The sequence below is a fragment of the Nostoc sp. XA010 genome (assembly GCF_020829625.1).
Classification (GTDB): Bacteria; Cyanobacteriota; Cyanobacteriia; order Cyanobacteriales; family Nostocaceae; genus Nostoc.
Genome location: NZ_JAIVFX010000024.1, coordinates 1 through 57,671, shown reverse-complemented (window position 1 = coordinate 57,671; position 57,671 = coordinate 1). Strand labels below are relative to the sequence as shown.

Annotated in this window: 55 protein-coding genes and 3 pseudogenes (1 of these 58 running past the window's edge); 25 read left to right on the top strand and 33 right to left on the bottom strand. The window is 41.4% G+C overall.

Going from position 1 to position 57,671, the window contains the following annotated elements; genetic code table 11:
• On the bottom strand, positions 1-507 hold the 5' end (the start) of the coding sequence (locus LC608_RS26175) for a Ppx/GppA phosphatase family protein (RefSeq protein ID WP_229556364.1). Its footprint begins 1,143 nt before the window's first position; only the first 507 of its 1,650 coding nucleotides appear in the window; its start codon is at positions 505-507; its stop codon lies off the left edge, out of view.
• Positions 508-825: 318 nt separating this feature from the next.
• Here LC608_RS26175 and LC608_RS26170 point away from each other — a divergent pair, with 318 nt between their 5' ends.
• Positions 826-1,707, top strand: coding sequence for a 4-hydroxybenzoate solanesyltransferase (locus tag LC608_RS26170; RefSeq protein WP_229556363.1), 882 nt, complete (start codon positions 826-828; stop codon positions 1,705-1,707).
• Positions 1,708-1,880: 173 nt separating this feature from the next.
• Positions 1,881-2,648 (top strand): thioredoxin domain-containing protein, encoded by a 768-nt coding sequence (locus LC608_RS26165; RefSeq protein WP_229556362.1) that lies wholly within the window; start codon positions 1,881-1,883, stop codon positions 2,646-2,648.
• 215 nt (positions 2,649-2,863) lie between these two features.
• Here the strand turns inward: LC608_RS26165 and LC608_RS26160 are convergent, their stop codons facing one another.
• Both LC608_RS26160 and LC608_RS26155 read right to left on the bottom strand, forming a co-directional pair.
• Positions 2,864-3,313 carry a thioesterase family protein gene (locus LC608_RS26160; protein ID WP_229556361.1) on the bottom strand — a complete coding sequence of 150 codons (450 nt, stop codon included), beginning with the start codon at positions 3,311-3,313 and terminating at the stop codon, positions 2,864-2,866.
• Positions 3,300-3,932 (bottom strand): TetR/AcrR family transcriptional regulator, encoded by a 633-nt coding sequence (locus tag LC608_RS26155; RefSeq protein ID WP_229556360.1) that lies wholly within the window; start codon positions 3,930-3,932, stop codon positions 3,300-3,302. The genes LC608_RS26160 and LC608_RS26155 overlap by 14 nt, the downstream gene beginning before the upstream one ends.
• An 849-nt stretch (positions 3,933-4,781) precedes the next feature.
• Between LC608_RS26155 and LC608_RS26150 the strand changes: the two genes are divergently transcribed.
• The gene (locus tag LC608_RS26150) at positions 4,782-5,579 is read left to right on the top strand and encodes a sulfite exporter TauE/SafE family protein (RefSeq protein WP_229556359.1); all 798 of its coding nucleotides are present in this window, start codon (positions 4,782-4,784) and stop codon (positions 5,577-5,579) included.
• Between the two features lie 50 nt (positions 5,580-5,629).
• On the opposite strand, the gene LC608_RS26145 is transcribed toward LC608_RS26150, so the two are convergent.
• The gene (locus LC608_RS26145; RefSeq protein ID WP_229556358.1) at positions 5,630-6,292 is read right to left on the bottom strand and encodes a cadmium resistance transporter; all 663 of its coding nucleotides are present in this window, start codon (positions 6,290-6,292) and stop codon (positions 5,630-5,632) included.
• 415 nt (positions 6,293-6,707) lie between these two features.
• On the opposite strand from LC608_RS26145, the gene LC608_RS26140 reads away from it, so the two are divergent.
• Positions 6,708-7,418 carry a cadmium resistance transporter gene (locus tag LC608_RS26140; RefSeq protein WP_229556357.1) on the top strand — a complete coding sequence of 237 codons (711 nt, stop codon included), beginning with the start codon at positions 6,708-6,710 and terminating at the stop codon, positions 7,416-7,418.
• 262 nt (positions 7,419-7,680) lie between these two features.
• Here LC608_RS26140 and pruA read toward each other — a convergent pair whose 3' ends face one another.
• The gene (gene pruA / locus LC608_RS26135) at positions 7,681-10,674 is read right to left on the bottom strand and encodes an L-glutamate gamma-semialdehyde dehydrogenase (RefSeq protein WP_229556356.1); all 2,994 of its coding nucleotides are present in this window, start codon (positions 10,672-10,674) and stop codon (positions 7,681-7,683) included.
• A gap of 326 nt (positions 10,675-11,000) precedes the next feature.
• On the opposite strand from pruA, the gene LC608_RS26130 reads away from it, so the two are divergent.
• On the top strand, positions 11,001-11,651 hold the full coding sequence (locus tag LC608_RS26130) for a hypothetical protein (RefSeq protein WP_229556355.1): 651 nt from the start codon (positions 11,001-11,003) through the stop codon (positions 11,649-11,651).
• Positions 11,652-11,653: 2 nt separating this feature from the next.
• On the opposite strand, the gene LC608_RS26125 is transcribed toward LC608_RS26130, so the two are convergent.
• The 9 genes and pseudogenes from LC608_RS26125 to LC608_RS26085 all read right to left on the bottom strand — a co-directional run bounded on the left by LC608_RS26125 (position 11,654) and on the right by LC608_RS26085 (position 21,265).
• Positions 11,654-12,382: a HEAT repeat domain-containing protein gene (locus tag LC608_RS26125; protein WP_229556354.1), complete on the bottom strand. Its 729-nt coding sequence runs from the start codon at positions 12,380-12,382 to the stop codon at positions 11,654-11,656.
• Between the two features lie 170 nt (positions 12,383-12,552).
• A complete protein-coding gene (locus tag LC608_RS26120; protein ID WP_229556353.1) occupies positions 12,553-13,398 on the bottom strand; it encodes a HEAT repeat domain-containing protein in 846 nt (281 codons plus the stop codon).
• A 28-nt stretch (positions 13,399-13,426) separates the two neighbouring features.
• Positions 13,427-13,636: pseudogene (locus tag LC608_RS26115) on the bottom strand (phycobilisome linker polypeptide); the annotation flags it as partial.
• Positions 13,637-13,718: 82 nt separating this feature from the next.
• Entirely contained in the window at positions 13,719-14,588 is an 870-nt protein-coding gene (locus LC608_RS26110) for a phycobilisome linker polypeptide (protein ID WP_229556351.1), read from the bottom strand.
• A 143-nt stretch (positions 14,589-14,731) separates the two neighbouring features.
• Positions 14,732-15,544 (bottom strand): phycobilisome linker polypeptide, encoded by an 813-nt coding sequence (locus tag LC608_RS26105; RefSeq protein ID WP_229556350.1) that lies wholly within the window; start codon positions 15,542-15,544, stop codon positions 14,732-14,734.
• Positions 15,545-16,028: 484 nt separating this feature from the next.
• On the bottom strand, positions 16,029-16,517 hold the full coding sequence (gene cpcA / locus LC608_RS26100; protein ID WP_190729705.1) for a phycocyanin subunit alpha: 489 nt from the start codon (positions 16,515-16,517) through the stop codon (positions 16,029-16,031).
• Positions 16,518-16,600: 83 nt separating this feature from the next.
• Positions 16,601-17,122: a phycocyanin subunit beta gene (locus LC608_RS26095; RefSeq protein WP_229556349.1), complete on the bottom strand. Its 522-nt coding sequence runs from the start codon at positions 17,120-17,122 to the stop codon at positions 16,601-16,603.
• Positions 17,123-18,006: 884 nt separating this feature from the next.
• On the bottom strand, positions 18,007-19,146 hold the full coding sequence (gene gshA / locus LC608_RS26090) for a glutamate--cysteine ligase (RefSeq protein ID WP_229556348.1): 1,140 nt from the start codon (positions 19,144-19,146) through the stop codon (positions 18,007-18,009).
• Positions 19,147-19,432: 286 nt separating this feature from the next.
• Positions 19,433-21,265: a phospholipase D-like domain-containing protein gene (locus LC608_RS26085; protein ID WP_229556347.1), complete on the bottom strand. Its 1,833-nt coding sequence runs from the start codon at positions 21,263-21,265 to the stop codon at positions 19,433-19,435.
• A gap of 297 nt (positions 21,266-21,562) precedes the next feature.
• Here LC608_RS26085 and LC608_RS26080 point away from each other — a divergent pair, with 297 nt between their 5' ends.
• A complete protein-coding gene (locus LC608_RS26080; protein ID WP_229556346.1) occupies positions 21,563-23,116 on the top strand; it encodes a sodium:proton antiporter in 1,554 nt (517 codons plus the stop codon).
• A 3-nt stretch (positions 23,117-23,119) separates the two neighbouring features.
• Entirely contained in the window at positions 23,120-23,488 is a 369-nt protein-coding gene (locus tag LC608_RS26075; RefSeq protein WP_229556345.1) for a hypothetical protein, read from the top strand.
• A 159-nt stretch (positions 23,489-23,647) separates the two neighbouring features.
• Here the strand turns inward: LC608_RS26075 and LC608_RS26070 are convergent, their stop codons facing one another.
• The 10 genes from LC608_RS26070 to LC608_RS26025 all read right to left on the bottom strand — a co-directional run bounded on the left by LC608_RS26070 (position 23,648) and on the right by LC608_RS26025 (position 35,688).
• On the bottom strand, positions 23,648-24,211 hold the full coding sequence (locus tag LC608_RS26070; protein WP_229556344.1) for a DUF3124 domain-containing protein: 564 nt from the start codon (positions 24,209-24,211) through the stop codon (positions 23,648-23,650).
• 73 nt (positions 24,212-24,284) lie between these two features.
• Entirely contained in the window at positions 24,285-24,962 is a 678-nt protein-coding gene (locus LC608_RS26065; protein ID WP_229556343.1) for a TrkA family potassium uptake protein, read from the bottom strand.
• Positions 24,963-25,090: 128 nt separating this feature from the next.
• Positions 25,091-25,309, bottom strand: a complete 219-nt coding sequence (locus LC608_RS26060; protein WP_374108453.1) for a hypothetical protein — start codon at positions 25,307-25,309, stop codon at positions 25,091-25,093.
• An 82-nt stretch (positions 25,310-25,391) separates the two neighbouring features.
• Positions 25,392-25,988, bottom strand: a complete 597-nt coding sequence (locus tag LC608_RS26055) for a Uma2 family endonuclease (RefSeq protein ID WP_229556342.1) — start codon at positions 25,986-25,988, stop codon at positions 25,392-25,394.
• A gap of 109 nt (positions 25,989-26,097) precedes the next feature.
• Positions 26,098-30,576: a translation initiation factor IF-2 N-terminal domain-containing protein gene (locus LC608_RS26050; protein ID WP_229556341.1), complete on the bottom strand. Its 4,479-nt coding sequence runs from the start codon at positions 30,574-30,576 to the stop codon at positions 26,098-26,100.
• Between the two features lie 162 nt (positions 30,577-30,738).
• Complete coding sequence (locus LC608_RS26045; RefSeq protein WP_229556340.1) at positions 30,739-31,656, bottom strand: histone deacetylase; 918 nt, start codon at positions 31,654-31,656, stop codon at positions 30,739-30,741.
• A 210-nt stretch (positions 31,657-31,866) separates the two neighbouring features.
• Positions 31,867-32,721, bottom strand: coding sequence for a metal ABC transporter permease (locus LC608_RS26040; RefSeq protein ID WP_229556339.1), 855 nt, complete (start codon positions 32,719-32,721; stop codon positions 31,867-31,869).
• A gap of 11 nt (positions 32,722-32,732) precedes the next feature.
• On the bottom strand, positions 32,733-33,569 hold the full coding sequence (locus tag LC608_RS26035; RefSeq protein ID WP_229556338.1) for a metal ABC transporter ATP-binding protein: 837 nt from the start codon (positions 33,567-33,569) through the stop codon (positions 32,733-32,735).
• Between the two features lie 18 nt (positions 33,570-33,587).
• A complete protein-coding gene (locus tag LC608_RS26030; protein WP_229556337.1) occupies positions 33,588-34,643 on the bottom strand; it encodes a metal ABC transporter substrate-binding protein in 1,056 nt (351 codons plus the stop codon).
• Positions 34,644-34,908: 265 nt separating this feature from the next.
• Entirely contained in the window at positions 34,909-35,688 is a 780-nt protein-coding gene (locus tag LC608_RS26025) for an MBL fold metallo-hydrolase (protein WP_229556336.1), read from the bottom strand.
• A 148-nt stretch (positions 35,689-35,836) separates the two neighbouring features.
• Here LC608_RS26025 and LC608_RS26020 point away from each other — a divergent pair, with 148 nt between their 5' ends.
• Together LC608_RS26020 and LC608_RS26015 are read left to right on the top strand one after the other, a co-directional pair.
• A complete protein-coding gene (locus LC608_RS26020) occupies positions 35,837-36,730 on the top strand; it encodes an alpha/beta fold hydrolase (RefSeq protein WP_229556335.1) in 894 nt (297 codons plus the stop codon).
• A 147-nt stretch (positions 36,731-36,877) separates the two neighbouring features.
• Complete coding sequence (locus LC608_RS26015) at positions 36,878-37,936, top strand: serine/threonine-protein kinase (protein WP_229556334.1); 1,059 nt, start codon at positions 36,878-36,880, stop codon at positions 37,934-37,936.
• Positions 37,937-37,964: 28 nt separating this feature from the next.
• On the opposite strand, the gene rimM is transcribed toward LC608_RS26015, so the two are convergent.
• The 3 genes from rimM to LC608_RS26000 all read right to left on the bottom strand — a co-directional run bounded on the left by rimM (position 37,965) and on the right by LC608_RS26000 (position 41,455).
• The gene (rimM, locus tag LC608_RS26010; RefSeq protein ID WP_229556333.1) at positions 37,965-38,765 is read right to left on the bottom strand and encodes a ribosome maturation factor RimM; all 801 of its coding nucleotides are present in this window, start codon (positions 38,763-38,765) and stop codon (positions 37,965-37,967) included.
• 14 nt (positions 38,766-38,779) lie between these two features.
• Positions 38,780-40,063, bottom strand: a complete 1,284-nt coding sequence (locus tag LC608_RS26005; protein ID WP_229556332.1) for a valine--pyruvate transaminase — start codon at positions 40,061-40,063, stop codon at positions 38,780-38,782.
• Between the two features lie 141 nt (positions 40,064-40,204).
• Positions 40,205-41,455, bottom strand: a complete 1,251-nt coding sequence (locus tag LC608_RS26000; RefSeq protein ID WP_229556331.1) for a transposase — start codon at positions 41,453-41,455, stop codon at positions 40,205-40,207.
• 146 nt (positions 41,456-41,601) lie between these two features.
• Here LC608_RS26000 and LC608_RS25995 point away from each other — a divergent pair, with 146 nt between their 5' ends.
• The 4 genes and pseudogenes from LC608_RS25995 (at position 41,602) to LC608_RS25980 (ending at position 44,236) form a co-directional block, all read left to right on the top strand.
• Positions 41,602-42,711, top strand: a complete 1,110-nt coding sequence (locus LC608_RS25995; RefSeq protein ID WP_229556397.1) for an S-(hydroxymethyl)glutathione dehydrogenase/class III alcohol dehydrogenase — start codon at positions 41,602-41,604, stop codon at positions 42,709-42,711.
• Between the two features lie 365 nt (positions 42,712-43,076).
• Positions 43,077-43,574 (top strand): annotated as a pseudogene (locus tag LC608_RS25990) (DUF29 domain-containing protein).
• 40 nt (positions 43,575-43,614) lie between these two features.
• Positions 43,615-44,031: a DUF2809 domain-containing protein gene (locus LC608_RS25985; RefSeq protein WP_229556330.1), complete on the top strand. Its 417-nt coding sequence runs from the start codon at positions 43,615-43,617 to the stop codon at positions 44,029-44,031.
• Positions 44,009-44,236 carry a DUF167 domain-containing protein gene (locus LC608_RS25980; protein WP_229556329.1) on the top strand — a complete coding sequence of 76 codons (228 nt, stop codon included), beginning with the start codon at positions 44,009-44,011 and terminating at the stop codon, positions 44,234-44,236. The genes LC608_RS25985 and LC608_RS25980 overlap by 23 nt, the downstream gene beginning before the upstream one ends.
• Before the next feature lie 126 nt (positions 44,237-44,362).
• On the opposite strand, the gene LC608_RS25975 is transcribed toward LC608_RS25980, so the two are convergent.
• Positions 44,363-44,974: a glutathione S-transferase family protein gene (locus tag LC608_RS25975; RefSeq protein WP_229556328.1), complete on the bottom strand. Its 612-nt coding sequence runs from the start codon at positions 44,972-44,974 to the stop codon at positions 44,363-44,365.
• 196 nt (positions 44,975-45,170) lie between these two features.
• On the opposite strand from LC608_RS25975, the gene LC608_RS25970 reads away from it, so the two are divergent.
• From LC608_RS25970 to LC608_RS25950, 5 genes are all read left to right on the top strand, one after another.
• Positions 45,171-45,872: an SOS response-associated peptidase gene (locus LC608_RS25970; protein ID WP_229556327.1), complete on the top strand. Its 702-nt coding sequence runs from the start codon at positions 45,171-45,173 to the stop codon at positions 45,870-45,872.
• A 94-nt stretch (positions 45,873-45,966) separates the two neighbouring features.
• The gene (locus tag LC608_RS25965; RefSeq protein WP_229556326.1) at positions 45,967-46,488 is read left to right on the top strand and encodes a photosystem I assembly protein Ycf3; all 522 of its coding nucleotides are present in this window, start codon (positions 45,967-45,969) and stop codon (positions 46,486-46,488) included.
• 119 nt (positions 46,489-46,607) lie between these two features.
• Positions 46,608-46,898: an Asp-tRNA(Asn)/Glu-tRNA(Gln) amidotransferase subunit GatC gene (gatC, locus tag LC608_RS25960; RefSeq protein WP_109010682.1), complete on the top strand. Its 291-nt coding sequence runs from the start codon at positions 46,608-46,610 to the stop codon at positions 46,896-46,898.
• A 208-nt stretch (positions 46,899-47,106) separates the two neighbouring features.
• Entirely contained in the window at positions 47,107-48,075 is a 969-nt protein-coding gene (locus LC608_RS25955; RefSeq protein ID WP_229556325.1) for a glutathione S-transferase family protein, read from the top strand.
• 813 nt (positions 48,076-48,888) lie between these two features.
• Positions 48,889-49,401: a hypothetical protein gene (locus LC608_RS25950; RefSeq protein ID WP_229556324.1), complete on the top strand. Its 513-nt coding sequence runs from the start codon at positions 48,889-48,891 to the stop codon at positions 49,399-49,401.
• 59 nt (positions 49,402-49,460) lie between these two features.
• Here the strand turns inward: LC608_RS25950 and LC608_RS25945 are convergent, their stop codons facing one another.
• The gene (locus LC608_RS25945; protein ID WP_229556323.1) at positions 49,461-50,042 is read right to left on the bottom strand and encodes a thioredoxin family protein; all 582 of its coding nucleotides are present in this window, start codon (positions 50,040-50,042) and stop codon (positions 49,461-49,463) included.
• Between the two features lie 142 nt (positions 50,043-50,184).
• Complete coding sequence (locus LC608_RS25940; protein WP_099101899.1) at positions 50,185-50,400, bottom strand: chlorophyll a/b-binding protein; 216 nt, start codon at positions 50,398-50,400, stop codon at positions 50,185-50,187.
• A gap of 239 nt (positions 50,401-50,639) precedes the next feature.
• Between LC608_RS25940 and thyX the strand changes: the two genes are divergently transcribed.
• The 6 genes and pseudogenes from thyX to dut all read left to right on the top strand — a co-directional run bounded on the left by thyX (position 50,640) and on the right by dut (position 54,412).
• Entirely contained in the window at positions 50,640-51,362 is a 723-nt protein-coding gene (thyX, locus tag LC608_RS25935; protein ID WP_229556322.1) for an FAD-dependent thymidylate synthase, read from the top strand.
• 107 nt (positions 51,363-51,469) lie between these two features.
• Positions 51,470-52,319: pseudogene (locus tag LC608_RS25930) on the top strand (Rpn family recombination-promoting nuclease/putative transposase).
• 36 nt (positions 52,320-52,355) lie between these two features.
• Complete coding sequence (locus tag LC608_RS25925) at positions 52,356-52,607, top strand: DUF433 domain-containing protein (protein WP_229556321.1); 252 nt, start codon at positions 52,356-52,358, stop codon at positions 52,605-52,607.
• A complete protein-coding gene (locus LC608_RS25920) occupies positions 52,591-52,737 on the top strand; it encodes a DUF5615 family PIN-like protein (protein WP_229556320.1) in 147 nt (48 codons plus the stop codon). The genes LC608_RS25925 and LC608_RS25920 overlap by 17 nt, the downstream gene beginning before the upstream one ends.
• Positions 52,738-52,822: 85 nt before the next feature.
• Positions 52,823-53,878, top strand: coding sequence for a hypothetical protein (locus tag LC608_RS25915; protein ID WP_229556319.1), 1,056 nt, complete (start codon positions 52,823-52,825; stop codon positions 53,876-53,878).
• A gap of 99 nt (positions 53,879-53,977) precedes the next feature.
• Positions 53,978-54,412, top strand: coding sequence for a dUTP diphosphatase (gene dut / locus LC608_RS25910; protein WP_229556318.1), 435 nt, complete (start codon positions 53,978-53,980; stop codon positions 54,410-54,412).
• A gap of 29 nt (positions 54,413-54,441) precedes the next feature.
• Here the strand turns inward: dut and dcd are convergent, their stop codons facing one another.
• Together dcd and LC608_RS25900 are read right to left on the bottom strand one after the other, a co-directional pair.
• The gene (dcd, locus tag LC608_RS25905; RefSeq protein ID WP_229556396.1) at positions 54,442-55,011 is read right to left on the bottom strand and encodes a dCTP deaminase; all 570 of its coding nucleotides are present in this window, start codon (positions 55,009-55,011) and stop codon (positions 54,442-54,444) included.
• 93 nt (positions 55,012-55,104) lie between these two features.
• Complete coding sequence (locus LC608_RS25900) at positions 55,105-55,641, bottom strand: P-loop NTPase family protein (protein WP_229556317.1); 537 nt, start codon at positions 55,639-55,641, stop codon at positions 55,105-55,107.
• 344 nt (positions 55,642-55,985) lie between these two features.
• On the opposite strand from LC608_RS25900, the gene LC608_RS25895 reads away from it, so the two are divergent.
• On the top strand, positions 55,986-56,609 hold the full coding sequence (locus tag LC608_RS25895; protein WP_229556316.1) for a nucleoside monophosphate kinase: 624 nt from the start codon (positions 55,986-55,988) through the stop codon (positions 56,607-56,609).
• A gap of 291 nt (positions 56,610-56,900) precedes the next feature.
• Here the strand turns inward: LC608_RS25895 and LC608_RS25890 are convergent.
• On the bottom strand, positions 56,901-57,671 hold a 771-nt coding region (locus tag LC608_RS25890), incomplete at its 5' end, for an HNH endonuclease (protein WP_229556315.1).

Here is a 57,671-nt window from a genome sequence, read left to right as displayed (position 1 = left end):
GTGACTATCGCCCAAAATTAACTCTGTGGAACCACCGCCAATATCAATAATGGTATGGGGCTGGTTGTTAAATTCCATCCCCGACAGAACGCCAAGGTAGATTCTTCGCGCTTCTTCTTGACCAGAAATCAAGTCAACACTTAAACCCAAGTCCGTTTTTACTCTCTGCAAAAAATCTTTCCCATTGGGGGCTTCTCGCACAGCGCTAGTTGCCACAGCAATGATTGTTTCAGCATTGGTAGTTTTGGCAACTTCTTGAAAGCGTCCTAAAGCAGCGATCGCCTTTTCAATTATCTCTGGTTTAAGTTCCCCACTCTTAAGATTGCGATCGCCTAATCTTACAGTTTCTTTTTCTCTGGCGATAATGCTGAAAGCTGGTAGTGTGGGATCAATCTTGACTACTACCATGTGTAGAGAATTTGTTCCCAGGTCAATGGCAGCAATAATCCGGTCTTGCTTAGATGGTTGAGTTGGAACACTCTCCCAGCTAGAAGCTAAATTCAGCATCTAGTTTTCTCTCTTTATAAGAAATGATGGCAAACGGTGGTATGTTGGGGTAGCTGACACCTAAGTATATTCACTCTACTGCTCCTAACCTAGTGACTATTTAAAAATATTTAAAGTTGGCACTTGAGGTTATGTTTTTACAAATAACAAATAACGTTATTCTATAGATGTAAAGAAGTGTGAATTAGGGAATAGGGAGTAGAGAGTAGGGAATAGAAACTAAAGAAAAGTTTTCTTAATACACAATCCTAAATATAATACCCTCTCCGCACTCCCCATACCCTACCCCCCACTCCCCACTCCCCACTCCCCACTCTTATGTTAAGGACGCCAGAACGCCCCCAGGAACCAGTTTGGCTTGTAATTGTCCGGCTTTTGCGCTGGCATAAACCAGAAGGACGGTTAATTTTAATGATTCCTGCCCTTTGGGCTGTGTTTTTGGCAGCTTCTGGGAAACCGCCTTTACCTCTGGTTGGTGTGATTATATTAGGTACTCTGGCTACGAGTGCCGCCGGATGTGTAGTCAATGATTTGTGGGATCGGGATATTGATCCAGAAGTAGAAAGAACACGCGATCGCCCCCTCGCTTCTCGCGCCTTGTCTGTGAAAGTTGGGATTGTAGTTGCGATCGTATCCCTAGCATGTGCAGCTATCCTGGCATTTTATCTTAACCCCCTGAGTTTCTGGTTATGCGTGGCAGCAGTGCCCGTAATTTTGCTTTATCCAGGTGCAAAGCGGGTGTTTCCTGTACCGCAACTGGTGCTTTCCATTGCTTGGGGTTTCGGCGTGTTGATTAGCTGGAGTGCAGTCACACAAAGCATCTCCCAACCAACTTGGTTACTTTGGGGCGCGACTGTACTATGGACATTAGGATTTGATACTGTTTATGCAATGAGCGACAAGGAAGACGATCGCCGCATTGGTATTAATTCTAGCGCTCTATTTTTTGGGAATTATGCCCCTGTAGCTATTGGAATTTTCTTTGCTGGCACAATCTTGTTATTGGCTTGGTTAGGTGTACTCATACATCTGCACTTAGCCTTCTGGATTAGCCTTGCAGTTGCTACTATTGGATGGGTTTGGCAGTCTGTGCGATTAACACAGCGAGACTTACCTAATCCTGTTTATGGTCAGATGTTCCGGCAAAACGTCTGGATTGGTTTTATTTTACTTGCTGGGATGATTGCTGGCTCTTTTTAAATTAAAGCTTATATCAAGTTCGGGTAATTAGTTATACCCCACCTCTAGCCTCTCCCCGGAGGCGGGGTGGGGTTGTTGAGGTTTAATAAGTAATAAAGCGGACATGATATTACTCTTAAGTAGAAGCGAATGCGTGTCTATAGCTGAAACAAAAAATATTTATGAGTTTTTGTATGCGTACATTCTTTGATTGTTTTACTCCCTTATTTCAGTATCTACGTACTTGGACAGCAATAGGTCTACTAGTTTGGGTTGTTACCTGGTCATTTCCTGCACAAGCTGCTAGCCGTATTGATCCGCAGTTAGAACAGCAAGTATTACAAATTATCCGCGAACATCCAGAAGCAATTATCGAATCTGTTCAAGCCTATCAACAGCAACAACAACAGAAAGTCAAGCAAGAACAGCAAGGATTTTTACAGGATTTAAAGACGAATCCTCAAAGCGTGATTGGTCAATCTCCCACCACAGGTTCAACTAAATCAAAAACTTTGCTAATAGAATTTTCAGATTTTCAATGTCCTTACTGTGCTGAGGCGCATAAAACATTGAAAGAATTGTTAGGAAAATATCCAGATAAGATAAAATTAGTTTACAAGAATTTACCGTTAATTTCAATTCATGCTGAAGCATTGCCAGCTGCAACAGCAGCTTGGGCGGCGCATCAGCAAGGCAAATTCTGGGAATATCATGATGCGCTATTTACTAATCAAAAGCAGCTAGGTCAGGCGTTATATTTAGATATTGCTAAAAAGCTCAATCTAGATTTAGGTAAATTTAAACGCGACCTTACTCTTGCTAATCCCGCAATTACAAAAGATATTCAACTAGCTGAGAAATTAGCTGTTTCTGGCACACCTTTTTTTGTAATTAATAGTCCAAGTTTTTCAGGAGTGGTGCAGCTAGCAGATATCGAAAATATATTGGCTAGTGCTAAGTAAATTGGTGTGTTTTAAAATAGCCTCTTATTCTTTCAGTAGCTAGACGCAAATAAATTAAAGTTTGTAGTAAGGACTTTAGTCCTGATAAATGCTATGAGCGATGAATGGCTCACTACGAACTAGAATTTTATTGTATCACCTTAAAAAGGCTTGCTCTAGTTCCCTCCTTTTTAAGGAGGGTTAGGGAGGATCAATTTTAACTCAAGCGTATTAATTTATAAATAGTCTTTCAAATTCTTTTTTTGATGCTCGAAATATTTCTTCTGTAATTCCTCTGGAATGGGAATAGGACGACTATTTTGTAAACTAACAAAAGCGCCTTTCTGGGTAGCTACTGCTGCTAACTCATTGTTAGATAAAATTTCAGCTTGTACAGTCCACTTCAACCGTCCTAAGTTACTTAGCCATAAACGTCCAATTACTCGATCGATAATTTTTATCGAACGTTTATATTCAATTTCAGTTCCAGCTAAAACAGGCGCATATCCTTGCTCAATTTGTTGATTGAGTTGCCAGTGTTCATCTAAAAACTTTAAACGTAAATCCTCAAGCCATCTGATATACACAATATTACTCACGATTCCCATAAAATCAATGTCGTATGTTTTTACAGGAATTTCTAATACTACTTCTAATGGTCTGTGCAAATTATTATTTAGTAGCATTATTTTCTATCTGATTATTTTTGCTATATATTCTCAGGTGAGTCTCTAAATATTGATTCAGGTGATTAATAACCCTGTGCATGTAAATTGAATCTCCATAAAGCTTGCTCATCATTACTGCTCCTTCTAATGTTGCAATTATGATAGTAGGGATTTCATCAGCACTAACTTCAGGGCGAATTTCACCCTTTTTAATTCCCGTTTCAATAATTCGACGAATCAGATGCAGCCAAGAATTCATCGCTTGTTGAGCGCGTTCCCGCAACGCCGGATGAGCATCATCACTCTCCACAGCAGTATTCAGCAGTGGACACCCTCCCTTGATAGGTGGATTTTCTGTAAAGCTACTAAATACGTCAATGATTGCTTGCAGGCGTTCTACAGAGTGGTGTTTGCTTCGTAATGCAAATCTAGTATGCTGATGGATGCGAGCGATCGCAAAGTCAAAAGCCTGTAGCGCGAGATCATCTTTGCTTTGGAAGTGATTGTAAATTCCTCCTTTCTGCAATCCCGTAACACGCATGATGTCTGACATTGATGAGCCTGCATATCCCTGTTGGTTAAACAGTTCTGCTGCTTGGTGGAGAATTCTGCTTTTTGTTTCCTCGCCTTTGGACATTACAGCGATTTTTAGATGAATGGACTATAGGGAGTGGGGAGTTAGGAGTTAGGAGTTAAGAGTTATGAATTTTTATTTCTCACTCCTCACTGCTAACTTCTCACTCCTCACTCCTGACTTTAATAGTGGGGAGTAAGGTAATTTATTGAATTGAAAATTGCTGTAAATAAAATATTACCGACCGAATGGTTTTTTTAAACTACCGCGAGAAGTGCTTTAAAGTCAAGTATTTTTCAGCGCTGAGTTCTTAACTACGCATTAGGCATTATTATTCTCCCCCTACCTCCCCTGCTCCCTACTTCCACTCCCCACTCCTCCCTCTTTATGCAGATATTTCGCAAGATACAACACGAATACGCTGGACGTTTACTCATGCTTACAAGTAAAATACGGTAAGTGCATCGCCTTACCGCCTTTTACATGTAAAACCGCAAAAAACCAGTTATAAGTTGAATTTAGCAGAGCAACTGACCCATAAGCAGTTATCACAGCCTGTTTCAGCTAAATGTCAGTCATGCTACCAAAAACTTCCAGACAGGTTTTAAGTTGTCCAGGAATCCTCTGCCCTAACTTTTAGCTGGATAACCTTTGTGTCACTCATCCCTAGAGAAACACAATAACTTGGCATGACTAGCTCCGTCTACGGCTGGGCTATAGTTTGGCACAATTGCTGCTCTCTAGCAGTAAAGCTTTAGCTGATTTTCAGTTATAGCTGCTCGTAGTTAAGTCAGTGAACAGTTATTAAGGCTTTGTTTGGAGATTTAAACCCTATGTTGCTCACTTAATAGAAGTGGGAGACTCAACAGGACTTTGATAACTCATAACTGATTGTTGAAACCCCCGAAGAGTATGGAATATTTATTACTACCGTTCTTAAGCTTTTTTGTTGGTATCATCGTTGGTTTGACGGGAATTGGCGGAGCCTCTCTCATCACCCCCATGTTGATTTTTGTTTTTCAGGTTCCGCCTTCTATCGCTGTAAGTTCTGATGTTGTGGCTGCCACATTGATGAAGATTGTTGGTAGCGTCAAGCATTGGGAACAGAAAACCCTTGACACAACAGTTGTTAAATGGCTGGCTTTTGGGAGTGTTCCAGGCTCACTGTTCGGCGTGGGGATTTTGCACTTTCTTAAACGTACAGGTGAGTATAACCTGGATAGCATCTTGCTTCGTTTGCTTGGTTTGATGATTTTGTTAGTCACAGTATTAGCACTAGTGCAATTGCTACTATTAACTTTTTTCCCCAAATTTAATTTACCCGAACTGCCAAAATTAGACTTAGAAACTAACTTTGGTCGGTGTGTAACAATCACTTTGGGAGCAATTTTAGGCTGTTTGGTTGGTTTAACTAGTGTCTCATCAGGTTCAATGTTTGCCCTGGTGCTGATTGGGTTTTTCCGGCTTGATGCACGGAAGTTAGTAGGTACAGATATTTCACACGCAGCAATTTTACTGCTGTTTACTGCTCTTGGCCACCTCAGCTTGGGAACAGTTGATTGGCGTCTGGTTGTACCTATATGGCTAGGCTCTGTTCCAGGGGTGTTAGTAGGCGCTAAAATCTGCCAGGTAGCTCCGCAACGCCCACTACGGTTTATCATTTATACCATCTTAATGATGGTGAGTTGGAAATTAGTTCATCAGGTGTGACCAATTTTAGATTTTCAATCCCAAATCCAGCATCCAACATCCAACATTGATTAACTTCTCACCCAAGGTAGTAGAGTGAATGTACCTCGTTCATACATAATGAACAGACCCAAGCCAATCAACACAAAAGGTACGACAGCTTTACCGTAGCGACTTAAAATATTAGCAATGGTAGGTTGACGGCTTAAAAAATAAGCGATCGCACACCAAACCCCTACCATGATAAAAAATATACTTAGAATGACTCCCAAGCTGGTAAGATCGTGACCAGCGAACAAAGGGATATATATACTAATATTGTCACCACCATTAGCGATCGTTACTGCCGCTACTTTATAGGTTTGGGGGTGTAAAATACTCAAAATAAAAGACAATACAGGGTTACTAGGTGTGGACTGTGTAAAATCACTACTGACTGTCTGAACTGTTGGAGTTTCTTCTTTTCTAGATACTAATTGTTGAATTCCAATTGCTATTGGTAGCATTCCTAGCAATCCTATCCATTCTCGCTGTACGACTAAGCCACCAAAAAATCCTGGTAAGCTAGCGATGATAATGGCTGTGAAACCCAGATATTGACCGAGTAAGATATGCCGTCGCCGAAAATTAACATCTACTTGTGAAAAAAATATTAACAAGATAATGATGTCATCTATGTTAGTGGCGATAAAGGCAATTATCCCTTCACTGAAGGCTGTCCCTAGCTTACTCATCCTGGATTTTTAGAACCTACGATTTATCACCATACCAAATTAACCTTCTATAGGAATCGTATTTAATTTTTGAAATTATCTACGTGGGCGGGGAGTGGGGAGTAGGGAATAAGGAATTAGGCTTTTCGATCTGTACGGAGCTTTTTTAGAAATCAAATATTAGTTCTATAGCGCAACTAAGCTTTAAAATAGACAAAGTAATTATCCAAGGAATTTCAACGATTTACGAGATTTATTGCAAAAATTTAAATTTGGTGTTTGGTATTACAGATAAACACAGATAATTTAAGGTGTGTATCTGTTGTTGAATTTCTTTGTATTCTTCTGTTTGGGACGCTTCTCTACGAGAGGCTTTGCCAATGCGAACGCGGTAGCCTGCTGCAAGATAAAAGCATATCTATGTATATCTTAAAATATGAGCGAGTTCGTTACTGCAATTACTACTGGGGCAATTGCATTCATTGCCACTAACATTGATGATATTGTCATTTTATTGTTGCTTTTTTCTCAAATAAATGCTACCTTTCGCCGCAGGCATATAGTTGTTGGTCAGTTTCTAGGTTTTACAGTTTTATTAATCCTTAGCCTTTCTGGTTTATTTGGTGGGTTAGTTTTATCAAAAAGCTGGATTGGATTACTTGGTTTACTACCAATTGCTATAGGTATCAGCAGCTTAGTCAATAAGGAAGAAGATGCATTGGAGGAAGTTGTAGCTACAACTGAAGAATCTGAGGCATCAAACATGACTAGTTTTCTATCTCCTCAAACTTACAGCGTGGCAGCGATTACAGTTGCAAATGGTAGTGACAATATTAGTGTCTATGTGCCGTTATTTGCTAGCAGTAATTTAGAGACTTTTGTGATAATTATCGGCTTATTTTTTCTATTGTTAGGAGTTTGGTGTTATGCGGCATACAAATTAATTAACTACAGAGTAATAGCCGATGTATTGACTCGCTATGGTAATAATATTGTACCTTTTGTTCTTATAGGATTAGGCGCTTTTATTGTATTAAAAAGCGGAGCTTTGAACTTAATAAAGCTAGCTGCTAGTTGTTTATGTTTGATAATTTTGGTGAAAAATAATGAAAGTACCGATGAAATTGGCGAAAATTCTAGTAGATAATCAAGCCAATTTTAGATTTAGATTTTTCATCAAAATCTAAAAAATCGGTTTCACAAAAAACGATTGCTTCTTGGGTAATATAAGGTGGGCAATGCCCACCTTACAAGTTTTAACAAGTGGCGGGGGTTTAAGTCCCCAGCAAGACAGGTAGCAGGTTTTGTGTCGGGGTTAAATCCCCATTACAAAACGTAATTGCGTTCGCTTTTAGCGTCTGTCTGCGACACGCTGTTCGCGTTCGTAGAGAGCATCATTGTGAATTAGTTTACTCAGCACCTTCAATTGGTGCAAAACCTTGGCGTTGAATATTTTCTGTCACCGCGCGTGGTTCGAGGAATTGCAAGAGGTAATCAGGTCCGCCTGCTTTAGAACCGACTCCAGAAAGTTTGAATCCACCAAAGGGTTGCCGCCCCACGATCGCTCCGGTAATATTACGGTTGATGTACAAATTCCCGACTTCAAATTCTGCCTGCGCCTGCTGAATGTGCGAAGGTGTTCTAGAATAAAGTCCTCCAGTTAAGGCGTAGTTTGTACCGTTGGCAACTGCTAACGCTTCCTGGAAATCTTTGACTCTAATTACCGCCAGCACAGGGCCAAAAATTTCTTCCTGGGAAATTACCGCATTTGGCGATACTTCACTAAAGATCACAGGCCCGATAAAATATCCTTGTTCGGGTGCTGGTAATTCCAATGCTAATTGTGCTTCTGCCTTACCCTTCTCAATATACTCGCGGATGCGATCGTGGGCATTAGCATCAATCACTGGCCCAACTTGTGTACTTGGTAACTCTGCTTCCCCAATGTTTAAGGATTTTGTCGCTTCTACCAAGCGTTGCACAAAGGCATCATAAATCGGTTGCAGCACAATCACCCTGGAAGCAGCAGAACATTTTTGTCCACTGTAACCAAATGCCGACTGCACTACCCCCACAACAGCTTGGTCTAAATCAGCACTTTCATCGACAATAATGGCATTCTTGCCACCCATTTCAGCAATCACCCGTTTCATGTGCTTTTGTCCGGGTTTTAAGATTGCCGCCTCTGCGTAAATTCTACAGCCAACTTCTTGGGAACCCGTAAAAGCAATTACATGAGTATCTGGATGATTTACCAAATAAGCGCCGACTTGCGAACCCTTGCCAGGTACGTATTGAAATACACCTTTAGGAAAACCAGCATCTACCAAGATTTCTGTGAGTTTTGCTGCAATTACAGAAGACGTTTCCGCAGGTTTTAGGAGAGTGCAATTGCCTGAAACCAAAGCTGCAACAGTCATTCCGCAAGCGATCGCTAGCGGGAAATTCCAGGGAGAAATTACTACAACAATACCGCGTGGTTGGTAGATATAATGATTAGTTTCGCCAGGTATGTCGTAATTCACACCTTTATCTAACCGTTCTATCTCATCAGCGTAGTACCGACAGAAATCTATCGCTTCCGAAACCTCTCCGTCAGCTTCCTTAACAGGTTTCCCAACTTCCAAAACTATCCAAGCTGAAAGTTCAGCGCGGCGGAGTTCCATCAAATCACCGGCTTTCCGCAAAATATCAGCGCGTTGTTTAGCTGGTGTTTTTCTCCATCCAGGAAAGGCAGCTTTGGCAGCTTGCATCGCCTGTTCTGCTTGTTCAACGCTAATCAACCCAACCTTACCAACTACCTCATTGAAATTAGAAGGATTGAGAGAATCAACAAATTCCGGCGGATTAACATACTCGCCATTAATTAGGGGTAAATAAGTTTTACCCAACTGTTGGCGAACACTTTGGAAAGCTTGCATCGTCTTTGTTCTTACCTCTTCTTCAGCATAATCGGTATCAGCAGCACCCAGAAAATGAGAGTTAGCAGTTAGAAGTGAGGAGTTAGAAGTTAAAGAGTTCTTTTCCTCTTTGACAAGCGGTGGCGCTAATAATTCTTCAATCGGTCGATTTTCGAGATTTTGCCGTAAAAAAGAACTATTAGCTGTATTTTCTAACAACCGACGAATTAAATACGCCATTCCAGGTAATAATTCACCGTAAGGACAGTAAACTCTCACCCGATAACCCTTGTCAACCAATGCCTTGGCAACTTTATCACCCATGCCGTAAAGGACTTGTAATTCAAAGCGACGGCGGGGGACATTTAAACTTTCAGCTATGGCAATGGCGCGAGAGTGCGATCGCACGTTATGGCTACCAATGGCAGAATACACATATTGATGATTTTCTAGCAACAACTGAGTGATGGTTTCAAAGTTAGCATCAGTTGCCGCTTTGTCGTTGTAAACTGGCTGTGGCCAATGCTTCTGCGCTGCTTTGATAGTTTCCTGATCCCAATATGCGCCTTTTACCAAGCGGATTGTCAAGGGATAGCCACGTTCTTTCAACCAAGAAATTATCTCTTTAGTATCTTGCTCGCTATCACGCAGATATGCCTGAACCGTTATGCCAACATCTGTGCGTTGCCGAAACTCTTCTTCTAAGAGCAGTTTTTTCAGGATGCTAAGAGTTATGTCTTTATAGGCATACTGTTCCATATCAAAATGGACAGATGCACCCAACTCTTTAGCACGACGTAAGAGAATACGAATGCGATCGCTAACTCGCTCCTCACTACCTTTAGCATCTAATGGGTCAAATTGGGAATAAAACGCTGTTAACTTAACAGAAACCTGAACTTTTGGTATTGCTTCGCCATCAGCCTCATCAATAGCTGGGATAGCTGCCCAATTCTTCGATGCTTCCACCAATTGTTGCATTAATTCTAGATAGCGTTCTAGATAAGACTGCGCTTCGGCTTCGGTAATTACTGCTTCACCAAGTAAATCGATGGTGAAAGCCATTTTCTCTTTTCGCAGTCGTTCAACTGTTTTGATGACTTGTTTAATATTTTCCCCAGAAATATATTTATGAGCAAGAGTTTCAACGGCTGTACCAACGGTTGTAGCAGCAACTTGTCCTGGCATCGAGTCAGGGTTAGCAAAGTTTAGCATTCCCTTCAAAGCTGCCGGTAATTCTACAGACTCATCTCCTAAATATTCTTGTAAATGTGAGGCAATTTCTGATTTACTGTGTAAAGCAGGTAGCGTATCTATAAAGCGAAATAGTTGCACCCGCAACCCAGGATTACTCATCGCCCAAGCTAATAATTTATCATCCCAGCGCATTTGATCCCGCAGGGAAGAAAAAAACGAACGATTTTCCTGCGTTGCTGCTAGAAGTCGTTTAGCAATTTCTTGGGTTTTAGCTTCGTAGGTGCTTGTCTGTACTTGTAATACCACTGATAATAAACTCCTTAATTAAGGCAAGGCTTTTTGTACAAAGCCTATGTCTTCTATTTTGACGCTTTCATATATCTAGTGGGGAGTGGGGAGTGGGGGAGGGAAGGCAGGGGGAGCAGGGGAGGCAGGGGGAGCAGAGGAGAAAAATTAATAACCAATGCCCACTGCCCAATGCCCAATGACTAATGACTAATAACTAATGACCAATGACCAATTCAATGACCTACAAGTGTTATCCTTTTGTTGATCTATTTCTAACTTGATTAGACAGATGTTGCAGCACAAGAGATTAGCTCAGTCATACTAAGAGTGTGAATACTACGTTTATGCCTACAGAAAACCTCACGCATATCTTATTTTCTAACTGGCAACACACACTCCAACCCTTTGGTGTTGACCAGGTAGCGGCTGAGAAAGCTTTTAATGACTTGATTGCAGCTTACTCTACCCCTGGTCGCTACTACCATACACTCAAACACATTGATCGCGTCTTCACAACAATTCAGATTTTGCAAGGCTACACCAACAATCTAGCTGCTGTTCAACTAGCTGCCTGGTTTCATGATGTAGTGTATGACACTCAAGCTCAAGATAATGAACAACGAAGTGCAGACTATGCTTTTGATCTGCTGAGTAACTTGGGTATTCCAGAAAGTACCATAACTATTGTCACTCGTATCATTCTGAATACTAAAGACCACCAAGCTGCGGTAGATGACTATGATAGCCAAGTTCTACTTGATGCCGATTTAGCGATTTTGGCTACTAACCAAGTGCAGTATGGAGAATATGCCCATGCTATTCGCCAGGAATATGGCTGGATGGCAGAGACAGATTATATCACAGGTCGTCAGCAGGTTTTAGAACGATTTTTACAGCGATCGCATATCTACTTTACGCCTTTAATGTCAGAGTTCGCCGAACCATGTGCCCGTGGCAATATCCAGGGGGAAATTCAGTCTTTATTGTCTGATTAGTTCTACCGTCTGCTATCGCCACGATGAGCTATTTCAGTGTCTTGTAGCTTTATTTTAGGTGCAAAGACTTCTTGATGTTGTTGCGGGTGTTGCGGCTGAATTTTTTCCTGTGCAAACTTGACACGGGTGCGAACTCCAAGATCAACATCTGTATTGAGCATTTGCTGAAGTTGATTTGTAATCCGCGACGCTTGATCGGGTAAAGTGACTGCTATGGCAATGGCTAGTGTTTCTAAACTTGTCACTGCTGCATAGCGCACTACCCACTCTGGATCTTGAGAAATTAGTAATAGCGCCTCTAATACCTGAGTGTGAAGAGATTCTAGTTTCTCAGGCAGTACTTGCTGCCAGCGCAAAGTGCCTAATCCCCTAGCAGCTGCCCGTCGCACACTCAGAGAAAAATCGCTCTTTGCTGCCTCTAACAAGGTATCGAGCGCCCGGACATCGCCAATTCCCGCTAAGGCACGAATAGCCCAGGCTCTAGCACCATAGTTGTAGCCATCAATTAGTTGCAATAGTGGCTGCACTGCGGGTTCCCCGATCGCAATTAGCCCATCTACCGCCGCCACTGCTGCCCCTGGATTGTTGTAGCCCAAAGCTGCAATTAGTGTAGGAACACCTTCTTCTATACCAGCTGCTGCTAGCTCCTGAACTGCGTCTAATAACCGATCCGAAGAATCTGCTTCTTCTACAGCACGGATCAATATTTGGGCCAGATCGCTGTTATTCATAATAATTTTTCCTCAGTAATGAGTCGTCAGCCAATTGTAGCCTAAGCTATCCGTAATTGGCATCATACATAAACCCCCTAGCCATGATTTTACAGTTAGCTTGGGGGTTTATGTGTAGTAAAGATTTGGTTGTAACGTATTAATAACAACCGATTATCTAGAATTTATGACTACAGCAGCGAGTCCATCAAATTCATCACTTTAATCGCACCTTCTGAGAAAGTGTTTGGTGTTATGTGATTTACTTGATGTTCTAGTAATCCTTTAAGAGAAATTAGCTTGAGGCTATTTTCAGCAAGAGTCTGTGCGATCGCATCTGCTGCGGGTAGATATCCAATCGCTCCCAAATCTGCTAACACTGCTCGACGCAATTGCAATTTTTCTCCCGCCAGAGCTTGTACCAGCCGCTCTCCATAAACTGGTTCTTGAGTTAATTGATACATGGCTCGTGTGGCAGAATATTGCACCAATTCGATCGGATGCTCTAAGAATGCCTTTACCAAAGGGGAAAACTCAGTCGCCCTCAAGGTTCCCAAGGCTTCTAAGATGGCGTCGTAGGGTTGAGATAAATCAGGCTGCTTTGATATGAGCTGCTCTCCCTGCAAACCTACTGCTAATAACTTAATTAGCGCCGGAATACAAACCGGATCGCCCAGCATCTCTAAGGATTGTGCCGCCGCTTCTCGCACATAAAAGTCTGAGCAGTCTAAACACCCAATTAAAGGTGATACTGCCTGGCGATCGCCAAGTTTCCCTAAAGCTCTAGCTGCGTTTCGCCGCAGAGGATATCCGCCTTCTGGTGTCCTGTCGGCTTCATCCTCTAAGGCTTTGATCACTGCTGTAACCGCAGCTGGTTCATTTATACGAAACCTGCCCAACCACCAGGCAGCATAAAATCGCAGACCTAAATCTGCACTTTCAAGATTAGCGATCGCCTGCTCTACAGTTAAAGATCCACCGTCGGCATTGTCAACTGTCACTGACAAATCTTTAATGTTCTCCAGACTGGGATTCATGACTGTGTTCGCTATGTGTTGTATCAGCGTTCAATGGCTGAATGCTGACTATTTTGCCACCCAAGCGAGTAATGCGCTGCATTTCTTGGTTCATGCGGTTCTCAGGCACTGTGATAAATACACTGGCACTAGAACGAATCGGATAGGCGACTTTTTCTGTTTCTTCGCTTTGGCGCAGACCGACTACTTCATAGCGGAAGGAGCGGTTACTATTTCTACCATTAATTTGTCCAAGCATAAATCAATTCCAAATTTATAAATTGAAGTTGTCATTAGTCCTTGGTCTGAAATTAATGACCAATGACTAATGACCAATGACACTAAAGTGGTTTTACACTGGCGATTTTACCACCTTGTTTTACCACTCTCTGGAAGTAAGCAGATAGCCCTTCATAGGGTATAATAACAGCTTGATTGACCCGGCGTGTGCTAGGATACCCAGCTCCAAAAACGCCTGCCACTTCAATGCGGTAGAGTCTGCCTTCTTGCCCGAAAGTTCCTGCACCACCGAAAGTACTGTTGGGGGTAACACCTTTTTCAGGAGCAACGTAGGAAAAGCCGGAAGGGCCACCAGATGGAGGAACAACAACAGATGCACTGTTGCGACCTAGTTCAACGGCAAGGCGAGAGGAATTGCCTCTAAGTTGGGAGGTATCGCTATTGGCATAGCCGCGATAAAGTTGGAATATCCGGCTAAATCCGACAGTTTTCTGACCGGTTTGGGTTTCAAAGCCGCGATAGAAAGGCACAATATTTTCACCAAAGCTACTTTGATATTCTGCCGAATCAATATAAGAATCAATATCGGCTTCATATCCCTTGGTTTGATATAAGTCTAAGTGATAGACCACCTCAGACTCATCATAGGGAGCGCGACCCAACAAATGTTTATAGTTCAGTTCAATGACGCGAGTTTGAAAACTGTTGTAGAAAAACTTGGATTTGTACAGTTCTGATTTAGCTACTTGACGCACAAACTCTTGTACTGTACTTTTCCCATCGCGCAGAATAGATTCAGCACTTGTGAGACGCTCAGATTTCATTAAGTAATCGTTGCCCAACAACTGACGATAGACGGCAGTAATTACTTGCTCTATGTCTTCTTTAGTTGCATTTGGGCGCAATTCTAGGGGAGCCTTATCACTAAAAGCTTCTGTTCCCAGACGGGATGCTGCTGTTGTAATAGCCATTGGTAATTTTCCTTTTGTAATTGGTAATTGGCAAAGGGAGTGGGGAGTGGGGAGTTGAGAGTAGCGAATTTCATTACTCCTAACTCCCTAGTACAGACGCGATTAATCGCGTCTCTCCCTACTCCCCACCCCGATTCCCTAATTTATACAGATGTGATGTTAATCACCTTGCTGCCCTTACGATTAAGCTGCTGCAACTTGCTAGAAAGTTGTTCGTAAGGTACGAGAAATTCCGCACTACCCCGCCGCACTACAGATGAGTTTGGAGAAGCTGCTTGTAGTACCCTAATTCGGTATATTTCTCCTCTCCCACCTGATGAGAGGCCCGTCAAGGCTCCTGTCGAGACTGGGTAGATAGGTGAAGCTAGATTCTTAGCTATTTCCCAAGTTAGGCGTCCTTGTTTTTGTCCTTGAGCGCGATCGCTATTGGCATAACCCCGATACAGTTGGAAAAGTCGGCTATAGCCAACGTTTTTCTGCCCTACTGGGCTATTAAAGCCACGATAGTATGGTACTATGTTTTCGCCAAAGCTTTCTTGATATTCTAGTGAGTCAATGTATGAGTTAATCTCAGCTTCATAACCTTGTAAGCTATAAAGCTCAACGTGGTACGAAATGTCTGACTCATCTTCTGGGGCGCGACCCAATAAATGCTTATAATTCAACTCGATAAAGCGAATTTGCGAGTTTGAATGGAAAAACTTATTCCGATAGAGTTCCGACTGAGCAATGGCTAGCACAAATCCCCTAACTGAAATATCGCCTTGCTGCAACAGTGATTCAGCACTGACAAGACGCTCTGATTCCATTAGGTATTCATTACCCAAAACCTGACGGTAAGCTGCCCGGATGATCACTTGCACATCCGTTTCCGTTCTATCGGGACGCAGTTCTGCCAGTCCTGAGTTTTCAAAGGCTCCAATTCCTAGCCTTGTTGCTTGTCCCAAAGCTGCCATCTTTAAACCTCCTCAGTTTTAACTGGAAAACTGAAAACTTTTTAGAAAATTTTTTTCTATTCTTTTAAAAAGAAAGAATTTAGCAGCCAGTAGCCAGAATACCCTTTCAGGGAAGCAAGCTACAGAATTTAAATCTATGCGACACTTCTTTACCAGACGCTTTGCATAGCTTGCTTCCACGTTCGCGTAGCGTCCTGTATGGAAGCAGTACGACCAAGCTCAGTGCCCACTGGTGGATAACGCACTTTAAAAAAGTCCAGAAGCGTCTGAATCAACGGTGAAACACCACCCTAAATATGCATTAGTAGTCAATTTTAGTAGTGGTGGGTCTGAATCCCACACTCAAAGATTTCTAAATTCTGTGTTCCTAATTCTGCATTCTTCTTTAACAGTCTTTTGAAAATAAAACTGCCCAGAAAGGTAAACCAACTCCTAGCTATTTGCCAACAGAGCTTGTTTTCCTTTCCGGGCTAAATACACTCTATTAGCTTAGAGCGTTAATTGCGTAGTCGATGTAGGAATTAGCTTCTACAGCAGGGTCGCCACTTAGACCGTGGTTAGCCTTGATGTACTTGAGAGCTTCAACGTACCAGCTGGGAGATAGATCAAAGGTGCGGTTGATTTCAGTCAAACCAGAAATCAAGAATTCATCCAATGGGCCTGTACCACCCACAACTAAGGAATAGGTAACAATCCGCAGGTAGTAGCCGATGTCACGTGCACACTTTTCTTTACCAGTGTTGGTAGAAGCGAAGTTAGGGCCTTGTTGTTGAGTGGTGTAGGGGAACTTGTTGTACACCGCTTGAGCTGCGCCTTCTGTCAAACGTTGGGCATTAGCAGTCAAGCTTTTTGCTGCTTCCATGCTAGCAGGAGCTTGACGGAAACGACCAAAAGCGACTTGAAGTTCGGTGCTGGAAAGAAAGCGACCTTGAGAATCTGCGGTTGAAACGGCTTCGGTAAGAGGTGTCTTCATCGGTTTAGTATCTCCCTATTTACAATCTTGTTGAAATTTGTTTTGTCTAACTGACAGTTGTCAGTCAATAGTCTTAATCGGGTTTAGCTTACTGCTGAGGCTGCACGATCAAAGTAGCTAGCAACTTCAGATGCTATAGCGCTGCAATCGCCTCTGGTGATATTGTTGGGGTCGTTAACAAGAGCCAAAGCTGCGTCCTTCATCTTTTGTACGCCAGCTGCTACAGAACCACCAGGAACTCCTAGAGCCAAGTAGGTTTCGCGCAGACCGTTCAAACAACGATCATCTAATACACTTGCATCACCAGCAAAGATTGCGTATGTAACATAGCGTAAGATGATTTCCATGTCACGCAAGCAAGCAGCATTTCTACGGTTGGTGTAAGCATTACCACCAGGAGCAATCAACTGAGGTTGTTCTGCGAACAGAGCACGAGCTGCATTGGCAACAATTGCTGAGGAGTTGCTGGTAATCCGGTTTACGGTATCTGCACGCTTGTTGCCATCTTTAACTATGGCAGCTAGCGCGTCTAACTGAGCAGCGCTGAGATATTCACCGCGGGCATCAGCTTGGGTGATTACTTTTGCAAATGCATCTAAAACCATTGCTTTTGTCTCCTAGTTTGCTTGGTTAAGAATAATTGGACTCAAAACTGAATCGTTCAGTTTATTTTTGATGTCAGCACTGCCTGACGAGTTACGAAAGGTTTAAAACAGACATCCACGGAATAAGTTTACGATCTCCAGGCTTTCAGATTAAAACTTTTGTTAAAAAACTTAAAACTTCTGTAAACGACTGGAAAACCTGATTAGATGTTGTTTTTTCCTTCTAAGTTATCTTTATACAATGCTGTAGCGTCATTATTTATTACAAATTATTGTTATGTTTGTTAATTTCATTTACATAACTTTACACTTTCCTGCAACCCAAACCCAAAAGATGGGACAATCAATATTTGTGAAATCCGTTTAAGGGTACATAGGCGTGTCACGCCGCAGGCATTGCACATTTAAGTTCTGTATTATTGGCTACTTACTAGCGCGTGCCTTTGGCAGGGGCTATTTATACGTCTGCATTGCAGTCTATAGCGGTAGTTAACTATGCAATCGGCAGACTTAGGATTATTAGCCCGGCCGAAGCTTTAGATTTGCAATAGATATCTCCAGAAATTAATTATGCGTTGCTCCTACGGAGAAGCAAGCTACTACATAGCGTCTGTCTGCGACACGCTGCGCGAACGCAGAGAAGACGCGAAGTAGCACCTTCGCGCAGCGTCTCGCAGAGAAGGAAGAAGGAAAGAAGAGAAATTGAAGAATTTATCTACTCGTCAAAGTTGACTTGCCAGACCACAAGTGTCTCCAAGAAAATCTACATATTTGTCTGAAAAGGGAAGTAGGAAGTAAGAAGAATTAAGGACAAGAGGTGATAACTTGTAACAAGTCTTTCCCTTGTCCCTAATTTCTCTTCACCATGCCCAATGCCTCTTGAGTTAAGTCAGTAGGGATGAACACAATTTGTTTTCAAGTTCGATTTCGCGTTCTTGGGTGGCGACAATAGCCTGGGTGATGACGCGCTGGCTGTCAAAACCGACTGCGTGTAGTTGCAACCACTGTTGAGCTTCATTGCCTTCGCGGAGGATTTTATGCAAAGGGGAAAGGAAACAATTAAAGCCTTGTTGTTTAGCGATCGCCCAAACATCGTGGTACATTTCAGAAATCCAATCTCTGGCTAGGATACTTCTACCATCTTGCCAATGCCTCAAATGAGCATCGAGACTACCAGTAGCAGCAGCAGCTTCGTTCTCAGTAGTCAGGGTGACGAGTTCTTGGGGAGAGAAAGTACTTTGAGTTAACGGATCGATGCTGGGATTTTCGATTATTTGCGACAAACGCGCTTCTAATAAGGCAGTAATGGCTAGCAAGGCAATAGGATCTGTGACTAAATCGCAAATTCTCAATTCTAGGCGATTTAGATCATAAGGACGGCGATCGCCATTTGGTCGCACTGATGCCCACAAATGCCGCACGTTTTGCATGGTTCCGGCAACGAGTTGATCTTCCACCCACTGAATATGATCGGCGTGGCTGGCAAATAAAGGCACATGGCTAGGCGTTTGCGGAAATACGCCCCAACGAGTGGAGTGATAGCCAGTAGCTTTGCCATCTAGGAAAGGAGATGAGGCGCTGAGGGCGAGAAATAAAGGTGCTTCCATACGAATCACGCGACACGCCCGCATTAATACTTCTGGGTCGCTGATGCCGACATTGATGTGTACGCTGGCGGTGACTACTTTTGTCCCGTAGGTGTTTTCAATGTAGTCATGATAGGGGTTTGCTGGGTCGGAACGCAGAAAGCGATCGCTCCCACTCAAAGACAAAGTACTCCCCGGTATCAGGGTATAATCGCCCAAACGATTGAGGTAGTTTCGTAACTCCCGCCTCGGACGCAGCAAGGCACACAATAAATTTTCGTAATTAGGGGATGGTTCGGTTATATATTCCACATTGCGGCTATCTGGCTCTCGCATAAATCCATCCAAATCCGCAACAATTTTGTCGGAGAGACCGACGATTTCACCTTGAGGCGTGCCAGTGTAAATCTCAATCTCAAAGCCTTTTAATAAAACCACCTTGTTCTCCTCGGCTCTCTCTACCTATAAATTGTATCGAATAACACGAATCTCTGGATCTATCTTTAAGCCAATCAAAAGTTAAGAATCATTTTGTTGATAATTCATACCAAATCAGGACGACAGATTTATTGGTTGTCTTCTGGAGAATTATTACTACTAAAGGATGAGAAATATACTAGTTTAATTTACGCACTGTATAGTTAGGCATTATGTATGTTAGGAAATCTGGTTATTTCAAACAGTTAATTTAAGCCGAAAGCTTCCTTACTATATTCGTTTTATTTTAGGTATATTGCGAAATAAACTTATCAGGTGAATCACTCTTTTGGGCAATATTGAGGCGTATAAACTGCGCCCAGACTTCATCACTAAGTAAGTTTAAAGCAGTTTTGGGATTATTAATTGCGATCGCGCCTATAACTTTACGCCATTCCTGTTGCAATTTCTCAATAAAAGCATCTTCAATAGAAACTTGACTCAGCAACGAAAGTGCAGTTTTAAAACTTTCTGATTCACCTGATAAATTTTTCGATTTTAATCCCTGTAGTGCTACATTCAACCATACAGGCAGAAGTTCCAACCAATTATTTTTTTGTATCTCTTTGAGTGCAATACCTTCCATACCTAGCGCACCCCACACGCATAAAGACTCTACAGCCAGTTGAGAATCACGTTTTTTTAAAGCATTTCCCCATAATTTTTGAGCGTGATTTTGGAAGCGATTAGCAAGAAATTCATAAGCTTCCTGAACTTGATGTGGAATTGTAACTTTATAGACTGACTCACCTCGTGGTAGGTAATCGCCGCGATAGGATAACCAGTTATGAGATCCGCAAAGATGGATCTGTTTATCAACTATTACTTCTTTAACATGGGAATTTCCCAACCAAAAAGCCTGTATAGATGGTAAACCATTAGGTGTTTTGATCGCCTGAAGTTTCTTCTCTACTTCTGGTGGAATTGGTTTATCTTCATCTTCTTGTCGCCGTGCAATTCCATGTCCAATTAAAATCCGAACTCCGCGATTAGCTAATTTCTGTAATAAATTTAGAAATTTTTCATTGACAACTGCCTGATTAATCCAAGGAGAATAAATTAAAATCTGACTTTTAGCGGAATTTAAAACTTCTGAAAAAGCTAGGCTAATTTGTCCATCGCGTAACTGTACAGCTTCACCTAACGCTTTATAGTTATCTATCTCACTAGTAGTTTTTGTAGCAGCTTCTAGCGCCTTTTGGCGAATATTTTCAAGCCTAGCTTCTATTTCGGTATTTTTCTGCTTGAGAATGGCTTGACGTTCAAAATTAATGGTTTCGGTTGACAATTTACATAATGCTTGCAAAGATATTTTACCTTCAGCATGTAGTACTTCTAACCAATTTGATGCTGACTCTAAAATTTGCTTTCCATTCCTTATTTGAATGCTCAATTTATCTTCAAGAGCATCAAAGATAACGAAAAGCGATATTTTTCTCCAGATTTTTTGAGTCGAAGCTAGTACCTTATAGGAAGTTACGATTTTTCCCTCTTCTGGTACATGAAGTGCTAAACCTGAAGCTTGAATACTTTTTTGGATTTCCTCAAGGGGTAAGGAAGAAATATCAGCAATTGTATGATCAATAGTGATAAAATCTGCCAAGTCGGGCAAATTTATCGTTGTCTCATTTAAGGATTCAGATTGAAAGGTTATCTTATCGCTTAAAAGGTCTGTAATAGCATAAATTTGTATAGGATATGGCGGCTGTGGTACAGACCCTTTTTCATAAAAAGAGCGACCTTCAGGAGTAACTGTTAGTGGCGACGTTGGTGATAGTGTTTGTAATGAACGAAGAGTTGTAGTAGTAGTTTTAATAAATACAGAATCAAGCCCAAGTACAGAAGCTAACTCATCCTCTGTTGGCGGAGGTTCAAATTCAATAGCGGCGCGGATAATAAATTCTTCAAGTACGTTAAACTGGCGGGGTTCCTTGACATTTACTTCTACCTGAGTTTGACGCAAACTATAACGGAATTCACGCGCTGCTAAAACTGATAAACTAGGACTTTGCGCTTCTATTTCGTCTACCAATTTTTTGAGGTTTTCATCAATCGGTTTAGCAGAAGAGGCGAAAAACATCAACGAAACCTCCATGTAGGTACACGATATTTGAAACTTCGGAGTACATATTCCCGACTTGTCCACGCTGCTGAGTGAATAGGGAGGGAACTAGAACAGGGAGCTTCGGTTAAAAAGTGGTGTAAACGATGGTAAGTTATCCCTACGCATTTTCTGCCATTTGGAATAGGTTTTTTCTCCCCTGCCCCTGCGCTGTGCCTCTTCCGTCAAGTGGAAGAAATTCGCCGTTCCGAACCCACACCCTGAAGTTGCTAATGTAGCATTACTAAAGTCAAAATAACTTTTCAGAACGTAATAGTGGATGTAACTCAATTAGTCAAAGTTTCAATTATTCTCTTGCTGCTTGCTACAGGTGTAGCTCTGCTGTCACGGAGATTACGAATCCCTTATGTTACGGGTTTAGTATTAGCAGGTTTGCCCATCACTGAGCTATTGTCTCGTCCGATTGGTTTAAATCCAACCCTTGTTTTGAATCTTTTTTTGCCAATTCTGATCTTTGAAGCTGGTATTAATACAGATGTCAGCCGCCTACGCAGCACCTTTAAACCAATTGCCCTATTAGCTGGGCCTGGAGCTGTGCTTTCCAGTGGTATTATTGCCGTTCTGTTGAAATTTGGGCTGGGACTAAGTTGGATACCTGCCTTATTTGTCGCAGTAATTCTGGCAAACACTGATACTGTTTCCATGATTGCCGTCTTTAAGGATATACCAGTACCATCGCGGCTTTCCACCATCGTTGAAGGAGAAACTTTATTCAACGATGCAGCTGCCCTAGTTTCCTTCAACCTAATTTTGCAAGTATATTCAACAGGCTCAATCACATTTATAGAGGGAATCCAACAACTGCTATTTATCTCTCTAGGAGGCTGCCTGGTGGGGTTAGTCTTGGGGTACTTGAGTATACCTGTATTCGCCCGTTTAGATGATGCCCTTAGCAGCCTTTTATTGACAGTCGCAGTTGCATTAGGAACTTTTCAGGTTGGGCAATTTCTCGGTGTATCGGGTGCGGTGGCTGTAGTCGTCGCGGGATTAATTTTCGGGAATTTAGGGCTTTCTCGCAATACTTCTGCTTCTAGTCGCATCACCTTATTGAGTTTTTGGGAATATGCCAGTTTTACCGTCAACACCTTTATTTTTCTGCTGATTGGTGTAGAAATAAACTTGGTAATGTTGTGGAAAACTTTACCTGCAATTCTACTTGCAGTTTTGGCTTATCAAGTCGGGCGAGTTCTTACAGTCTATCCTTTACTAGCAGGCGTTCGGTGGATTGACCGCCCAATTCCCCTACGCTGGCAACATTTACTGTTTTTAGGCAACATTAAAGGTTCACTCTCAATGGCTCTGGCGTTGAGCTTACCTACCACACTGCCAGGGCGAGAAGTTCTGATAGCTATAGTCTTCGGCTGTGTGCTGGTGTCGTTAGTGGGACAGGGTTTAAGTTTGCCTTGGGTGGTAAAACGCTTAAAATTATCTAATTTTTCAGAAGCTCAACAACAGGTTGAAGAATTGCAAGCCCAGTTGATGACGGGTAAAGCAGCACAAGATGAATTAGATAGTCTGTTGAAATCAGGGGTTTTACCAAAAGCTGTTTATGAAGAGATGCGTTCAGCTTATCAAGTGCGAATTGCTGGTGCAGAAAAGACACTGCGGGAACTTTATAATCGTCGTCCTGATGAGGTGGAAGGCAGAAGTGGCAACAGCAGTAAACTTGATGCTATTCGTCGGCGTTTACTGTTGGCAGAAAAAGGAGCGCTCAATGAGGCAATGCGGAAGCGAATTCTCTCGGAAGAAATTGTGCGCGGGCGGATACAAAATCTTGATGAACAATTGTTGAAGCTTGAAGATGATTAGGGATTGGGAACTGGGGATAGTCTGAGCTTCGTCGATGAACCTCTGAGCTTCGTGAGTGAACCTTTGAGCTTTGTCAATGAACCTCTGAGCTTCGTGAGTGAACCTCTGAGCTTTGTCGATGAACCTTTGAGCTTTGTCAATGAACCTCTGAGCTTTGTTGATGAACCTTTGAGCTTCGTGAGTGAACCTCTGAGCTTTGTCGATGAACCTTTGAGCTTTGTCAATGAACCTCTGAGCTTCGTGAGTGAACCTCTGAGCTTCGTGAGTGAACCTCTGAGCTTCGTGAGTGAACCTCTGAGCTTCGTGAGTCAATCTCTGAGCTTTGTCAATGAACCTTTGAGCTTCGTGAGTGAACCTCTGAGTTTTGACTGATTACAATTTGCTGCCTCTAGTTAGATATTGAGTCTGTGACTCAATGAATGCATTCCCATACGGAGCATGGGAACGAGGAAATTTAATGATTGCATTCCTATGCGGAGCATGAGAACAAGAAAACGAGGAAAAACTTAATTACGAATCACGAATTACGAATTATTTTAAAGGCGATCGCTTCTCGTTATTTTGACTTTTAATTACCCTACCAGGACTGATAAAAGAAATTCCTTGTTGAAAGTCAGTACCAATCATGACTGCCTCTACTATCGGTTCGGATATTTCTGTTTGGGCTACCCACTCGACAATAAAGTTTGCACCTAAACCTCCAGTGGTGTCATTTCTATTTATAAAAAAATCTGTAGAAGCTAGAGCATCAAGTTGAATAGGGCGCTCCAAATATTCTTTAACTAGTTTCCCTTCTGAGTTATAGTAGCGCACAGAAGTAATAACGATCGGATTGGTCAAATCTGTATTCCGAATACTTAGCGTAACTGCTAACTCGAAAATCTCCTGCCGATTGTGATGATAGATATGAGAGTAGACAGGAACATAAACAGTTTGACCGCTTGCTATCTTAAAATTTTTATCTAGCGTCACGATTTTTTGCAATGGAGTTGCTGGAATGGCATCGGGTTGTGACTTGGATGAAATTTTGGGTGATTGACAAGATGCAAGAAAAATAACAGCGATCGCTAAATAAATATATCGATACAGCTTCATCAAAACTATTTACACCAATTTTTTATATATGCAGCTAACCCCACCTAATAAAGAGTTTAGCTAAGAACTACGCTCAACATTTTTGTTCAATAAAATCAATGACTTGATGTAAACATCCTGGTTTAGTCACAATCAGCACAGTTGAATGAGGTTCCAGTATTGTACTACCGTTAGGAATCATCAAATCTTCGTGGGGATGGGGTTGATAGCCAATAATTAGCGAACCACTTGGAAATTGGGAATCCTGAGCAATATCGGCAACGCTACGACCAGCAACATAGCAATTGTTGGGGATGGAAAGTTTCAGAACCTCAATCTGTCCCTGCTCAAAATGCATCATTGATTCCACTTGTGGATACTCAATGGCATTCACCATTGTTGAAACTGATAGTTCAACAGTACTGATAATATGGTTAGCTCCAGCGATACGCAACGGTTCGGCAAAATCGGGGTGGCGCATCCGACTCAAAATATGGGTGACACCGTAGTGCTTTGCAAGAGTCACCATTGCCAAGTTTAAGGCATCACTTCTCAGAACAGCTGCCAAGGAACCGGCTTTGCGAATCCCTGCTTCTAACAATACTTCTGTACTTACAGCACTACCTTCAAAAGCCATTGCTCCTACTTGTTCACGGGCATAGCGGCAAGCGATAGGGTCAATGTCAATTACGGCAACAGTATGTCCCAGTTCTACCAGTTTTTGCGCCAAACTTAAGCCCACTAAGCCTGCACCACCAATTAGTACGTACATGTATATTCTTGATGCTCTCTTCAACTTCCTATTCCACTTTACAACTTAGCAAAGGAATGAAAGTCTAGCTTGTATGGAGACACTTTCAACCACTGGACAATCAGGATTGGCAATGAGGCAAACTAATTTTATGCTTTCAACAAGCTTTGGCGACGACTAGCCCACCAAGCAAATCCAGCGCTGGTTACAAACATTAGCAGACCATAAATTGCACCAGGAATCGCCATTGTAAGACTATTCAGCAGCGTAGGTGTAGAAGCGATCACGATTGCCAGAGTCCCATTTTGAATTCCTACTTCTACTGTAATTGCCGTAACAATCGCTTGCTCTAAACCTCTCTTATACATCCAGTCGCACAGAATCCAGAATAAATTCTGGCTCCTGAATTCTGAATTCTTCTTCGGTAATTGGTTTAGCAGAAACCGCCAGCTATTTCTGAAGCGCCTGCTGAAAAGTCTTAATAGCATCAACATGATTCACCATATTAATGCAGCGCAACAATAAATCCAGATCGATACCTTTAACCTCCTCACTACTGGAAACCCTTTCATAGTGGAGTGCGTTCCCTTCTTTTTGCAGGTGATAAACTTCTAACACTCCATCTTCCCAGAACCACACTTCTGGAATCAAGAGCCGCTTGTATGCTTCCAGTTTGTTGATACCGCCACTGGTAAACACCACCTCTATTGCTAAATCGGGACGCACTCGACCGGGGGCAAGTTTATAAAATTTATCTGCTTCTCGCTTTACAGCACCCGATTCACTTTCTAAGGTCATTGACCCAGTTGGAGTAAAGTCAAACCCTGCCATGAGCAGGTAAAGTTCTAACAATGCGCCGAGTCTTTCCTTAACGGTTTCGTGTGGTTCTCCAGGCATTCTTCGGATCTCCAAAACACCATCCAGGAAAGACAGCCGATATCCTGGACGATCTAATAACTGGTCAATTGCTTTGAATTCTCTCCAAGTCAGTCCTTCAAACAAAAGGGGTGATTCTTTTGTGGGTGTAGCTATTGCTGCTGGGGTCATAAAAGTCTCCAGTCTGTTTCTAAATGAGAAATAATCAGTTTTGGAGGGCAGTTTGTTAATTGTAACTTCTTTCTAGGAGCTTAAAAATTACTTTTTCTCACCTAAGTTTTCAAATGATTCGAGAAACATCAACGAAACCTCCATGAAGACTGACAATATTTGAAACTTCAGAATACATACTTCCGACTTTACCTGATTGATGGGTAAACAAATTATGACAACCCACAATTATCAAGAGTTCTTGAGCGCGAGAAAATGCAACATTTACCCGTTCTGGTTTCTTAGCAAATCCTACATCTCCTTTGCTATTGTTGCGAACCATACTAACAATTACAACAGGTCGTTCCATACCTTGAAATCGGTCGACTGTACCAGTACGAATTTCTAATGAAGGGAAAAGTTCAGATTGCAAGCGTTCATCAATTTTTCTCAATTGAGCGCCATAAAATGTAATTACAGCAATTTCTTTTTTTGGTTCACCTTTAGTAACCTTAGAAGCCCAAGTAGTCTCAAACTGCTGACACAGACGTTCAATCGCATCAATTTCTTGAGTATTAAAGTAAGAAGTTCCGTTTCTTTGCTCTAAAAACTGATTTTCTATAGGCGTTTTTACCCAAATAAGATGCTGAGATTCTTGGATAATTTCGTCTGCTAAATGATGTGCGCGTTTTGTGTCAGGTTCCAAAATACCAGATTCTAGTTTCCCGTCATAAAACTGATTGATTGCTCCCATAATAAATGGATGCATTCGATATTGTGTAGTTAGCATTTGTTTGATGCTTTCATCAGCAGATTCAAACTGACTTTTAAAGAGTGATTCTTCTAAAAATTGTAGTTCATCTCTTGTATTACCCATTCTTTGAGCAACTTCTTCTACAGTGCTAGTATCAAGCATGGGTGGTAATTGCCGATGATCGCCTACCATGACTAACTTTTTGCCTTTCAAAGCTGGGATTAGTAACTCGGGTGGAGTACACTTACTAACCTCATCAATAATAACGACATCAAAGGATTTGAATTCTTCCGAAAAACCTCTATTTGCAGCTTGAACACAGGTGATACCGACGACGTTGGCATTATCTAGATATATGCGCCTTAAATCGTCGCGGTCGCGTTCATTTGGCTGTCTTAATTTTTCTATCCAATCTTGTACAAAATTCTGATATTTATTGAGATAAGCTTCATCTTTTTGTAGTTGCTGTTGCCAAGATTCAAAGCTGATATTTATGCTACGTAATAACTCTATATTAAACAAGTCATTAGCAAACTTCTCTGGTTTAAATTTATCCGGTATTGTTTGCCATTCTCTCAACCACCAGCTTCTTTCTTCTATTAAACCTACTGATGGCTGTGGTTGTAATTTTTGTTCTATTTCGCGTAGGCTAATTTGTAATTCTTGAAGCTGCTGTAAGGAAGTTTCAGTTTCTTGTTGTACTTTTGATAAATGCTCATAGAGAGAGTTTTTAATCATCTCCAACACAGCAAAGGGTTCTAATAATGAAATTAAGTTTTCAAGTTGACTAATGGAAGCTTCCCAAGAATGTACTTGATTTGAAAATTCTTGCGGCTGCTCCCAAATCTTTGATTGTGTTGCGAGATATTGTTCAGTTAGAATGCGTAATTGAGCAGGAATATTTTGTTGATTAAGTTCTTGCAAAATATTTATAACTTGTCCAAGCTGCAAGTTAGCATCCTGCTGTGCTTTTTCTACCTCAGCTTGAGTAATGGATATTTGCTGTTGGCTAACTTCATTTTTTTGAAGTTCATTTAATAGTCGTTGGAGATGCTGAAGCTGTTGATCGGTTTCTGCTTTTACTTTTAAAACACATTGACGTGCATTTGCAAGGATTGTATCTAGCAATTCTTGTGTAATTCGGGTGAGGGTAGAGTCGATATTATCCCATTCCCATGATTTACCATAGGTTTTTTGCATTCTAATTAACAAAAACTGGGTATTCTCAACCAGTAATTTTCGCTGTTTTGGGTTGAGTAGCTGATAATTATTAAACTGCTGATAAGTTTGCTCCCATTGGGTGCGATCGCTCTTTGATAGCACCATTGGAATCTGGCTAAAATTTTGTTGTAAAAAATAACTAAACTTATGCTGTTTACCCTGCCGATCAGTAAAGTTTCCGTCTACTTCATAAGCGATCGCTTTTGTCAATAACTCCCATTCTGGCAGGTTAATTTTGTAAACTTTTGGTACTATTGGTAATTTTAATGTATTAGCAAACATCAACAAACCTAGCGGCAAGTCCACTAAATTTTCTGTTAGTGGTAAACCTGATTGATGACATTCTTTTAAAGTTTGATAGAGAAGAGAAGGTGCTGTAGATTTCCATTCCTTAACTGCTGAGATAATATAATCTATTTCGCGTTTGCGGTTTTCCCATATCTCGATTGTTTGCTGTATGTTTTGCAGTTTAGCAAGATATTTCTGATAATCTGGTTGTAGCTGATTTAATGAGGCGAAATTTTGTTGGACAATCCGTACTGATGCTGCAACTTCTGATATAGCTTTACTTGCATTTTGAGCATAAGTCAAAGCAGTTTTAAATCCAGAAATTTCTCTTGCTACAGTTTCACGCAACCAAACCGCTAAACCAAAAGCACCAAGCACCGGACGCACAAAGCCAAGTTCATCAGTATATTTAATAGTTTGACGAACATTTGCTAAAAATTCTTCTACTACACTGTTACCTTCTGTGTATGGCTTAAGAAACGGCAAAAAATTTGTAACTTCTGGAGCTTCCCAGTTGATATTTGGCGCAGTATTTACTATATTTTCCAGTCCTGCAATTAGGGATTCAACTTCGTTCTGTTTTTCTACAGTTTCGTTGTAAGATTTTTCTTGACTTTTAAAGTCGCTCTCTACCTTTAACTTATTTTTATTGAATTTAGTTTGTTGCTGATTAAATTCTTCCTCTGCTTGAAAGTAGGCTGTAAATCTTTGTGATGATGCAAGTAATTGACTGAACGTTTGGATATTTTCGAGCCGTTGAGTAAGATTATTTTCGCAGTCATAAGCTGTATTTTCTAGCCATCTGCCAATCACTTGGTCTTCTAAAAATGGCTGTCCTTCCTCCCCAACTTTCTCGGCTCTACCTTTTCGTACAGCGCGAATTACGGGGTTGTGAACTAATCGACTCAGGGCATTATCTACTGCTAAATTGGCTTGAGATGCGATTAAGGTACGTCCACCGCGAAGGGCAATTTGATAGCAAATCTCGGCGATTACGGTAGTTTTACCAGTACCTGGTGGCCCTTGGATGAGAACAAGATCCTTTGCGGCAAGTACTTTTTCTACTGCTGCTTTCTGTCCAGGATTTGCAGAAGATAATAACAAATCTTGTGGTTGAAGTTCAACAGTTGTTTTGATTTGTCTAGCTTGAGAAGCATCGAATAAAAAGTTGCCTAAATAAGGATTTTGAGTGTAACCATTATTTAAATCATCTAAAGCTTTTTTCTTACGCTGAATCTGCTGAATATCACCAACTGCCTCAAAACACAAAAATCCTGTATCTGGCAATTTATAACGCTCTGTTGCCATGAATTCAGCTAAGTCACGTTCTAGCCTGAGACTGATAATACAACGGTTGGGGTCAACCTCTTCAACAGTGCCTAATTGACGACCGCTAATCCAATTTTTACCGACGGGAGCAGTTTCAAAAAGCTTTAAATCTTCGTTTTTTGTGCGTCTTGCTCGTTCCCAAAAGTTTTCTACATCGAGGGAATTTTGATAAAAGCCATCAAGGGTGGCTGAAGCTACATCTATTTCAAAGCTGATTCGTCTTTTGAAGTTATAGTTATGACTTATGTAACGCACACAAAACTGACGTGCTTTAGCGATTTTTTCCTCAATTTGCAAAAATGCTTTCCAAGCTTTAAGCTGCTCTTCTGTAGGCACATTTTCGCCACAAACTGGCGCGCCTGCGATGCGTTTCAATGTTGCGGGTGGAATGTCGAGATGATGCTGATGATTAGGTAGCAAACGCAAGCGACAAGGTATAGCATAGCTATCAGCATGTCCCCGTGAGGGTTGTAACAACTGAGCCGAAAGTATTTTTATACCGCCGCGTCCATCTTTTGGTACAGCCGCTCTAAATCCTAATGTTTTTCTGAGCTTTTCAAGTCTTGCGGGTAATGGAAAATCATCGGAGTCTGTTGCTATTGTCAAATCCCAAATTTCTTCTCTTGCTTCTTTCCCCGCACCTTTACGACGGACATAAAATAGAGAAGGTTTTTTCCCGACACATTCCAACATTAACTGATTGGCGCGATCGCGCCGTTCCCTAAATTCGGGATATGATTTCAGGGTAGCTTCACCTTCAAGATGGCGGATAAAACTATCAATTGCTGAAGCTATAAACATATAGCCCCAATCTTCAGAGTTTGTTTTAGCTTTCGAGGATTTTGCTGTTAGTAGTTTATTTGCTACTGAACGAATACGTTCTGCATCGGATTCTGAGATTGTACTGGTATGGCTTTTGACTACAATTTTGAGCTTTTCGCAAATTAATAATAGCTTCTTGCTATCTAAATTCAATTCTTTTGCTAGTTCGTAGATTCTGAGTTTGCCGTTGTTCATCCAGTACTGCCTTTGCACACAAGATTTTTATATTTTAGAACTCAATACGATTTAGTTAAGGCTAGTGCTGGTTGTCAAAGTCATTTTTTTAATTAACCGCAGAGACGCAGAGGACACAGAGAGAAGAAATAGAAGGAAAAATTGATTAACTAAGTGGCTGCATCAAAGTTTATACCGTTGGTAAATTTCACTGGCAGCGCGATGCAGCAGGGAGTGTCGCCATACTAAGGATTTCATATCATCAGCATAACCACCGCCAATGACGCAGGCGACTGGATAACCGCTATTAATACAGGTACTCAAAACCTGCATTTCTCGACGAAAAATGCCAGCATCTGTAAGGGCTAATTTGCCCAAGCGATCGCCTATATGAGGGTCAACACCTGCATCATAAAATACTAAATCTGGCTTGACTTTAGATAATAAATCTGATAGATAATTCGCTAAGGTTTGTAAATAAGCGTCATCTTCCATTCCCACCGGCAAAGGAACATCCAAATCGCTGTTTTGTTTAGTACCGGGGAAATTGACTTCGCAGTGCATGGAAAAAGTAAAAACGCTGTCGTCGTCTTGGAAGATAAAAGCGGTGCCGTCTCCTTGATGCACATCCAAATCTACAATCAGGATTTTTTGGACAAGTCCGAATTTTTGTAAAACGCGACAGGCGATCGCTAAATCGTTGAAAATACAAAAACCAGACCCATAATTGGGAAAAGCATGATGAGTTCCGCCAGCCGTATTACAAGCTAAACCCTGACTTAATGCCAGTTTAGCAGTAAGTATCGTACCACCTACCGCCACACAAGTACGATTCGCTAATGCTGGACTCCAAGGTAAACCAATGCGACGCTGTGCTTTGGCATCTAAGGTTCCTTCACAGTAAGCTTGAACGTAGCTTGGAGTGTGGACTAACTCTATTAATTCTAGCGGCGGACGTTTGGGGGTATGAAATTGTTCTTGATTCGCTACACCATCAACTAACAGCAATTCGTAGAGTTGTCGGAACTTAGACATCGGAAAACGATGTCCTTCAGGTAGCGGGGCAACGTAATCTGGGTGATAAATAATTGGCAAGTCCATAAGGAAAGAAAATCTCAATCAGCAAGCACGGATTACAATTCCCTTTCCCATCAGAGAACTTTATCAGATTGGTAGCTTATATTATATTAATAAAAATTTGGACTAACTCTTTTAGGACTTACGCAAAATATCTCTCAAACTCTTAGTTCTCCGTGTCCTCTGCGCCTCTGCGGTTTTTTATTCCGTAACTCTTGCGTAAGTCCTATCTTTCTAAGGGAGATGTTTTGTAGAAAGGGGAGGGAGACGGCGTTTATACCGTCCTTGCAGGTTCTTGGTGAGCAAGACACAGGCAAATATCGCAGTTGAAAGTAGCACCACACTAGCTCCAGAGGCAATATCGAGGTAGTAACTGAGGTAGATACCCACAAAGGAAATCGCAGTTCCTAAAATCCCGGAAATAATCATCAGATAACCAAAGCGATCGCTCATTAATCGCGCAATTGATGCCGGAATCACCACTGCTGAAATAATTAGAGTCACCCCCAATACATTCAGTGTCGCCACCAGTAAAGTCGCTAACATCAAAGCAAATAACGTATCCATTGCAAAAACAGGTACGCCATGAACCTGAGCAACTTCGCGGTCAAAACACCAAAATAGCAACGGGCGATAAAACAAGAAAACCAGACTGAGTAAGACAATCGTTACACCCGTCACCACCCACAAATCATTAGGGGAAACCCCCAACACATTACCAAACAAAGCAGCTTCAAAGTTTTGGCTAAATTTGCGATAGCTACTGATTACAGCTACTCCTAAAGCAAAGCTAGCAGTTGTCACAATCCCAATAGCTGCATCCGAGTAAATTTTCCGTCCGGTCAAATATTGAATCAACAGAGCAGCTGCAAAACCCCAAATCCCAGAGCCAATGTAGAAATTCAAGCCCAGTACATAACTCAGCACGGCTCCCCCTAAAATCGCATGAGATAAACCGTGGGCAATGTAACTCATTCTACGAGTTGTAATATAAACTCCCATAATGCCGCATAATAGCCCCGCCATCATGCCTACTAGAATCGCACGGCTAAAAAATTCGTAGCGAAAGGGTGCTAGTAAAAGATCCATATACAGTTAAATTAAGCAGATTTCGACGAGTTGGAGGGGCGCAGTATTTGGGGCAAGTTATCTTTCATTTGATGGCGTAGAGATGTACCGCCGCTAGCAATCAAAATTCGGTCTTGTTGGTGGAAAACTACCATTTCTCCACCAAAAGTCTGCTCAAGATTTGCGGGAGTGAAGACATCAATAGGTTGACCTTGACAAATTAAACCGTGGTTAAAACACACTACCCAAGGTAAATGAGTCGCCACCGAATTGAGGTCATGGGTGGAGAGAATAATTGTCAAGCCTTGTTGATTCAAATCGGCCAATAGGTGCAATAGTTCGTGTTGAACGTGCAAGTCTGAACTGCTTGTGGGTTCATCTAGAAGAACAATTTCTGGCTCTCCTACTAAAGCACGGGCAATAAAAACCCTTTGCTGTTGTCCACCAGATAGATTCCCAATGGGTTGATGGGCAACATGGGCAACCCCAACGCGCTCTAGGAGTTCCCTGGCAACTTGGCGATCGCGCCGCGAAGACCAAGGCAACATTTTTTGCTTTTGGTAACGCCCCATCATCACCACTTCCAATGCCGTAACTGGAAAAGTCCAATCCACCGTTTCCACCTGCGGTACATAGCCCACCAAAGGCGGTGCTACACCTGGCTTTAAGCGCCTTCCTCGAAACCAAATCTCTCCACCCCAAGGTTGAACCAGCCCTAAAATAGCTCTGATTAAAGTGCTTTTACCACTACCAGAAGGCCCCACCAAACCAGTAAGTTGACCTGGGTAAAGGGTCAGATTGAGATCGGTAAACACTGGCTGGGTTTGATAACCACAGGTTAAATTTCTAACTTCGAGTATCGGTTCCATGCACTTATTTTCTTGATCCTACTTGGTTGCTGCTGGGCCAACAACATTTCCAGTGTTTAAATTCTTTACTAAATCAGGATTTCCTCCCAAATTAGAGGCGATAATCCGCATATTGTTAGCCATCATGCCAATATAGGTATGCTCAGGATTAGTATTTTCCATTGCATTAGCTGAACCTGTTCCTGGTAATTCATCGTCGGCAGTGTTGGCTATTTTTACCTTCGCTTCGCGGGCAATCTGTTCTTCTACCTTGCTGGGGTAAACCTCAGAACCAAAAATGGCTGGAACGCCTGTTTTCCGAATTTGGTCAATTAATTTTGCGACATCTTGAGCGGATGGTTCCTTAAAATTTGAAGGTTGAATAGCACCAATTACTTGAAAACCGTACTCTCTTGCCCAATACGCCCAAGAATCGTGGTAGGTCAACAATTTACGGTTTTTAGCGGGAATACTGGCGACGACTTCTCGTGTTGCTTTGTCTAGGGCATCCAGACGTTGTAAATAATTTTTGAGATTAGTCGCGTAGTAGTCTTTGCCAGCAGGATCTAAGGCGCTTAACTGCTGGGCGGCTAGTTTGGCGTAAGCCTCAGCATACTTGGGGTTTACCCACAAATGAGGATTGGGATCGCCCTTTTCTTTAGGAAAGCTGAAGTCAAAAAGCCATTGCTCTTGGGTAATAGTTTTATTGCCTAGTTCAAAGATTTTAGTTTCTTTGGGTTTCGAGGCTTTAGCTAGTTTTTCTGTCGGGGATTCCAAATACAACCCATTGGTAAGGATCAGATTAGCTTTGGATAGTATGTCCGCATCGCTAGGACGAGGCTCAAAGGTATGAGAGTCGGTTCCTTCTGGAATAATGCCCTTAACTTCTAAGCGATCGCCTGCAATGTTACTTACAATATTCGTTAAAGGAGCAACTGTCGTTACAACTAAAAGCTTATTCTGTGTCTTTTGCTCTCCTGCTTGAACCGGAGTGCTGGTTACTTCGGGATTAGAAGACACCGTTTTATCCTGAGGCGGACTGCAAGCTACTACCATGAAGCTCAGTACAAATAGCAATCCAAGGAGGGTCTTCATTAAAGTCAAGCCTTCTATATTAAAGAATCAATCTTTGATTAGACCTTTTCCCATTATTAAAATGCAATGCCCCCTCAGGGCATTTTCGGTTGATTTTTAGATTTTTTTACCTTATATCCTGCTTAAGTGATATTGGGGGAGTTGGGGAGTATAGCAATTATCAGCATTACTGAATGATGAATTGTTCTTTGCACCTTTGCGCCTACCCTACGGATTGCCTTGAGGCATTCCAGAAGAGTAGTTGCTACGCGTCGATACTTCAAATTTAGATTGCTAATGCTCGTTTTTCTAATGGTAGTTCAAAGCGATCGCCTGGTTTTGGCTCAAGTATCCGCGTTGAAAGATTGTTTTTCTCAAGTAACAAACGAAATTCCTCAGCAGTTCCTTTAGTCTGAATCAATTTCATCAGCAATCCCTCAAACGCCACATCACCACCAGCCGCAGTCGGTAATATTACTTGAGGTTGTAACGATTTTACTACTTCTAAAGCACTATTTTGTCCTTTAATAATCGCCCCAAGCAAAGGCAATGTCATGTCAATAAACGGTGTAATCACTACATCGATAGGTGCAGCTTGCTTAAGTTCTGGGGAATGATACCCGTGAGGTTCGTAGTATACAGTTAAACCACTCTCCAATTCTTTGAGGAGATAACTATTTTCTACCAGAGTGGGGCCAATTGGAGAGCCAGGGAAAGCCTTGATTTCAATTTGATTATTTAAAGTGAAAGTTTCACCATGAGCCAATACTGTTACTTGGGTGTAACCTAATTTCTGTACTACCTTGGCAGCATTGGGAGAAGCTACAACCTTGATGCTGTGATCCAGCAGTTTGAGCGTTGGTGGATGAGCGTGGTCATCTAAACCTTGAGACAGCAGGATCAGATCAATATTATCTGGTATTGGGCGATTTTGCGATCGCGAACCTTTAAATAACCAATCCAAATTGCTGAAAATTAACGAACCAACCAGCCAAGGGTCAATTAGGATTCGTTTCCCGCCGATTTCCAGCAGCCAAGAGTTACTATCTAACCAAGTTAAAAACATAAACTTATGTGAAGATAACGCCTACCTTCATTATCAGGCGTATACAGCTAGAGTAGCTACAGCTTGTTCAAAAATAGGATTTTGTTCAGACTTGATTTTAGGTCACAGAACATTACTATATTGAAGAAAGACTTTATTAATCTTCATAATGACTGTAACTACACAGCCGCTTGCAACCCAAGACGCTTTTGAAAAATTCATTTGGACTTGGCAGGGTTACAAAATTCAGTATACTGTCATGGGCACAGGACGCCCTCTGGTACTGGTTCACGGCTTCGGTGCTTCCATTGGACACTGGCGTAAAAATATCCCAGTTTTAGCTAATGCTGGCTACCAGGTATTTGCTATAGACCTTTTAGGTTTTGGCGGTTCTGATAAAGCGCCGATTGATTACACTGTGGAAGTTTGGGTGGAACTGCTAAAAGATTTCTGCACAGCACACATACACGAACCTGCTGTATTTATTGGCAACTCCATCGGCGCACTTTTGAGCTTAATTGTACTGGTAGAACATCCAGAAATTGCTGCTGGTGGTATTTTAATTAACTCTGCGGGTGGCTTGAGTCATCGTCCCCACGAACTGAACCCACCGCTACGGATGGTGATGGCAACTTTTAATCGGTTTGTGCGATCGCCAATTACAGGTAAATTTGTCTATAATCGCATCCGTCAAAAAGCCCAAATTCGCCGCACCCTCTACCAAGTTTACAAAAAGCGTGAAGCCGTCACCGATGAATTAGTCGATTTACTTTATACTCCCTCTTGCGACCCAGGAGCGCAACAAGTTTTCGCCTCCATTCTCACCGCTCCTCCTGGCCCAAGTCCAGAGGAACTTTTGCCGAAAGTAGAACGTCCTCTATTAGTAATTTGGGGTGCTGATGATCCTTGGACACCAATTACCGGGGCAAAGATTTACGAAGAGGCGCGTGAGAATGGCAAAGAAATCAAAATTGTTCCCATTCCCAATGCCGGTCATTGTCCCCACGATGAAGTTCCAGAGATTGTTAATGCCCAGATTGTTGATTGGCTAGCGCAAAGTTAAGAATTTCGCGCCAAGACGCAAATGCAAAGATATTTTCTGTCGATGCGCCTTGGCCCATGCAGGATAGAAATGGCGCTAACAATCTGGGAGAGTTGATCTTAATCTTTATAATTGCACCTTGACAGAATCAAACTCGTATGGTGTGTAATGGAGCTTGATGTGCGTAATGGACATAAAGGGGCAATTCCCTTAAATCACCATCCAGATTTTTCCAAACAAGGTTATCAAGTTATCAGCGAACTAGGACGCAACCGAGAAGGGGGACGCATTACTTACTTAGCTAATGTCCTCAACTCTAAGCAACAGGTGGTGATTAAAGAATTTTGTTTTGCTCGTGCGGATGCTGATTTATCAGGTGTGAAAGCATATCAGCGCGAAATCGAAATTTTGCAGCAACTCAATCATTCTCGCATCCCTCGCTATGTAGATTCTTTTGAAATACCAGGGGCTTTTTATCTAGTTCAGGAATATAAAAAGGCCCCATCTTTAGGCTTAAGGAGCAACTTTAATCCAGAAGAAATAAAGCGAATTGCTTTGTCAATTTTAGAAATTTTGGTTTATCTCCAAAAGCAAATTCCACCAATTATTCATCGTGATATTAAGCCAGAGAATATTTTGGTTGATGAGCAACTCAATGCTTATCTGGTTGATTTTGGTTTGGCTAGGATACAGGGTGCAAAAGTAGCTCTGAGTAGCTTTGTAGCAGGAACTCCAGGTTTTATGCCACCAGAGGAACAGTTTGGTCATTCTCTAACTGAGGCATCAGATTTATATAGTTTAGGAGCAACACTGATTTGCTTACTTACTAATACCCGTTCTGTTGAGATTGGAAAATTAATTGATGATAACTATCGCTTTAATTTTCAGCAATTAGTTCCTCAAATTAGTCCACGTTTTCGGTCGTGGTTGAGTAAAATGGTGGAACGCAAACGGAAACGTCGTTATGCTAATGCGGCTGTTGCTTTGGAAGCACTTGGGCCAATTCAGGTTGTTGGTACTGCCACCAAGATAGATACTTTAATCAAGAAAATAATACTTAGAAAACGCTCTACTTTGTTGGGACTAGCTACTGTTATTACACTGGCTGCAATGGCGGCAACTTTAATAAGTTGTCAGCCTGGTAATACGGTTAGGCAATTACTGGAAGCTACAGAATGTCAAACTTTTGATTTAAACGCAAGTTGCCAAGAAAAAACCGGAGATTAAGATTAATTAGGGTAGCTTAAGGAATGACCTAATTATTAATTTCTAATAACCCAGGCGGTGGCGTAATTTCAATCCGATTGGATTTCAAGTCTACTACTGGTGCGATCGCTTCCACAAATGGAATCAAAACAGTCTTTTGCTTTTTGTCATTTGTTATTTGTCCTACCCTGCGGGTTCGCCCTTGGCGTTCTCGAAGAGTAGCCGCAGAAGCGTCTATGTCATTTGTTGTTTGTTGTTTGTCAGTGGCAAAAGATGGGTGCAATTTTACTTCTAGCAAATCATTGCCAGCCGGGATGATATCTACCACCGTACCCACGAGTTCGCCAGATGCTTGCATGAAGACTTCCAAGCCCATCAAATCGAGGACATGATATTCATCTTCGCCTAGTTGGGGGCGATCGCTTGCTGGAACCATTAACGTAGAACCGCGCAACGCCTCCGCCTGATCGCAATTTTCCACGCCAGCTAATTTGATCACATACAAGTTTTTGTTGCTGATATAACGTCCTGTTAATAATTCGATTGGTTGCGGTTCTGTGTCACCTGAACGCAACAACCAACGTTTTCCCGCCACCTCAAATCTTTCGGGGAAGTCTGATACAGGATAAACCTTTAATTCTCCAGACAATCCTTGAGGGGAAACAATCTTACCAATTTCTAGCCAATTGTCGAGATTGGGGGCTGGGGATTGAGGATTGGGGACTGGGGATTGGGGATTGGGAATTGGGGATTTGGGATTGGACTTTTTTGATTTTCCTCTTCCTCCTCTGCTCCTGGGCGCCTCTGCGCCTCTGCTCCCTATCTCTTTGTTTGCTTCTTCGTGTTTCATTTCTATTTTCCTTACTAGGCAGTCACCGCCGCACCTTTATAAGCTTCTTCAGCCACTTTTGCTAAACGTTGCATAGCAGTGGCAATCTCTTCATCGGTACCTGTAAGGCTGATGCGGAAGCATTGGTGTTTGTGGGCCCACTCTTCCTCTAAACCGGGGAAGAAGCTACTTCCTGGGACAATAATCACACCTACTTGCTTAAGTTGCTGGTAAAATTCCCAGTCACTGATGGGTAAATCTTGTAACCACAACCAAGCAAAAATTGCCCCTTCACCGCGATGGAGAAACCAAGGTAAATTCTTGGGCATCGCTTGTTCTAAGCTGGTTTCTAAAACAGTAAATTTATTTTGATAAAAGGGACGGATGACAGTGTGAGAAATTTCCACTAAAGCACCAGAGTTAATTGCAAGAGCTGCGATCGCTTGGCCGTAACGTGAAGAATGAAGACCAATATTTGCTTGAAAACATTCCAGCACTTCAATCCACCTTTCATCCCCAATGGCAATACCAACCCTTTCTCCTGGTAATCCAGCTTTTGATAAACTCATGCAGTGTAAAATATTATCACCAAACACTGGTGTCATTTCGGTAAAATTCAATGCCGGGAAGGGAGGGGCATAAGCTGAGTCAATTAACACGGGCAGATTGTAAGGCGCAGCTAGGGCAGCAATCTTTTTCACCTCATCTTCAGTGAGGACGTTACCAGTGGGATTACAAGGGCGAGAGAAGAGGACACAACCCGTATCTTCTGTAATCGACAGTTGGCTGAAGTCGGGGCGATATTTAAATCGGTGGGCGGCTTCATCAATATCGAGAGTCGGTTTGTAAGCGATTAAAGCTTTTGGAACTAAGCAGATACCGCCGTAACCAGTGTAGTCAGGGCTGAGGGGCAAAACGATTTTTTTTAACTCGCCACTAGGGGTGTAGCCACCGAAGCTATTCACAGCGTAGAAGTAGAGGGTTTGACTTCCGGGGGTGATGAGGATATTGCGATCGCTTAAGTTTAATCCGTAGCGTTTGTTAAAATCGTTAGCGATCGCTTCAACCAACGGTGCATAACCCTGACTTGAGCCGTAGCGACAAACTACCTCACCATATTCTGGGCTAGCCAAAAGCTGTGCAGTACAATCCCGCCATAATTGCTCTACCTCTGGCAAAATCAACGGATTACCAGCACTCAAATTAATAAACTGCTGCCCTGCACCCCCTCGTAATGTTTCGATAATATCCTTCATGATTGCTCTGACGCCAGTCAGGTTGGACATTTGAGCGCCAATTTGAGTTAGGGCAGGGTTCATAAGCTGTGACAAAATGTATTAATCGAGGGGTGGACAAATTATTTGGGGGTTGCTGCTGATATCCAGTTTACATCGTTGTCAAAACAGCTGTTGCCGCCTTTAACCAATCTAGCTAGAGAATGATATTGTGAACTACCCCACCTAAGCATTGCTAGACGCTGGGGCTTCCAACTTCACGGAGGAATGCCGCATCTTAGACTTGCGTCCTCGAATTGGTCTTACTTCCTCTCCATTGGCGTTAGCCTCCCCCGTCCCAGAGGAGGACAGCATTCTGATACCTTCTGCTCTAATATTTATTGCTGCGTTGCCATCTCTATCATGATGAGTCCCACAACTTGGGCAAATCCAAGTCCTTACATCTAGCGGTAGTTCCGATATTTGATAATGACAATTAGAGCAAAGTTTGGAACTGGGGAACCATCGATTTATTTCTACCAACTTCCCGCCGTCACGTTCTAATTTGTAACCTAAGAAATTGACGAAGGTTCCCCATCCTGTATCAGAAATTGCTTTTGCTAGTTTGTGGTTACGAACCATGCCCAAGACATTTAAGTTCTCGACTACTACCACTTCGTTGTTATCAACTATCTTTCTAGACAGTTTGTGTAAGTAATCTTGGCGGACATTGCTAACTTGTTCATATACCCTAGCGACAATTTTGTTTGTCTTTTTACGTCGATTACTACCTTTTACTTTACGTGCAGCAATACTTTGTTTTTTGGCTAATTTATTCTCATATTTGGCTAAGTGTTTGGGGTTTGGATACTTAGAAACTTTCTTGCCATCATAAGCAATTGCAAAATCTTTGATGCCCAAATCAATTCCAATAACCTTGCCATTGGCATTTGATATTGGATGCTCACCCTCTCCTGTAAAAGACGCTAATTCGCTTTCATATTCCATTAACACAGAAGCATAGTACTTACCCGATGGGCATTTACTAACAGTGACAGTTTTGATAGTTCCATCAAGAGGTCGGTGTATTTTGGCTTTGACTATACTCAATTTACCGGGGAACTTCAAGCATTCATCAACCTGCTTCACTTTCTGCGGATACTGAATTGATTGACGATGATGCTTTGATTTGAATGTTGGATATTTTGCTCTACCATCAAAAAAGTTTTGATACGCACGGCTGAGATTAAGACTCACAGATTGCAAAATCTGTGAATAACATTCACCCAACCATTCAGTCTCCTTATCTTTTTTGAGCGCTGGCAATAAAGAATTTAGACCAGACTGAGACAAGCTTTTACCAGTTGCTTTATAGGTTTCGATACATTTATTCAAACCATGATTCCACCACCAACGTGCACAACCAAAATGTTCTGCAAGTATTTTAACCTGCTCATCAGTGGGGTATATCCTGACCTTTACGGCAAGCCGTCTCATCTATACTTCACTTCTCCTAAACATCGACCTATTACTATTATATATATATTGCAGTAACAGCATAAATAAAATGTTTGGCTACTGCGACCGATAACCGATATAAACTCAAGTAAGCCCATTGACAAAACTATATAGGAGGGCTAATGTTGCAAGTTAAAGCAGCAGTAGCTTACAGCGCAGGTAAGCCGTTGACAATTGAAACCGTTCAACTATCGGGACCACAAGCAGGCGAAGTGTTAGTTGAGGTAAAAGCTACCGGAGTTTGCCATACCGACGCTTTTACTCTATCTGGTGACGATCCCGAAGGTTTGTTTCCGGCAATTTTGGGGCATGAAGGTGCTGGTGTGGTAGTGGAAGTAGGCGCTGGTGTCACCAGTCTCAAACCAGGGGATCATGTAATTCCCCTATATACTCCCGAATGCCGCCAGTGCGAATATTGTTTGAGTTTCAAAACGAATCTTTGTCAAGCCATTCGATTAACTCAAGGACGCGGTGTCATGCCCGATGGCACTAGTCGTTTTAGCATTGATGGACAGATGATTCATCATTATATGGGTACATCAACTTTTGCTAACTATACGGTGCTGCCAGAAATCGCCCTGGCAAAAATTCGGGAAGACGCGCCATTTGATAAAGTTTGTTACATTGGCTGTGGTGTGACTACTGGTGTTGGTGCAGTTATCAATACTGCCAAGGTGGAACCGGGAGCAAATGTTGTGGTTTTCGGCTTGGGTGGTATTGGTTTAAATGTCATCCAAGCGGCGCGGATGGTAGGGGCAAATATGATTGTCGGGGTGGATATTAATCCCAGCAAACGCGCTTTAGCAGAAAAGTTTGGCATGACGCACTTTGTGAATCCCCAGGAAGTAGAGGGTGATTTAGTTCCCTATCTGGTTGATTTAACAAAAGGCGGTGCTGATTACAGTTTTGAATGTATCGGTAATGTCAAAATTATGCGTCAAGCATTAGAATGCTGCCATAAAGGTTGGGGTGTCAGTGTGATTATTGGTGTTGCTGGTGCTGGACAGGAAATCAGTACTCGTCCTTTTCAATTAGTAACTGGGCGTGTTTGGAAAGGTTCTGCATTTGGTGGCGCGAGAGGACGTACAGATGTGCCGAAAATTGTTGATTGGTATATGGAAGGTAAGATAAATATTGATGATTTGATTACCCATGTAATGCCCATTGAGCAAATTAATGATGCTTTTGAATTGATGCACAAAGGTGAATCAATTCGCAGCGTGGTAACTTTTTAATTCTTAGGTGAGGGGCAGACTTTCAGGTTTTTAAATTGATAGGTCATTTCAATTTTTGAATGATTTAGATAATGATGTAGAGATTGTCATCAAACGAAAACCTGAAGACCGCAAGCAAGCTCGGATAACAGTTGTTTGCTAAGTAATAGATAAAAACTCGTGACAGCATATATTAAGATACCCCTTTAAAATCAACTAAAGGGGTATCTTTAAAAGTTAGCAATAATCTGGTTTTGCATCGTTACCCCCCACAATCGGCATTTCCATCCAAAGTCTGGGAAGAGAAACCAGAAAAGTTTGATGCCAATGCACATCTATGATCCTTTACTATAATTAGGGAAAGTTCACCAGGTTTTGAACCCACTATGCAGATACCACAAACCGAACAACCTGCGGTAAACTTGATGCCAAACCTCTACGCAAATGACTTTTACACTTGGACTCAAGAACAAGCTAATCTTCTGCGTTATCACCAATGGAGCCAGCTTGACTTGCCAAATTTAATTGAGGAAATTGAATCTTTGGGAAGAAAGGAACGCCAAGAATTGAGAAATCCTCTTAGTATATTAATTGGACATTTGCTCAAATGGTAATATCAACCAAATCAACGCAGTCGTAGTTGGTTAGCAACAATTTGAGTACAACGACGGGAAATTATCAAGTTGTTGAGCGAGAATCCTAGTCTGAAACCTTACTTTGAAGAAGCACTCCAGGAATCTTTTGAAAATGGTAGAGATTTAGCATCAGGAGAAATAAATTTGCCACTCTCAACTTTTCCCCAGCAATGTTTATATACTTTTGAGGAAATTTTGAGCGATCGCTTTTATCCGGGTGAGCCTGCACCAGATAATTTAATGGGATAAAAGCAATGTTTAAAACGGGCTACGCTTATGCAATGAGAAAATGCTCCAACATCGTAACCAAACAATATTTATTATTCTTTCTCTCCTCATGGTTGTACCGATGGGCTTTTTGTTTAAGTACTACACTGGCCCTGCCCATCAGTGGTTTAATGACTACGGAGCAGCTATATTTTACGAAATATTTTGGTGTCTGTTTGCATTTTGGTTTTTCAGAAGTCGGGCGGCGATAATCCAAATTCCTATATGGATTTTTGTCATCACTTGTATACTAGAATTCTTGCAACTTTGGCATCCGCCGCTATTAGAGGAAATTCGCGCCACCTTGATAGGCAAATTGTTACTTGGTACTACCTTTGTTTGGTGGGATTTTCCTCATTATGTATTGGGTTGTGTTTTAGGTTGGTTGTGGCTGCGACAATTACAGAAAATAGGTTATGCAAAAAAAAGTCAAGGTTAAACCTAATTCAAAACAGCAAAAAATTGAAGAACAACCTGATGGCAGTTTAATTGTGTATTTAAAATCGCCCCCAGTTGATGGTAAGGCTAATGAAGAGTTAATTAAACTATTAGCAAATAAATTTGATGTAGCCAAATCTGATATCAGAATAAAATCAGGTTTGTCCTCTCGGCAAAAGCTGATAGAAATTGATACAGACTACTAGTAGCTCCTTAGTAATAACTTTATTGGAAGACTCTGCTTCCTGCTGAATGTGAGGCAATATCCCACCCAATATATCCTCTAGCAAAGCCAAGAAACGAGAGACACACAAAAAAGCAAAATCGAGTTTTTATGCTTGTGTAATACTGATATAGCTTGGTTGAGCTTTGACTCTTTTTATCCAAGCTTGGATAGCAGGAAATTGGGTTAAATCGAACCCACCTTCATCAGCTACATGAGTGTACGCGAACAAGGCGATATCAGCAATCGTGTAACGCTCTCCTACAAAAAAAGTGTGAAAAGTTAAGTGTTTTTCCATCAGGTTAAGTGCTGCATAACCTGGTTCACGTTTTTGCTTTATAGCTTCACTATATTCTTCAGTTTTACCTAAAATAGAAATCCAGAATCTTGATGTAGCAATAAAAGGCTCATGGCTATACTGTTCAAAACATAACCATTGCAGCACCTGCGCTCGTAAAAAGCGATCATAGGGGAAAAATTCTGTACCTTCACTTAGATATACCAATATGGCATTTGATTCTGCCAAGTATTTCCCTGGCTCAATTTCAATAATAGGTATCTTTCCATTGGGATTTTTACTTAAAAATTCTGGTGTTCGAGTCTCGGCTTTCAAAATGTTAAGCTCTACCCTCTCAAAAGGCATACCTAGTTGTGTTAATAAAAGACGTATCTTATAACCATTACCAGAAGGTAAAAAATCGTACAGACGCAGTAGTTCCATGCTAAAATGCAGTTAACAATATGTTGATAAGTAGAGGTTCAAAATACAATATCTTACCAAAATATTTTCCCAAAACCGGATGATTTTTTTGAAGATTTAGCTTAGAAGTACTAAAGAAAATTATCTGAAAAAATAAAAAACATTATTCATTTCTAGATTGAGATGTTTAATTTAGTCAGTGGTCGAGAATAAAAGTATGTGTGGAAGATTTACTTTAAATCAGTCAGCAGAAGCTTTAGCTCAAGTTTTCCATGTCGAGCCAGTTCTGGATTTTGCAGCCGGATATAACATCGCGCCTACCCAAATGGTGGCAACAGTGTTACAAAATCCCGAAAACGAAAAGCGTGAATTTAAGCAATTGTATTGGGGATTAATTCCGTCATGGGCGAAAGATGCAGGGATGGGGGCAAAGCTGATTAACGCTAGGGCTGAAACTGTTGCCGAAAAACCTTCTTTTCGTTCGGCTTTTAAGCATCGACGCTGTTTAGTGATAGCTGATGGCTTTTATGAGTGGCAACGGCAACAAGGCAAAAAGCAGCCATTTTATTTTCGCCTTCAAGATGGGCAACCCTTCGCCTTTGCAGGTTTGTGGGAGAAATGGCGATCGCCTGCTAACGAAGAAATAATCTCTTGTACAATTTTGACAACCGCAGCTAACGAATTACTCCAACCTATCCACGAGCGGATGCCAGTGATTCTAGAGCCAGAAGATTACGATTTATGGCTAGATTCCCAAGTGCAAACGCCCCAAACCCTACAGCAGCTATTGCGTCCCTATCCAGCGCCAGCAATGACTGCGTATCCGGTTAGCACCTTGGTAAACAACTCTCGGCATAATAGTCCAGAGTGCATCATTCCACTCAGTGAGGAGAATGCACCCACAAATCAGTTAAATTAGCTATTGAGTGGACTGGGGATTAGACGAAGAGGGAAGATTTCCAATACCTAATACCCAGTCCCCAATCCCCAATCTCCAATCCCCAGAGACTACTATGCCAAGAACACAAAAGAACGATAATTTTGTTGACAAATCCTTTACAGTGATGGCAGATATCATCCTGAAGATCCTGCCAACCAACAAAAAAGCTAAAGAAGCGTTTGTTTATTATCGAGATGGCATGTCAGCCCAAGCAGAAGGGGAATATGCTGAAGCATTGGAATATTATGAAGAAGCTCTAACACTAGAGGATGATACCAACGATCGCGGCTATATTCTCTACAATATGGGGCTAATCTATGCCAGCAATGGCGACCACAACAAAGCTTTAGAACTGTACCACCAGGCAGTTGAGTTAAACCCACGTATGCCCCAAGCTTTGAACAACATCGCTGTGATTTATCACTACCAAGGCGAAAAAGAGAAAGAAGCTGGAGATAACGAGGCTGGCGAAGCACTGTTTGACCAAGCCGCAGACTATTGGATTCGAGCTGTTCGCATGGCTCCCAATAACTATATCGAAGCTCAAAACTGGTTGAAAACCACCGGGCGATCGCAAATTGACGTATTCTTCTAAAAGTGATGAGTTAGGAATTATGAATCATTCAATCCTAACTCTTGTACACACGCGATTAATCGCGTCTCTCCTAATAGACGCGATTAATCCTATCTTTCTTAACTCCTAACTAAAAAAATATGATTGACCAAGAACAAGTTCATAAAGTAGCTAATCTTGCTCGTTTAGAATTAACTCCCGAAGAAGAAGAACAATTCACGACTCAGTTAGGAAGTATTCTGGATTATATTCAACAGTTGGATGAACTTGATGTTAGTAATGTGCCCCCAACAACGCGGGCAATTGATGTCAGCAACATCACACGAGAGGATAAATTACAACCCTATCCTGACCGAGAAAGCATCCTCAACAGTGCGCCTGAACAAGAAGGCGAATTTTTCAAAGTACCAAAAATCCTCAACGCTGAATAGTCAGCCCCTACGGGGAAGTCAAAAGTCAAAAGTCAAAAGTCAAAAGTTTTAGATTGTTGACCGTGCCAATTTGAGATTTTAGATTAAAAAATTAAAAATTATTTTGATTCATGCCCTGAGCAAGCAGTCGGCTGGGCGGAACAATCTAAAATCAAAAATTTAAAATCCAAAATTGTTTGACTTTTGACTAATAACTAAGGAGATAATTATGGGTTTGGGAATTCTTAAGGATGGTCAATGGATATCTCGAAGAGATCAAGAAGACTCAGAAGGTAAATTTATCCGTCCATCAACTACTTTCCGCAACCACATCACAGCCGATGGTTCTAGTGGCTTGAAAGCTGAAGCAGGGCGCTATCATCTGTATATTTCTTGGGCTTGCCCTTGGGCGTGTCGCACTGCCATTCTCCGCCAATTGAAAGGACTCCAAGATGTCATTGGGTTATCAGTTGTTGCCGCAGAAATTGATCAAAATAGCTGGGAATTTGGCGATGAACCGGGGTGCATTCCCGATACAATCAACGGGACTCAATATCTTTGGCAACTTTATCTAAAAGCTGATCCTAACTATAGCGGTCGGGTGACAGTTCCAGTTTTATGGAATATACAAAATGGGACAATTGTCAATAATGAGTCCCGCGAAATCATTCGGATGTTTGATACAGAATTCAATGCTTTCGCTAAACAAAATATCAACTTTTATCCAGAACATTTACAAAAAGTAATTGACGAGACAATTGATACAATTTATCAACCAATAAATAACGGTGTCTACCGGGCGGGATTTGCTACCACTCAGTCGGCTTATGATGAAGCAGTAACGGAATTATTCACCGCTCTCGACTACTGGGAAAAAGTATTGGGAAATCAACGCTATCTTTGCGGAAATCAAATTACTGAGGCGGACTGGTGTATGTTCACTACTCTGTTTCGTTTCGATGTAGTTTATTATGTGCATTTCAAATGCAATTTACGCAGAATTGTAGATTATCCGAATCTGTGGAATTATCTCAAAGAACTTTACCAATTGCCGGGAGTTAAAGAAACTTGCAACCTTGACCACATCAAGCGGCATTATTATAGAAGCCATCCCCAAGTTAACCCAACTCGTATTGTACCCAAAGGGCCACTGATTGATTTTGATGCACCCCATAACCGGGATAAAATATTTGCTTGATTGTTTTGTTCGCTTGTCGTGTCATCGCTTCATGAGGATTACATGTAGCCCAGAACTTAGTACGATTCATCTGGGGTAAAAAATTTCATAGCGTTAATTTTTGCGAAATATACATGACCCAGTACAAATACTCAAAATTACAGTAATTCGATAAGGTTTAGAGGATATTTGAAAAGTCCTTTTGTCGAGCTTGAAAACAACTAAGAGTGCCGCGGAGTTCTTCTTTTAAAAGAAGTTACAAAATTTCGGTTAGAGCGTCCAACATTAGACGGTGCTAATAAATCCCCAACCACCCGGATGTCACCCCGTAAAAGCAGCTAAAAAGGGGCCATTGAATAATTTAACTTGTGAGAAAGGTCTTCGTGAGTTTCTACGGTTATAACAGAAGGCTACATTAGGATACACTGGCTTTTGAATACACCTGAAGTTCAGCAGCAACAAACAAAATCGCTGCTGGTGACTTTCTGCCTAGTATCTTATTGCTTTTTGCTGTATGAAACTTACTCAAATCTACGGCAAGTCTCCCTCAAGAAGGTTTCTTAACATCTAAAAAGACTCCCACTCTTTTGAGGCTATAGCTTTAGAATATTTACAAGCTTTACTTACGAATTAGCTCTCTCTAGAGAAAGAAAGTACCGTCTTTGCTGTCTAAGCTGACATTCTACCTGTTTCTATTGGTATCTGTGTAGCTTAACAAATCGGCGGATTCATTAATATTAAGCCTGTTTTACTATTTAGTTCTTACCCTGGCCTATCAGACTGCCTAGTGTTCTATTTAACTTTGTTCAATAGCTTTTAACCCTTATCGCTCCCATGCTGACCCATCACCGCAAGCCCGTGTGCTTATCACTTATTTCCACTGACCTACCAATCTGGTCTGTTGTGGAAACTGCCGCGACATTGTATCAAAAAGATACTGATAGATTCCATTTGCTGCTGACCGCACCGCCCCTAATTAGCTGTGAAGTAGAAAGTGCCGTAAGTCCAGAGGATACACTTCCCCAAAGTAAGAGCAAAGCTTACGCCCCTAACAGTCCCAGAATTTTGTGGCTGGAGATTTCCCCTTACCGAGTCATCATGACTATGCAAGGTAACGCTCAAGTGAGTTACCGTCACTTTTGGGAACGGGGCGTTTATGGCATTAGTCGCTATTGGTTGCCAACTGAGTCGTTGCAACCTAACAATCCTATTCGTTTACGAAATTTTACTAGTAGCCTAATTCTCAACGGACATCCCTTGCCAGAACATTTGCGTCTGGAATATGAATTATGGGCAGAAAAAGTTCAATTAGGATGCTACATACTGAATTTAGAAATTAAACATTGATAATCATGGGGAGTAGGGAGTAGGGAAAACTTTTCCCAATGCCCCATGCCCAATCTTTTTCAACCAAAATAACTGGGTTGGTTTCCAGGTTTCCATTTAATATTGCAACCAACACTCGGCTTTTGGTCGCTTGTAACAGGTTTACCCGCCAGCACTGCTTCAATGGCTGCGCGTAAATCTGCGCCTGTTACGGGTTTACCATTACTGGGGCGGCTATCATCTAATTGTCCCCGATAAACAAGTTGCCGTTGCTCATCAAATACAAAAAAATCAGGTGTGCAAGCTGCGGTATAAGCCTTTGCCGTTTCCTGGCTCTCGTCGTAGCATAAGGTAAAATTAAATCCTTGTTCTGTTGCAAATGCTTGTAACGACTCTGGCGCATCATCTGGGTAATTTTGTGCATCGTTAGCACTAATGGCAACGATCGCTAAATCACCTGTAAAATAATCTTTTCCTAACTGCACTAATTCTTGTTGAATGTGCTTTACAAATGGGCAATGCCGACAAATAAACATTACCAACAGTGCTTTTTTATCTGCAAAGGTGGAAAGTGAAGTTGCCTTTCCAGATACTACTTCCGGTAGATTAAAATCTGGTGCTTTTGTGCCTAATGGCAACATAGTTGAAGCAGTTAAAGCCATAGTTCACCCAATATTTTTACGCTGATAGCGGCTTTTGCTATCAGTATATTTTTACTCTAGCACTAAGTTTTCCATAAATTAAGAGACGGTAAATTTACCGTCTCTTACTGTTTGTTGAGAATTAAGTTATAGAAATTAGTTTTTATAGACTTGCCAAAACACCAACAATGCCGTGTCCTGTGAATACTTCTAATGCTATCAGAGAGACAAAACCAATCATTGCTAAACGACCGTTGAGCATTTCTGCATAGGGAGTGAAACCAGTGCGATCGCCTTGCTCATCTATATAAACCTTTGGCTCGATCGCAAAGTTGTTCAGTTTGCCTTGGTCGTCAATTATAGCAGTGTTTGTACGCATGGATTTTTCCCTGTCTTCTCTTTATGTAAATAACTGTAACAAAGTTATTAATTTTTGTAAAGTATCTTAATCTGCTCAAGTAGAAGTCCCAGCCAGAGATATGATCATGGATCGAGTTCAAAGCTATGTATAACAAACAGGCTCCGCTCCTTCTGCGTAAGCAATCTCAGTCACGGTAGTTTCTCATGGGGGAAACCCCCAAGACCGAACTACCTCATTAATCCATTCCCCAAAAACTAATGCATCGATTTCGAGTAGAGGTTATTGCCAAAACGCCAAACCCGCAGCAGGTGATTTATGCCGCGATGCACCAAGACTATACTGATGGGTTCGTGTATGATGAGCGCGACTCTTGGCCCTCGGAGTCACAAAGCGGCGAAGTTATTGTTAAGCGACTTTTAGCGGGTGAGAGAGGACACTATGGGCCTCTAGAGCATCCCCAGATTGTTTTTAACTGTGGCTACTTTCCTCACAGCGTGATGCAGCAGGCTCGTACCCATCGTGTAGGAGTATCATTTGATGTTCAGTCTTTTAGGTACACAGGCAACCAATTTATTGACGTAGTAGAAGGTAAGAAAGACATAGAAGAAGTTTTTTACTTACGTCCCGTTGGTTATTACACCGATAGACAAGGAAAAAAGTACCACTATTCACCAGAGCAACGAGCAGCAGATTTGCAGTGGTGTCTAGAAGCAGCGAAACGATATAAAGCTGATTTTGAGGGTGGAATGTCTGAAGAACACGCAAGAGGTAAAGTACCTTTTGATTATCGCCAGCATTTTGTAGTTAGCTTCAATTTAAGGTCTTTCTTGCATTTTTGTGACCTGAGAAACAAGAAAGATGCTCAACTTGAAATTCAAAAGTTGTGTGAAATGATGTGGCCTCATTTTGAAGATTGGGCACCTGCGATCGCACAATGGTATGAAAAGCAGCGTCTAGGTAAGGCAAGATTAGCACCATAATCATATTTTGGGGCAATTCATACTGAATTCTGACGCCTCGGCGGAGCGTCTACGGCTCCGCTCCTGGGTTCTGAATTCTTTTTATAAAAAATTTGTAAAATACTTTCATGCGTCGAGATTCAATATTTTACAAACTATTTCAACAGTCTCCCACTTTGCTGTTTGAACTAGTGGCAAATCCTCCAAGCAATGCAGATAGTTATCGTTTTGATTCAGTCGCCGTTAAAGAACCAAAATTTGAAATTGACGGAGTATTTCTACCACCTGAAAGTGATGGTGCTGGAGTTGTATATTTTTGCGAGGTGCAGTTCCAGAAAGATGAACAACTTTATGAGAGAGTATGGGCTGAATCTTCGTTATATTTTTACCGCAACCGTGCCAGATTTAGCGACTGGCAAGCAGTGATAATTTACCCGTCGCGCAGTATCGAACAAAGCGATATTCATCCTCATCGCTCATTGCTAAACGGCGGACAGGTATATCGGGTGTATTTAGATGAATTAGGGGATATTCGTCAATTACCTATATGGGTGGCGCTGATGGTATTAACTACAGTGGATGAAGAACAAGCACTCTTATGAAGCAAGGTACTTGTTAACAAGAACCACTCAAGAAATGCTATCACCATCGAGTCGCGCCATAATTGAATTAATAACGACGATCATGGTGTACAGATTTGAACAATTAACTCAAACGGAGGTAGAGTCTATGTTAGGAATCACGCTGAAGGAAACGCGAGTTTACCGAGAAATTAAGGAAGAAGGACGTGAGGAAGGACGTGAGGAAGCAACAGCTAATCTTATTCTCCGGCAATTGACTAAGCGATTTGGGGAACTTTCTGAGGAAATACGCTCCTCAATTTCTGGTTTACCTTTGCCTGTTCTGGAAGATTTGAGTGAAGCACTGTTAGATTTTACTAGTTTGGCCGATTTACAGGTTTGGCTAGAAGCACGATGAAGGTTTAGACTATCTCATATAAACATTTGCAGGACGATGGATATTCAAAAAGTTCTGTGCGATCGCCGAATTATTTCCTCCGATCCAGATATTATGAGTGGTACTCCTGTGTTTGTTGGAACGCGAGTTCCATTGCAGACGTTTTTCGACTATCTAGAAGGCGAAGCAGGTTTAACCGAATTCTTAGAAGATTTTCCACATTTGCAAACTCAGGTGTTGCAAGTTCTAGAGGTGATTACAAAAGCAATGCTGAATCAGGAGCAAATTACTTATGCTCATTCTGCTTGATGAAAACCTTCTGAGTAAGAAGTTGAAGAAGCCGTTCATAGATGCAGGACATATAGTACAAAATGTAGAAGATATGGGCTGGCGTGGTGTCAAGGATAAGGAACTTTTGGCTTTAGCAGATAGACAATAGCCTGTCTTCATTCAAATAAGTACTATTACTGAGACTATCTTAAAAATTATAGTTTTATAATAGCCTCGTTGTACAAATAATTGCTATGCTGTCCGACCAAGATATAGAAGTATTACTTAATAAAGAAATTGTTATTTATCCATATAGACCAGAGAAAGATTTAACACCTGTTGGCTATAATCTTAACCCAAGTGATTTTGTGTTTTCTATAACGTATAAATGTTTAATTAAATCAACTTCTAATTTAGAAGGTAATAAAGTATTTAAGATTAAAAGACATGATACTGTTCTGATACCAGGGCAAACGCATCTAAAGTATAAGAATCCTTTAATAGCAAGGGTTTCAACGTTTTTAAATTTAGCCTATTTTTTCGTCAAGATCCTTATCCAGCAGGGGTTTCAGAAATGCCGTGCGTTCGCCCTGGTTCTGATACTGACACAAGAAGCAGTATGGGTTTCACAAAAAATAGGAGGTACTTTTCATTCAAAAGTAGGTGTGGTTTCACTTGGTTTTGGTCATATCTCTACCACACTTGATCCAGGATGGGCAGGCCCATTATTAATTTCGTTAAATAATCCCACAGATATCGAATTAGAATTGCCAGCAGACAAATCTTTTGTGACTTTAATATTCTATAAAGTTAGAAAGCCAGCTTTGCGAAACCATAATAATTCACCCAGTAGAGTGGATTTAATTGAACCAATATCTAAGCAAGTTTCTTTTAACCGCTCTAACAATAAAAGCAAATATTTTATTTTTCCTAATACAAAAGATGCTCAATTAGAACAAAATCAAGCGCAATTTATTGTAGCATCGCATAAAATAATTGCAGATCCTTTAGCTTATAATGAATTCAAGGAAAAATTTAAAGAGCTATCTAAAAATTCTAATCGCTATATTTTAAAAGGATTAAAAGTAAATGCAAGAAAAGACTTTTCAAATTCAATCTTTTTCTGGACATTAACGGTATTTGAAGTAGTTTTATGTTTAGTTTTATTATTAAAGCTTACTTCGGGATTGTTTCTTCTTGTTTACCCGCTTGATCTAACTATTAACCTAATTGATACAAATGGTTTTTTTGCGATAATAGCTATTCTAATTTCATGCTTACAGCTAACTGTTAATATGAAGCAAAATTAGATAAAATGTTTTTTAATATTGTGTAAATAAATATATATTATATTTATTTACGCTGCATATTTTGCAAGGTATCGTTCAAAATAAACATGACCCAAACTTATGGACAATATACTAAAAGTTAAACTGCTTGGAGACAAAGCTCGGCTACCAGAATATGCTCACGAAGGAGATGCTGGCTTAGATTTATTCTCTACAGTAGAAACTGTTATACAACCTGGAGAAAGTTCTTTAATTCCTATTGGTATTATAATTCAATTACCATCTAGAACAGAGGCACAAATTAGACCTCGTAGTGGTCTTGCTTTAAAACATCAAATAACTGTTTTGAACTCCCCAGGAACTATAGATGAAGGCTACCGAGGAGAAATTGGAGTAATTTTAATTAATCATGGTAAATTACCATTTACTATAGAAATAGGTATGAGAATAGCACAAATGGTTATCAAACCAGTTTTATCAGTTTCCATTAAAGCTATTGAAGAACTAGATATAACTTCTAGAGGTTCGGGAGGATTTGGCTCAACAGGAACATGAATTAAATTGAGTTATTTAGGAATATTCAGTTATACCTTTGCCAATGTAACAATCTCTAGCTGATCCTGATATTTGCCCCGACGAGCTTCATAACTAATAGCGCAGGGTTCACCTTCCAAAAACAGCAATTGCACCACGCCTTCATTAGCGTAAATGCGACAGTCAGCACTAGAAGAATTAGAAAACTCTAAGGTAAGATGACCCCGCCATGCAGCCTCAGCAGGTGTCAAATTTGCTATTATTCCACACCTAGCATATGTAGATTTACCTATACAAATCACTGTAATATTCTCAGGAACCTCTAGTTTTTCCAGAGCAACCCCAAGTCCATAGGAATGAGCAGGTAAAATAAAGTAACTGCCATTGGCATCTGTGTGCAGTGCTGTTGGCTCTAGATTTTGGGGATTAAAGTTTTTGGGATCAACTACAGTTCCGGGAATGTGGCGAAAAATGCGGAACTCAGCCGAGGAAAGGCGTATATCATAGCCATAAGAAGACAAACCGTAGCTAATTACAGGCTGAACCGCTACAGACTCATCTTTTTGTACTTTTCGGATTAAACTTGACTCAAAGGGCGAAATCAAACCCTGTTGAGCCATTTCAGTAATCCAGATATCGTTCTTAATCACAAGTTCGCTACTAACGTTAATTCAAACAGACTTGATATATTAGCACGAACTGAGTATTTTGATTTAAGGTCGATAACTGCGACGGATTTCTGTAATTTGATCTGCTACATCGAGAAGAGATTTTGGCATCTCTGGCCCTGTGAGAATGATATCGACGTGGGGAGGGCGTTTTGCCAGAAACGCTAAAACTTCTGTTTCAGGAATTAAACCAAAGTTAATCGCTAAACTTAACTCATCTAAGACAACGAGAGAATACTTACTCTCACATACTACCTGCTGTGTATACTGCCACAGGTTTTGTAAAGCTTGATTTTCAGTATCGTCTAAATGTGGTGTATCAATACAACGAGGCAAATCACAGCGAATCCAATCTAAATTTTGTCCTAGTTGTATAGGTCGATCCTGTCCTTGACGAATACCTCCTTTGAGAAACTGCACTATTAATACTGGCGTTCCTTGTCCAGCTATCCTCAGTGCTTGCGCCATAACGCTTGTAAAAAAGTTACGATGGGAGCTAGTGAAAACTTGCACTAGTCCTTCCACTGGATATGGTAAGGTAAGGGGTGAATTTATACTTTGAGTTTCTAGCTGGGCAACCATAGGGTAAAGTTCAAAAAATTACAATAAATTAAAGGTTTGTGCTGGCGGTATTTATTACAAATCTGCCTATATAATCTATCTGTTTTTCACAGTTGTGGTGAATTTGGCAAATCGCATTCTTAGTCAAACACTAGGTTTGTGCTGAAGTCAAGAGTTCTGTTGATTTAGATTTACGTATTTTGTCGGTAATTAGTTGCAAAAATGAAAACATTAGAATTACAGTTCCAATTATTTAAAAAAACTAGGTATAACGTCTGAAAATCGCTAAATGTTAGATTTATCGGTTATTTGGGCAAAACAGACTAACCAAGTAGTGAATTTGACAGCATGAGGAGTAAATTGTTGTGAGATTGGTGATTCTGGGAGGTTCAGGATCGGGTAAAAGCACTCAAGCACAAAGGCTTTGCAGATACTTTGATATTCCTTTGATTTCTACAGGTGAGATTTTACGGGAAGCGATATCTGGCGATAGCCTGCTCCCGGAGTTGCAATGGTCGGAAGCTGACCCCCGGACTTCTCTTTCGGTTTACGCTAGCCTGAGTGAACTAGGTTACCATGCCCGACCCTATATGCAAAAAGGGGAGTTAGTTCCAGACGAAATGATCGTTGAATTGATCCGAATTCGCCTCAGACAACCAGATATTAACTGCGATTGGGTGTTGGAAGGCTATCCCCGTACCGCCTTCCAAGCTGAAGAATTAGATTTTTTATTGGATAATTTAGAGCAAAAGCTAGATTGGGCAATTTATCTCCAAGTCCCAGAAGCTGTGATGGTTAGCCGATCCTTGGGGCGATCGCTACCAGATGACCAACCAGAAATCGTGCAACGCCGTGTAGAATTATTCTACGATCGCACCATTCCCATCCTAGAATATTACGACCGTCGTCGCTGTTTATTGACTATCAACGGCGACCAGTCACCAGATATGGTGCAGCAAAATATTTTGACTCTGCTTTCAGTTCCTTAGATAAAAAAGTAGGGGGACAAAGGATAATTATTGAATAAGTTTCTTCCTTGTCTCTTCCCACTCCCCACTTCTTATTCAGATAATTCGCAATAAGAGGGTAATCTTAAGGCAGTATTTTGACACTCTCAGGCCTAGAGAGACTGAGATTCTTTAATCAACGAGCTAACTTGCTCAGGTAGGATTACTCCAACCGGAGTAGAGGTCAATTCTCCTAAAGGGTAGGGTCGAGGTGTGCATTACTGCATCACCCCTCCCATTCGGAACCGTGCTTGCGACTTTCACCGCACACGGCTACTCAGTGTGTTGTCCATTTGTCAAATCGGACTTCCTGACAGCATGACCTATGAAATTAGGAATATCATGTATCCACTCCCAGTTAGTTTTATTCCAGAATTGAGAAAGTTTCTCTCGGAATTTTGAGTGGTCTTTTTTCCGAATTTCTATTAAATCAAGTGCGGTCTTTTCGTCGTGACAATGCCGATGCAGTAGTTGTAGGTTTTTGTATTCATCCTTGCCGCTTAATGCTCTGGGGATTTTATGGTCTACTTCTAAAACATCCCATTCTTGGAAGCTTAAACCGCACCAAGGACATTTACCCTTTTGAAGTTTTAGCAACTTAGCCTTACGATTAGGCATTTGGGGGTGTGTCCCTAATCTTTTACTCCAATAAACTGTGTCGCCATCGTATGGGCTTTTATCGCCTTTAACTTTTACATAGTCAGTGCTACTGCATTCAAACTGATTATGTTTTAGTAACCGAAGGGGGTTCGCGTACCCTTCCCTGGTTGCGAATACCCAGTTATCACCGTCTATGGTCGTCCAGTATCTATCTGAACCTGCTTTTGCTGTTACACATCGGCGTTTTGCCCATCGTCGAAGTTTCAGGTATGTGAGGTAGTCTTGTTTTGAGAGTTCTCCGACTGTTTTTGCGTCGGATTTTGAATAGTAGGAAGTCCATCCCCTTATGACAGGGTTGAGGTCTGTTATGAGTGTCGCTTGGGGCGAATACCTATATTTTCTGATGATTCTTCCGACTTCCTCGATATGAGCCTTACTCGCCTT

Bases quoted from the DNA above. Each gene is read 5' to 3' on its own strand.
- LC608_RS26170 (WP_229556363.1), top strand. From the start codon at position 826: ATGTTAAGGACGCCAGAACGCCCCCAGGAACCAGTTTGGCTTGTAATT.
- LC608_RS26165 (WP_229556362.1), top strand. From the start codon at position 1,881: ATGCGTACATTCTTTGATTGTTTTACTCCCTTATTTCAGTATCTACGT.
- LC608_RS26160 (WP_229556361.1), bottom strand. From the start codon at position 3,313: ATGCTACTAAATAATAATTTGCACAGACCATTAGAAGTAGTATTAGAA.
- LC608_RS26155 (WP_229556360.1), bottom strand. From the start codon at position 3,932: ATGTCCAAAGGCGAGGAAACAAAAAGCAGAATTCTCCACCAAGCAGCA.
- LC608_RS26150 (WP_229556359.1), top strand. From the start codon at position 4,782: ATGGAATATTTATTACTACCGTTCTTAAGCTTTTTTGTTGGTATCATC.
- LC608_RS26145 (WP_229556358.1), bottom strand. From the start codon at position 6,292: ATGAGTAAGCTAGGGACAGCCTTCAGTGAAGGGATAATTGCCTTTATC.
- LC608_RS26140 (WP_229556357.1), top strand. From the start codon at position 6,708: ATGAGCGAGTTCGTTACTGCAATTACTACTGGGGCAATTGCATTCATT.
- LC608_RS26130 (WP_229556355.1), top strand. From the start codon at position 11,001: ATGCCTACAGAAAACCTCACGCATATCTTATTTTCTAACTGGCAACAC.
- LC608_RS26125 (WP_229556354.1), bottom strand. From the start codon at position 12,382: ATGAATAACAGCGATCTGGCCCAAATATTGATCCGTGCTGTAGAAGAA.
- LC608_RS26120 (WP_229556353.1), bottom strand. From the start codon at position 13,398: ATGAATCCCAGTCTGGAGAACATTAAAGATTTGTCAGTGACAGTTGAC.
- LC608_RS26110 (WP_229556351.1), bottom strand. From the start codon at position 14,588: ATGGCTATTACAACAGCAGCATCCCGTCTGGGAACAGAAGCTTTTAGT.
- LC608_RS26105 (WP_229556350.1), bottom strand. From the start codon at position 15,544: ATGGCAGCTTTGGGACAAGCAACAAGGCTAGGAATTGGAGCCTTTGAA.
- cpcA (WP_190729705.1), bottom strand. From the start codon at position 16,517: ATGAAGACACCTCTTACCGAAGCCGTTTCAACCGCAGATTCTCAAGGT.
- LC608_RS26095 (WP_229556349.1), bottom strand. From the start codon at position 17,122: ATGGTTTTAGATGCATTTGCAAAAGTAATCACCCAAGCTGATGCCCGC.
- LC608_RS26085 (WP_229556347.1), bottom strand. From the start codon at position 21,265: ATGTTTTTCGCCTCTTCTGCTAAACCGATTGATGAAAACCTCAAAAAA.
- LC608_RS26070 (WP_229556344.1), bottom strand. From the start codon at position 24,211: ATGAAGCTGTATCGATATATTTATTTAGCGATCGCTGTTATTTTTCTT.
- LC608_RS26065 (WP_229556343.1), bottom strand. From the start codon at position 24,962: ATGTACGTACTAATTGGTGGTGCAGGCTTAGTGGGCTTAAGTTTGGCG.
- LC608_RS26060 (WP_374108453.1), bottom strand. From the start codon at position 25,309: ATGTATAAGAGAGGTTTAGAGCAAGCGATTGTTACGGCAATTACAGTA.
- LC608_RS26055 (WP_229556342.1), bottom strand. From the start codon at position 25,988: ATGACCCCAGCAGCAATAGCTACACCCACAAAAGAATCACCCCTTTTG.
- LC608_RS26050 (WP_229556341.1), bottom strand. From the start codon at position 30,576: ATGAACAACGGCAAACTCAGAATCTACGAACTAGCAAAAGAATTGAAT.
- LC608_RS26045 (WP_229556340.1), bottom strand. From the start codon at position 31,656: ATGGACTTGCCAATTATTTATCACCCAGATTACGTTGCCCCGCTACCT.
- LC608_RS26040 (WP_229556339.1), bottom strand. From the start codon at position 32,721: ATGGATCTTTTACTAGCACCCTTTCGCTACGAATTTTTTAGCCGTGCG.
- LC608_RS26035 (WP_229556338.1), bottom strand. From the start codon at position 33,569: ATGGAACCGATACTCGAAGTTAGAAATTTAACCTGTGGTTATCAAACC.
- LC608_RS26030 (WP_229556337.1), bottom strand. From the start codon at position 34,643: ATGAAGACCCTCCTTGGATTGCTATTTGTACTGAGCTTCATGGTAGTA.
- LC608_RS26025 (WP_229556336.1), bottom strand. From the start codon at position 35,688: ATGTTTTTAACTTGGTTAGATAGTAACTCTTGGCTGCTGGAAATCGGC.
- LC608_RS26020 (WP_229556335.1), top strand. From the start codon at position 35,837: ATGACTGTAACTACACAGCCGCTTGCAACCCAAGACGCTTTTGAAAAA.
- LC608_RS26015 (WP_229556334.1), top strand. From the start codon at position 36,878: ATGGAGCTTGATGTGCGTAATGGACATAAAGGGGCAATTCCCTTAAAT.
- rimM (WP_229556333.1), bottom strand. From the start codon at position 38,765: ATGAAACACGAAGAAGCAAACAAAGAGATAGGGAGCAGAGGCGCAGAG.
- LC608_RS26005 (WP_229556332.1), bottom strand. From the start codon at position 40,063: ATGAACCCTGCCCTAACTCAAATTGGCGCTCAAATGTCCAACCTGACT.
- LC608_RS26000 (WP_229556331.1), bottom strand. From the start codon at position 41,455: ATGAGACGGCTTGCCGTAAAGGTCAGGATATACCCCACTGATGAGCAG.
- LC608_RS25985 (WP_229556330.1), top strand. From the start codon at position 43,615: ATGCTCCAACATCGTAACCAAACAATATTTATTATTCTTTCTCTCCTC.
- LC608_RS25980 (WP_229556329.1), top strand. From the start codon at position 44,009: ATGCAAAAAAAAGTCAAGGTTAAACCTAATTCAAAACAGCAAAAAATT.
- LC608_RS25975 (WP_229556328.1), bottom strand. From the start codon at position 44,974: ATGGAACTACTGCGTCTGTACGATTTTTTACCTTCTGGTAATGGTTAT.
- LC608_RS25970 (WP_229556327.1), top strand. From the start codon at position 45,171: ATGTGTGGAAGATTTACTTTAAATCAGTCAGCAGAAGCTTTAGCTCAA.
- LC608_RS25965 (WP_229556326.1), top strand. From the start codon at position 45,967: ATGCCAAGAACACAAAAGAACGATAATTTTGTTGACAAATCCTTTACA.
- gatC (WP_109010682.1), top strand. From the start codon at position 46,608: ATGATTGACCAAGAACAAGTTCATAAAGTAGCTAATCTTGCTCGTTTA.
- LC608_RS25955 (WP_229556325.1), top strand. From the start codon at position 47,107: ATGGGTTTGGGAATTCTTAAGGATGGTCAATGGATATCTCGAAGAGAT.
- LC608_RS25950 (WP_229556324.1), top strand. From the start codon at position 48,889: ATGCTGACCCATCACCGCAAGCCCGTGTGCTTATCACTTATTTCCACT.
- LC608_RS25945 (WP_229556323.1), bottom strand. From the start codon at position 50,042: ATGGCTTTAACTGCTTCAACTATGTTGCCATTAGGCACAAAAGCACCA.
- LC608_RS25940 (WP_099101899.1), bottom strand. From the start codon at position 50,400: ATGCGTACAAACACTGCTATAATTGACGACCAAGGCAAACTGAACAAC.
- thyX (WP_229556322.1), top strand. From the start codon at position 50,640: ATGCATCGATTTCGAGTAGAGGTTATTGCCAAAACGCCAAACCCGCAG.
- LC608_RS25925 (WP_229556321.1), top strand. From the start codon at position 52,356: ATGGATATTCAAAAAGTTCTGTGCGATCGCCGAATTATTTCCTCCGAT.
- LC608_RS25920 (WP_229556320.1), top strand. From the start codon at position 52,591: ATGCTCATTCTGCTTGATGAAAACCTTCTGAGTAAGAAGTTGAAGAAG.
- LC608_RS25915 (WP_229556319.1), top strand. From the start codon at position 52,823: ATGCTGTCCGACCAAGATATAGAAGTATTACTTAATAAAGAAATTGTT.
- dut (WP_229556318.1), top strand. From the start codon at position 53,978: ATGGACAATATACTAAAAGTTAAACTGCTTGGAGACAAAGCTCGGCTA.
- dcd (WP_229556396.1), bottom strand. From the start codon at position 55,011: ATGGCTCAACAGGGTTTGATTTCGCCCTTTGAGTCAAGTTTAATCCGA.
- LC608_RS25900 (WP_229556317.1), bottom strand. From the start codon at position 55,641: ATGGTTGCCCAGCTAGAAACTCAAAGTATAAATTCACCCCTTACCTTA.